The organism is Mesorhizobium sp. M3A.F.Ca.ET.175.01.1.1 (assembly GCF_004791945.1).
In the GTDB taxonomy this organism is placed as follows: Bacteria; Pseudomonadota; Alphaproteobacteria; order Rhizobiales; family Rhizobiaceae; genus Mesorhizobium.
Genome location: NZ_SRTP01000017.1, coordinates 56,789 through 98,902, shown reverse-complemented (window position 1 = coordinate 98,902; position 42,114 = coordinate 56,789). Strand labels below are relative to the sequence as shown.

Annotated in this window: 47 protein-coding genes and 4 pseudogenes (1 of these 51 running past the window's edge); 24 read left to right on the top strand and 27 right to left on the bottom strand. The window is 60.7% G+C overall.

The genetic code is table 11. From position 1 onward, the window contains the following. Positions 1-267: 267 nt before the first annotated feature. The 5 genes from EN818_RS27755 to EN818_RS27725 form a co-directional block, all read right to left on the bottom strand. Positions 268-615 carry an ArsC family reductase gene (locus EN818_RS27755; RefSeq protein ID WP_135906050.1) on the bottom strand — a complete coding sequence of 116 codons (348 nt, stop codon included), beginning with the start codon at positions 613-615 and terminating at the stop codon, positions 268-270. Positions 616-718: 103 nt separating this feature from the next. Then, entirely contained in the window at positions 719-1,708 is a 990-nt protein-coding gene (locus EN818_RS27750; protein ID WP_135906049.1) for a 2-dehydropantoate 2-reductase, read from the bottom strand. Further along, a complete protein-coding gene (locus EN818_RS27745; protein ID WP_189523864.1) occupies positions 1,708-3,210 on the bottom strand; it encodes an acyl--CoA ligase in 1,503 nt (500 codons plus the stop codon). The genes EN818_RS27750 and EN818_RS27745 overlap by 1 nt, the downstream gene beginning before the upstream one ends. A 10-nt stretch (positions 3,211-3,220) precedes the next feature. Further along, complete coding sequence (locus EN818_RS27740) at positions 3,221-3,919, bottom strand: fumarylacetoacetate hydrolase family protein (RefSeq protein WP_135906047.1); 699 nt, start codon at positions 3,917-3,919, stop codon at positions 3,221-3,223. A 730-nt stretch (positions 3,920-4,649) separates the two neighbouring features. After that, on the bottom strand, positions 4,650-5,567 hold the full coding sequence (locus EN818_RS27725) for a hypothetical protein (protein ID WP_095809164.1): 918 nt from the start codon (positions 5,565-5,567) through the stop codon (positions 4,650-4,652). A gap of 272 nt (positions 5,568-5,839) precedes the next feature. Between EN818_RS27725 and EN818_RS27720 the strand changes: the two genes are divergently transcribed. Both EN818_RS27720 and glf read left to right on the top strand, forming a co-directional pair. Next, positions 5,840-7,012 (top strand): glycosyltransferase, encoded by a 1,173-nt coding sequence (locus tag EN818_RS27720; protein WP_135906045.1) that lies wholly within the window; start codon positions 5,840-5,842, stop codon positions 7,010-7,012. A 2-nt stretch (positions 7,013-7,014) separates the two neighbouring features. Next, positions 7,015-8,208: a UDP-galactopyranose mutase gene (gene glf, locus EN818_RS27715; protein ID WP_135906058.1), complete on the top strand. Its 1,194-nt coding sequence runs from the start codon at positions 7,015-7,017 to the stop codon at positions 8,206-8,208. On the opposite strand, the gene EN818_RS27710 is transcribed toward glf, so the two are convergent. Beyond that, positions 8,189-9,076, bottom strand: coding sequence for a beta-glucosidase (locus EN818_RS27710; RefSeq protein ID WP_245518901.1), 888 nt, complete (start codon positions 9,074-9,076; stop codon positions 8,189-8,191). The two genes, glf and EN818_RS27710, sit on opposite strands and share 20 nt — an antisense overlap. Before the next feature lie 48 nt (positions 9,077-9,124). On the opposite strand from EN818_RS27710, the gene EN818_RS33875 reads away from it, so the two are divergent. Together EN818_RS33875 and EN818_RS27705 are read left to right on the top strand one after the other, a co-directional pair. Continuing rightward, the gene (locus EN818_RS33875; RefSeq protein WP_245521427.1) at positions 9,125-9,427 is read left to right on the top strand and encodes a hypothetical protein; all 303 of its coding nucleotides are present in this window, start codon (positions 9,125-9,127) and stop codon (positions 9,425-9,427) included. 197 nt (positions 9,428-9,624) lie between these two features. Then, positions 9,625-10,197, top strand: a complete 573-nt coding sequence (locus tag EN818_RS27705) for a DUF1003 domain-containing protein (RefSeq protein WP_129553318.1) — start codon at positions 9,625-9,627, stop codon at positions 10,195-10,197. A gap of 2,025 nt (positions 10,198-12,222) precedes the next feature. Here the strand turns inward: EN818_RS27705 and EN818_RS27695 are convergent. Then, positions 12,223-12,864, bottom strand: a complete 642-nt coding sequence (locus EN818_RS27695; RefSeq protein ID WP_135906057.1) for a peroxiredoxin-like family protein — start codon at positions 12,862-12,864, stop codon at positions 12,223-12,225. A gap of 402 nt (positions 12,865-13,266) precedes the next feature. Between EN818_RS27695 and EN818_RS33870 the strand changes: the two are divergent. Beyond that, positions 13,267-13,469, top strand: a pseudogene (locus EN818_RS33870) (IS3 family transposase); the annotation flags it as partial. A gap of 72 nt (positions 13,470-13,541) precedes the next feature. Here EN818_RS33870 and EN818_RS33865 read toward each other — a convergent pair. Further along, positions 13,542-14,108: a thermonuclease family protein gene (locus tag EN818_RS33865; RefSeq protein WP_245518899.1), complete on the bottom strand. Its 567-nt coding sequence runs from the start codon at positions 14,106-14,108 to the stop codon at positions 13,542-13,544. Between EN818_RS33865 and EN818_RS33860 the strand changes: the two genes are divergently transcribed. The 7 genes and pseudogenes from EN818_RS33860 (at position 14,092) to EN818_RS27660 (ending at position 16,407) form a co-directional block, all read left to right on the top strand. Beyond that, a complete protein-coding gene (locus EN818_RS33860) occupies positions 14,092-14,316 on the top strand; it encodes a hypothetical protein (protein WP_245518898.1) in 225 nt (74 codons plus the stop codon). The genes EN818_RS33865 and EN818_RS33860 overlap by 17 nt on opposite strands. A 141-nt stretch (positions 14,317-14,457) precedes the next feature. Continuing rightward, positions 14,458-14,661 carry a KTSC domain-containing protein gene (locus EN818_RS27680; protein ID WP_129553601.1) on the top strand — a complete coding sequence of 68 codons (204 nt, stop codon included), beginning with the start codon at positions 14,458-14,460 and terminating at the stop codon, positions 14,659-14,661. Between the two features lie 494 nt (positions 14,662-15,155). Beyond that, a pseudogene (locus EN818_RS34500) lies at positions 15,156-15,263 on the top strand (DNA ligase); the annotation flags it as partial. A gap of 59 nt (positions 15,264-15,322) precedes the next feature. After that, a complete protein-coding gene (locus tag EN818_RS33855) occupies positions 15,323-15,565 on the top strand; it encodes a hypothetical protein (protein WP_245518897.1) in 243 nt (80 codons plus the stop codon). Positions 15,566-15,590: 25 nt separating this feature from the next. Next, positions 15,591-15,791 (top strand): hypothetical protein, encoded by a 201-nt coding sequence (locus EN818_RS27665; protein ID WP_135906042.1) that lies wholly within the window; start codon positions 15,591-15,593, stop codon positions 15,789-15,791. Between the two features lie 215 nt (positions 15,792-16,006). Then, positions 16,007-16,183 carry a hypothetical protein gene (locus tag EN818_RS32910; RefSeq protein ID WP_189523863.1) on the top strand — a complete coding sequence of 59 codons (177 nt, stop codon included), beginning with the start codon at positions 16,007-16,009 and terminating at the stop codon, positions 16,181-16,183. Beyond that, a complete protein-coding gene (locus EN818_RS27660; RefSeq protein WP_135906041.1) occupies positions 16,180-16,407 on the top strand; it encodes a DUF768 domain-containing protein in 228 nt (75 codons plus the stop codon). The genes EN818_RS32910 and EN818_RS27660 overlap by 4 nt, the downstream gene beginning before the upstream one ends. A gap of 32 nt (positions 16,408-16,439) precedes the next feature. Here EN818_RS27660 and EN818_RS33850 read toward each other — a convergent pair whose 3' ends face one another. The 3 genes from EN818_RS33850 to EN818_RS27645 all read right to left on the bottom strand — a co-directional run bounded on the left by EN818_RS33850 (position 16,440) and on the right by EN818_RS27645 (position 17,371). Then, complete coding sequence (locus EN818_RS33850; RefSeq protein ID WP_135906040.1) at positions 16,440-16,658, bottom strand: hypothetical protein; 219 nt, start codon at positions 16,656-16,658, stop codon at positions 16,440-16,442. A 108-nt stretch (positions 16,659-16,766) separates the two neighbouring features. Next, the gene (locus EN818_RS27650; protein ID WP_135906039.1) at positions 16,767-16,976 is read right to left on the bottom strand and encodes a cold-shock protein; all 210 of its coding nucleotides are present in this window, start codon (positions 16,974-16,976) and stop codon (positions 16,767-16,769) included. A gap of 200 nt (positions 16,977-17,176) precedes the next feature. Then, on the bottom strand, positions 17,177-17,371 hold the full coding sequence (locus EN818_RS27645) for a hypothetical protein (RefSeq protein ID WP_135906038.1): 195 nt from the start codon (positions 17,369-17,371) through the stop codon (positions 17,177-17,179). A 414-nt stretch (positions 17,372-17,785) separates the two neighbouring features. On the opposite strand from EN818_RS27645, the gene EN818_RS27635 reads away from it, so the two are divergent. After that, positions 17,786-18,211 (top strand): hypothetical protein, encoded by a 426-nt coding sequence (locus EN818_RS27635; protein ID WP_135906036.1) that lies wholly within the window; start codon positions 17,786-17,788, stop codon positions 18,209-18,211. 640 nt (positions 18,212-18,851) lie between these two features. Then, positions 18,852-19,304, top strand: a complete 453-nt coding sequence (locus EN818_RS27630; protein ID WP_135906035.1) for a hypothetical protein — start codon at positions 18,852-18,854, stop codon at positions 19,302-19,304. Between the two features lie 284 nt (positions 19,305-19,588). On the opposite strand, the gene EN818_RS27625 is transcribed toward EN818_RS27630, so the two are convergent. From EN818_RS27625 to EN818_RS27615, 3 genes are all read right to left on the bottom strand, one after another. After that, entirely contained in the window at positions 19,589-20,041 is a 453-nt protein-coding gene (locus EN818_RS27625; RefSeq protein ID WP_135906034.1) for a MucR family transcriptional regulator, read from the bottom strand. 80 nt (positions 20,042-20,121) lie between these two features. Continuing rightward, on the bottom strand, positions 20,122-20,529 hold the full coding sequence (locus EN818_RS27620; protein ID WP_135906033.1) for a hypothetical protein: 408 nt from the start codon (positions 20,527-20,529) through the stop codon (positions 20,122-20,124). A 386-nt stretch (positions 20,530-20,915) separates the two neighbouring features. Further along, on the bottom strand, positions 20,916-21,173 hold the full coding sequence (locus tag EN818_RS27615; RefSeq protein ID WP_135906032.1) for a hypothetical protein: 258 nt from the start codon (positions 21,171-21,173) through the stop codon (positions 20,916-20,918). A gap of 439 nt (positions 21,174-21,612) precedes the next feature. Here EN818_RS27615 and EN818_RS33845 point away from each other — a divergent pair, with 439 nt between their 5' ends. Next, the gene (locus EN818_RS33845; protein WP_245518896.1) at positions 21,613-22,026 is read left to right on the top strand and encodes a site-specific integrase; all 414 of its coding nucleotides are present in this window, start codon (positions 21,613-21,615) and stop codon (positions 22,024-22,026) included. On the opposite strand, the pseudogene EN818_RS27605 reads toward EN818_RS33845, so the two are convergent. After that, positions 21,995-22,191, bottom strand: a pseudogene (locus EN818_RS27605) (tyrosine-type recombinase/integrase); the annotation flags it as partial. The gene EN818_RS33845 and the pseudogene EN818_RS27605 sit on opposite strands and share 32 nt — an antisense overlap. A 34-nt stretch (positions 22,192-22,225) precedes the next feature. Here EN818_RS27605 and EN818_RS27600 point away from each other — a divergent pair. Together EN818_RS27600 and EN818_RS32905 are read left to right on the top strand one after the other, a co-directional pair. After that, positions 22,226-22,402, top strand: a pseudogene (locus EN818_RS27600) (outer membrane beta-barrel protein); the annotation flags it as partial. Between the two features lie 1,186 nt (positions 22,403-23,588). Beyond that, positions 23,589-23,762: a hypothetical protein gene (locus tag EN818_RS32905; protein ID WP_189523862.1), complete on the top strand. Its 174-nt coding sequence runs from the start codon at positions 23,589-23,591 to the stop codon at positions 23,760-23,762. Positions 23,763-24,183: 421 nt separating this feature from the next. Here the strand turns inward: EN818_RS32905 and EN818_RS32900 are convergent, their stop codons facing one another. From EN818_RS32900 to EN818_RS27560, 8 genes are all read right to left on the bottom strand, one after another. Beyond that, positions 24,184-24,345: a hypothetical protein gene (locus tag EN818_RS32900; RefSeq protein ID WP_189523861.1), complete on the bottom strand. Its 162-nt coding sequence runs from the start codon at positions 24,343-24,345 to the stop codon at positions 24,184-24,186. Positions 24,346-24,973: 628 nt separating this feature from the next. Next, positions 24,974-25,681 carry a GntR family transcriptional regulator gene (locus EN818_RS27590; protein ID WP_135906029.1) on the bottom strand — a complete coding sequence of 236 codons (708 nt, stop codon included), beginning with the start codon at positions 25,679-25,681 and terminating at the stop codon, positions 24,974-24,976. Between the two features lie 107 nt (positions 25,682-25,788). Beyond that, on the bottom strand, positions 25,789-26,535 hold the full coding sequence (locus EN818_RS27585) for an aspartate/glutamate racemase family protein (RefSeq protein WP_135906028.1): 747 nt from the start codon (positions 26,533-26,535) through the stop codon (positions 25,789-25,791). An 11-nt stretch (positions 26,536-26,546) separates the two neighbouring features. Further along, the gene (locus EN818_RS27580; protein WP_135906027.1) at positions 26,547-27,269 is read right to left on the bottom strand and encodes an ABC transporter ATP-binding protein; all 723 of its coding nucleotides are present in this window, start codon (positions 27,267-27,269) and stop codon (positions 26,547-26,549) included. Then, positions 27,266-28,045, bottom strand: coding sequence for an ABC transporter ATP-binding protein (locus tag EN818_RS27575; protein WP_135906026.1), 780 nt, complete (start codon positions 28,043-28,045; stop codon positions 27,266-27,268). The genes EN818_RS27580 and EN818_RS27575 overlap by 4 nt, the downstream gene beginning before the upstream one ends. Before the next feature lie 3 nt (positions 28,046-28,048). Then, a complete protein-coding gene (locus EN818_RS27570) occupies positions 28,049-29,029 on the bottom strand; it encodes a branched-chain amino acid ABC transporter permease (protein ID WP_135906025.1) in 981 nt (326 codons plus the stop codon). Positions 29,030-29,036: 7 nt separating this feature from the next. Next, entirely contained in the window at positions 29,037-29,903 is an 867-nt protein-coding gene (locus EN818_RS27565) for a branched-chain amino acid ABC transporter permease (RefSeq protein ID WP_135906024.1), read from the bottom strand. 79 nt (positions 29,904-29,982) lie between these two features. Continuing rightward, positions 29,983-31,185: an ABC transporter substrate-binding protein gene (locus tag EN818_RS27560; protein ID WP_135906023.1), complete on the bottom strand. Its 1,203-nt coding sequence runs from the start codon at positions 31,183-31,185 to the stop codon at positions 29,983-29,985. A gap of 547 nt (positions 31,186-31,732) precedes the next feature. Between EN818_RS27560 and EN818_RS27555 the strand changes: the two genes are divergently transcribed. Both EN818_RS27555 and EN818_RS27550 read left to right on the top strand, forming a co-directional pair. Next, entirely contained in the window at positions 31,733-31,975 is a 243-nt protein-coding gene (locus tag EN818_RS27555; RefSeq protein WP_135906022.1) for a type II toxin-antitoxin system prevent-host-death family antitoxin, read from the top strand. After that, positions 31,975-32,400 (top strand): type II toxin-antitoxin system VapC family toxin, encoded by a 426-nt coding sequence (locus tag EN818_RS27550; protein WP_135906021.1) that lies wholly within the window; start codon positions 31,975-31,977, stop codon positions 32,398-32,400. The genes EN818_RS27555 and EN818_RS27550 overlap by 1 nt, the downstream gene beginning before the upstream one ends. Before the next feature lie 648 nt (positions 32,401-33,048). Here EN818_RS27550 and EN818_RS27545 read toward each other — a convergent pair. Beyond that, positions 33,049-33,672, bottom strand: a complete 624-nt coding sequence (locus EN818_RS27545) for a hypothetical protein (RefSeq protein WP_135906020.1) — start codon at positions 33,670-33,672, stop codon at positions 33,049-33,051. Between the two features lie 783 nt (positions 33,673-34,455). Between EN818_RS27545 and EN818_RS27535 the strand changes: the two genes are divergently transcribed. Further along, the gene (locus EN818_RS27535; RefSeq protein WP_067327946.1) at positions 34,456-34,773 is read left to right on the top strand and encodes a YMGG-like glycine zipper-containing protein; all 318 of its coding nucleotides are present in this window, start codon (positions 34,456-34,458) and stop codon (positions 34,771-34,773) included. Between the two features lie 51 nt (positions 34,774-34,824). Here the strand turns inward: EN818_RS27535 and EN818_RS32895 are convergent, their stop codons facing one another. Next, a complete protein-coding gene (locus EN818_RS32895) occupies positions 34,825-34,968 on the bottom strand; it encodes a hypothetical protein (RefSeq protein ID WP_189523859.1) in 144 nt (47 codons plus the stop codon). 527 nt (positions 34,969-35,495) lie between these two features. On the opposite strand from EN818_RS32895, the gene EN818_RS27530 reads away from it, so the two are divergent. Further along, entirely contained in the window at positions 35,496-36,179 is a 684-nt protein-coding gene (locus EN818_RS27530; protein ID WP_135906018.1) for an outer membrane protein, read from the top strand. An 806-nt stretch (positions 36,180-36,985) separates the two neighbouring features. Beyond that, positions 36,986-37,438, top strand: a complete 453-nt coding sequence (locus EN818_RS27525; RefSeq protein WP_189523858.1) for a class I SAM-dependent methyltransferase — start codon at positions 36,986-36,988, stop codon at positions 37,436-37,438. 1,068 nt (positions 37,439-38,506) lie between these two features. On the opposite strand, the gene chrA is transcribed toward EN818_RS27525, so the two are convergent. Continuing rightward, on the bottom strand, positions 38,507-39,922 hold the full coding sequence (gene chrA, locus EN818_RS27520; RefSeq protein WP_135906016.1) for a chromate efflux transporter: 1,416 nt from the start codon (positions 39,920-39,922) through the stop codon (positions 38,507-38,509). A gap of 19 nt (positions 39,923-39,941) precedes the next feature. Beyond that, entirely contained in the window at positions 39,942-40,922 is a 981-nt protein-coding gene (locus EN818_RS27515) for a chromate resistance protein ChrB domain-containing protein (RefSeq protein WP_189523857.1), read from the bottom strand. A gap of 96 nt (positions 40,923-41,018) precedes the next feature. On the opposite strand from EN818_RS27515, the gene EN818_RS34495 reads away from it, so the two are divergent. Both EN818_RS34495 and EN818_RS27505 read left to right on the top strand, forming a co-directional pair. Further along, entirely contained in the window at positions 41,019-41,990 is a 972-nt protein-coding gene (locus EN818_RS34495) for a Fe-Mn family superoxide dismutase (RefSeq protein ID WP_135906015.1), read from the top strand. Then, positions 41,987-42,114 carry the 5' portion of a chromate resistance protein ChrB domain-containing protein gene (locus tag EN818_RS27505; protein WP_245518895.1) on the top strand. The gene runs 229 nt beyond the window's last position, so the window shows 128 of its 357 coding nt (coding positions 1-128); the start codon lies at positions 41,987-41,989; its stop codon lies off the right edge, out of view. The genes EN818_RS34495 and EN818_RS27505 overlap by 4 nt, the downstream gene beginning before the upstream one ends.

The window sequence follows — 42,114 nt, the reverse complement described above, 5'->3', positions numbered from 1 at the left end:
GCCGAGGAATGGAAACGACCGCCGCGCGAGTGGTTCGAGGCCAAGACCCAGTTCGCCGTCGTCTTCGGCGAAAGGTTCGTCGGCCAGTGACGAAACCGGCCTCGCGCACAGAATTCCTGACAGTCCCGGCCCGCCGACCTCTCAAGCGTTCATTGTCGATTCGAACTGGAACACGTTCAACCAACGTCGCGTTCCTTCACACCCCCCTCTGACCTGCCGACCATCTCCCCCGCAAGGGGGGAGATTGGCAGCTTCGCCGTCCTGCCCCTACTTCACCGCCTCCCCATACACCTCCGCTTTGAACCCAACCAGCAGCCGCTCTCCAACTTCCAGCACCGGGCGCCTTATCATGGTCGGCTTGGCGAGCATCAGCGCCTTGGCCTTGTTCTCATCGAGCGATTGCTTGTCCCCCTCCGGCAACTCGCGAAAGGTCGTGCTTCCCTTGTTGAGCAGCTTTTCCCAGCCGACCTTGCCGACCCAGCCGGCCAGCCTGTCCGCCTCGATGCCCTCGGCGCGATAATCATGGAAGCGGTAGGGGATGTCGTGGCTCTCCAGCCAGACACGCGCCTTCTTGATCGTGTCGCAATTGGTGATGCCGTACATGGTGATGGTCAACAGAGACTCCTGGGGACGGACTCGAATTCGCCGGCACCCTAAGACCGCCCTTCGCCGATTGCCAGCGGGTCGGATGAATTTTGGACTTCCAGAGGATGCAGGTCTATTTCGAAGCCGGATAGCACCCGCGTTCGATGGCGAGGCGCCGCACCAGCGCCAGCACGGTGTCGATGGTCGGCGTCGGCCTGCCGGTCAGGCGGCCGAGTTCCTGCACGGCGCTCACCAGCGCATCGATCTCCATCGGGCGGCCGCGCTCGAGGTCCTGCAGCATCGACGTCTTGTGCTGACCGACATCGCCGGCACCCTTGATGCGCCGGTCGACGGGAATGGGAAAGCGCACGCCGAGGCTGTCGCCGATCGTCTGCGCTTCCAGCATCATGGCGCGAGCGACAGCGCGCGTTCTTTCGTCGGCGACGATCGCCGCAAGCGTGCTGCCGGTCAGCGCCGAGATCGGGTTGAAGGAGAGATTGCCCCAGAGCTTAACCCAGATCTCCGAGCGGATATCCTCGCGGACCGGCGCCTGCAGCCCGGCCTTGACCATTTCGCGCGCGAGCGCTGCGACACGCTCGCTCTTGCGGCCCGAGGGCTCGCCGAGCGAAAAGCGCGTGCCCTCGACATGGCGGATCAGGCCGGGCGCGTCGACTTCCACAGCCGGATAGACGACGGAGCCGATGACGCGCTGCGGCCCGATACGCTCCCAGATCGTTCCGCCGGGATCGACCGCATCGAGGCGCGTGTCTTCGAGCGCGTCTCCGGCCTTGTAGAAGTACCACCAAGGCACGCCGTTCTGCATGGTGACGACGGCGGTCCCCTCGCCCAGCAGCGGCGCGATCTCGCCGAGCGCCGGCGCCAGCGAATGCGCCTTCAGCGCCAGCACGACATAGGCCTGCGCGCCGAGTTCCTCGGCCCTTGCAGTCGCCTTTACCCGCGCGACAGTTTCCTTGCCGTCTTCGATCAGGCAAAGCCCATTTGCCTTGATTGCTTCGAGGTGCGCCCCGCGCGCCACGATCGACAGATCGACGCGGCCCGCGATCGCCAGCTTGGCGGCGAGGTAGCCGCCGATCGCGCCGGCGCCGAAGACAGTGACACGCATCAGCCCAGACCAAGCTTGGCGGCAAGACCGATGCGCTGCAGCTTGCCGGTCGCTCCCTTGGGGATCTCATCCAGGATCACCACCTTGCGCGGCACCTTGAAATCGGCAAGCCGCGTCGCGGCGAAGCCGCGAATCTCTGCCTCGCTGGCGCTCTGGCCCTCGCGCAGCACGACCGCCGCGGCGACCTCCTCGCCGAACTTTTCATGCGGCATGGCGAAGGTGACGACCTGCGCCACTGCCGGGTGGTCCATCAGCACGCCGTCGACCTCGAGCGGCGAGATCTTCTCGCCGCCGCGGTTGATGATTTCCTTCAGCCGGCCGGTGACGCGCAAGTAGTTGTCCTCGTCGAGCACGCCCTGGTCGCCGGTGTGGAACCAGCCATGGGCAAACGCGCTGGCATTGGCGTCAGGATTTTTCTCGTAGCCGGCGGTGACGTTCGGGCCGCGGATGACGATCTCGCCGATCTCGCCGGCTTTGAGCAGCCGACCGTCCCGCGCCATGACGGCGACTTCCGGTCCGGCGGCTGCGCCGACGCTGCCCGGCTTGCGCCGGCCGGGCGGCAGACGGTTGGAGGCCATCTGATGCGCGGCCTCGGTCATGCCGTAGGATTCGATTACCGGGCAACCGAAGGTCGCCTCCAGCTCGGCCATCACCTGGGCCGGCAGGGAGGCGGAGGAAGAGCGAATGAAACGCAACCTTGCCTCGGCCAATTGCTCGGGATTGCGCGCGGCGCGCGGCAGGATCGCCTGGTGCATGGTCGGCACGGCCGTGTACCAGCTCGGCTTGGCCTCGGAGAGCCACTGGAAGAAGCGCAGCGCGTTGAAGCCGGGGGTGCAGAATACGCTGCCGCCGGCGGCCAGCGAGGACAGCACCGCCGCGACCAAACCGTGGATGTGGAAGAGCGGCATGATGTTGAGGCAGCGGTCGGCCGGAGCCAGGCCGAGCGTCGCGCCGATATGCGCGGCCGAAGCGGCAAGGTTGGCATGGCTGAGCGGCACCAGCTTGGGGCGCGACGTGGTGCCTGACGTATGCAAAAGAAGCGCCGTGTCGCCCTCCTCGGCCAGTCCGGATGCGACCCCCGGCCCGACCGGATCGCCATCGATCGTGAAGACGCCCGCCGGAGCACCCTCCGGCACGAGCAGACGCAGCACAGGGATGCCGAGGCGCGCGGCGACCTCGACCGCTGGCCCCTGCTCGTCCCTATCGACCAGGATCGCCTTCACGCCGATATCGCTGAGATAGAAATCGAACTCGTCGGCTCGATAGGCCGGATTGAGCGGCGCCGTCGAGGCAGCCGCAGCCACCGCGATGAAGGCGGTCGCCATCTCCGGTCCGTTGGGCATCACGATCGCGACCCGGTCACCGCGGCCGATGCCAAGCGCGTTGAGCCGGGTCGTCGTTTCGTGGATCAACCGGCGCAATCCGCCATGCGAGAGGGTTGTCCGGCCGGGTGCGCAAATCGCCGGCGCGCCATCTGCGGCTGCGACGATCCGCGCGATCATCGATTTCGTTTCAGACAACCTTGACCTCAATATCGCCGACGCTGTCGATATGGCCGGTGAGAATGTCGCCGCGCTGAACCGCGCCGACGCCGGACGGCGTCCCCGACAGGATAAGATCTCCGGGCCTGAGCGTAAACAGGCCCGAAAGATAGCTGATCATTTCAGGAACCTTCCAGATCATCTGATTGAGATCGCCGGTCTGCTTCCGCTGGCCGTTCAGGTCCAGCCAGATCGCGCCTTGAACGGGATGGCCGATCAAGCTTCCGGGAATCAGAGGGGTGCATGGCGCCGACGCCTCGAAGGCCTTACCGACCTCCCAGGGCCGGCCGAGATCCTTGGCCACGGCCTGCAGGTCGCGCCGTGTCATGTCGAGGCCGACGCCGTAGCCGAAGACGCAGTCGAGAGCTCTATCGACCGGGATGTCCTTGCCGCCGCTTTTCAACGCCACCACCAATTCGATCTCATAGTGGACGTCGCTGGACGCCGGCGGATAGGGAAACTCGCCGGATGTGTTGACGTTGTCGGGGTTTTTCTGGAAGAAAAATGGCGGCTCCTTGTTCGGGTCATGCCCCATCTCCACGGCGTGCGCGGCGTAGTTGCGGCCGACACAATAGACCCTATGCACCGGAAACAGCTTGTCGGACCGAGCGACCGGGATGGCCGGGATCGGGGTCGGCTCGATTGCGTAGTCTGCGCCGTGAACGTTCATTATCTTGCTCCTGCATAATATTCGACTTTGGCTTCGGCCCGCTCGATCAGTTCGGCGACCAGGAGAGCGAAGGCGAAAAGGATGATGGTGAGGGCCTAGAAATCGGCCATACGGAAATTGCGCGAAAACGTCTCGAAGAGGGACGTCGTTTTCGACAGGAAATCAATATGTTAGCGGCTGGTTCGCCAACCCGTTTCCTTCGTATTCTCTCGTATGGTCTGGCGAACCTAAGGGTCATAATGATGACTAGTTTTCCGTGCGAGCGGGGTCTCTATCTCGTCCACATGTCACCACACAAAGGGTCGACGAACTCATGTTGGCCGCAAAGGGTACAAGGGCGGCTGATTTGAGGCCAGGAGCACAATCCGTTTTGGTAACGTTGAGCAAGAAAGCAGACGGATGTGTAGCACGCCAACTCCACGCGAAAATCCATCAATCTTACGACGACATCACTCATTGACGACTGCATTGAGCATGCCGGTTTGGTGATGACAGTTGAAATATGCGAAGGAAGACGGCTACATTTTGGTGGGGTCACACTCGGAAACATCCGTGCAAGGCCTTTACGCCATAGGAGACGTCGCCAAAGCGCTCAATCAGATAGCAGTGGGATTTGGCCATGCAGCCTTGGCTGCCACGCACATCCACAACGCCCTGTCCGCGCGCCGGGATCGGGCGACGCTTCGCGCTGAAGCCGGATGAGAGCCGGCCCTGCGAGCTCTAAATCCTCTCAGGCAACCTTCGAAAGCAGGCCGATGTCGCACCTGGCCAGGCCGTAGCGCCAACGGTGGTCCGTTGCGGCCACACGGCTCTGATAGAACAGCGTCAGTTGCTGGCCCTCGATCATGACCGTCGAGTGCCCGTTTTCTCCAGGCCCGCCGGGATCAAGCACCGGGCCAATTGACGTGTAGGGTCCCTTCACATCGTCGGCTATGGCGAAAAAAACGCGCTGCCGGCTGCCTCTTTGCCCCTGAGGCAGAAAGCAGGTGGCGTTCAGAAGGACGCGGCCGTCCGGCAGTTCCACCAATTGAGCGCCTTCTATCCCCCATTCGTAGTTCGGGTCGTCGCGCGTATTGTGATGCGGGACGTCATTGTGGTCGAGGATCTTGCCGATGCGCTTCCAGGGTCCGAACCACGAATCGGACTGGCTTCGCGCCAGATAGACATCGGGTTGCGGCACCCGAGTGATTTTCGGCATTCCGGAATAGACGATGTAGCGCTTTCCGCCGACGATAGCTGGGTGCGGGTCATAGATGCCATCCTCGTCGGTGCCCGGCATCGAAAGGATCGCCGGGTTAAGCACCACCCAATGGAACCCGTCATTGGAAACCGCGTGCTCGCAGCGGCCACCTGATTTCATGAACTCCGTCTGTATGAACATGTGAAAGACGCCGGCTTCATGGATGACGCCGGGCGCCGCGACGCCGGAGCCATGGACGGCAAGTTGGATCGCATCATGCTCTGTCCAGGGGCCACGCAGTTCGGGTGCCGTGGCGTGCAGGATCTTCCAGGTTTCGGTGGTCACCGTGCCACTCGAGCCGAACACGTGCCAACGGCTGCCGTCAAAGACCGGGCATGGATCCTTGAGATCGTCCACGGATTGCGGATGAAACAATGGGAACTCGTTCGTTTCGAATTCAATCCTCATTTCGGTCACCCCAGCGGTCGCTGCCTCGCCGCCCGGCAGTATAGCGCTGACTTAACCCAAATGAGGCCGTCTGACCAATTTCGAACGCCTGTCCCCAAGAGTTTCATGCCGACGGTCCGCCAGCCCACGTGGAGTCAGCCGTTCGAATGGGTGAGGCGGGAACAAGTCATTTCACTGCAAGTTAGGCTGGGAGCCGGAAATGGTTCCGGCACCTGCGGCTAACAAATGTTAATCGCAGTTAAACCTGAGATTACACTAGGGAAATTATTTACATGGGCGCGGGGATAGACACGGCGAACACCAAAACCATCAATAGAGAACAACAACTACTAATATGCTTTTCTCATCTCCGCTGGAACTTCGTTCATCAGCGCCCGCAGCACCTCCTCACGCTCGCAGCGAGAGAGCAGCAGATTGTCTATTTCGAGGAGCCGGTATTCGAAGACCAAATCCAGCCACAGCTGCGTTTGGATAAGGTGGCGCCAAACATTCAGGTCGCCACGCCCATTCTTCCGCTGGGAACGTCTCGCGTGAGGGCCGATGTCATCCAGCGCCGATACCTCGACCGGATCTTGGCTTCCACGCCGCATGCCAAGCTGGGCGCCTGGTATTACACTCCCATGGCGCTACGATTCAGCCGGCATCTCTGCTGCGACGTCTGCGTCTATGACTGCATGGACGAGCTTTCCGCATTCAAGAACGCGCCACCGGATCTGTGTCAGTGGGAAAAGGCGCTTTTCGATCGTGCCGACATTGTCTTCACCGGCGGGGTAAGCCTTTTCGAAGCGAAGCGCTGCCTGCATCATGCGATCTATCCTTTCCCGAGCAGCATCGATGCCGGCCATTTTCGCAGGGCAAGGAAAGCCGGAAAGGATCCAGCCGACCAGACTGACATTCCTCATCCGCGGGTAGGCTATTTCGGGGTTCTGGACGAGCGGCTTGATATCGATCTTGTGGCGCGAGCCTCCGAGGCAATGCCGGATGTGCATTTCATCATGCTGGGGCCTGTGGTCAAGATCGACCCGGCCAGCTTGCCCAAGGCCGCAAATCTGCACTGGCTCGGTTCGAAGGCCTACGCCGAGCTGCCTGACTACCTGCGGCACTGGGATGCCGGCTGGATGCCGTTTGCGCTCAACAAAGCAACGCGCTTTATCAGTCCGACGAAGACACCGGAGTTCTTGGCTGCGGGCCTGCCTGTCGTCTCAACCGCCGTCGTCGACGTGGTGCGTAGCTACGGGGCCGCGGGTTTGGTCGAGATCGCGGACGCCGAAGATATCGAGACGAAGCTTCGCTCCGCCCTCGCTGGCCCGCGCGACATGTGGCTGGGCAAGGTCGATGCCTATCTCGCCAACATGTCCTGGGAGCGAACATGGCACGCCATGGCCGCACTCATCGAGGAAGCGAGCGAGAGCAAAAAGGTTCTACCGTTCCGCAGGAGCGCCTGATGATGTTCGACTGGCTGATCGTCGGCGCGGGTTTCGCCGGCAGCGTTCTCGCCGAGCGCATCGCATCGCAACGGGGGGAAAGCGTTCTCCTTATCGACCGTCGCAATCACGTCGGTGGCAACGCGTTCGATTGCTACAACGAAGACGGCATCCTCATTCACCGTTACGGGCCGCACATATTCCACACCAACGCAGAGTCGATCGTGGAGTATCTTTCACAATTCACGACATGGCGGCCCTACGAACATCGGGTGCTGGCCGCGGTCGACGGCAAGCTACTCCCAATTCCCATAAATCTCGACACGATCAACCGGCTCTACGGGCTCGATCTGAGTTCGAGCCAATTGGAGGAGTTCTTCGCATCGCGCCGCGAAACCGTCGAAGAAGTCCGTACGGCCGAAGAAGTCGTCGTCAGCACGGTCGGACGCGAACTCTACGAGAAGTTCTTTCGCGGCTATACCAGAAAGCAATGGGGGGTCGATCCGTCGCAGCTGAGCAAATCCGTGACGGCACGAGTTCCAACCAGGACGAACCGCGATGACCGCTACTTCGGCGACCGCTTCCAGATGATGCCCGCCGGCGGCTATGCGCGCATGTTCGAGCGCATGACCAATCATCCCAGCATCAAGATCATGCTGCAGACCGACTATCGAGAGATCCGCGACCGGATCTCATTTCGCCGCTTGATCTACACCGGCCCTATCGACGAATATTTTGACTGCAGGCTTGGCCGTTTGCCTTATCGCTCCCTTCGTTTCGAGCATGTCACCGTCGACTGCGAGCAGTTCCAGCCGGTGGCGGTGGTCAACTACCCGCAAACGGAGGGTTATACCCGCATAACCGAGTACAAGCATTTGACTGGCCAGAAGAATGCCCGGACAAGCCTGACCTACGAATATCCCACAGACGTGGGCGATCCATATTATCCTGTGCCGCGGCCGGAAAACGAAGCGCTATACAAGCAGTACGAAGCGCTGGCAGCGAGCTGCCCGGACGTGTGGTTCGTCGGGCGCCTTGCCACCTATCGTTACTACAACATGGATCAGGTTGTCGGCCAGGCTCTGGCGACTTTCGGGCGTATCCAGAGAACGCTTGCCATTCCAAGTGACATCCTGGTGCCACCTGTGGCCGTGCCGGCGAAGCGACACCCCATCGCCGAACAGCCCCAGGGCTCGCTTATCGCGAATCCAGGTTGAATAGCCTCCGTTGCCTGGCCAGTTCCTCGGCCATCGCTTGGCGGAGACGACGCGAACCGTCTGCGTGAATGACCGAGAACAGACCGACCTCCGCATGGCGCGAATTGTCCCACCCCGGATATGCCGTGACCGGATAGAGGCAGATCCCTTCGATCGCTGCGCCCTCGCCAATGGCGGCGCGAACCTCATCGCATACATAGTGGAGCCAGGCCGGCCCGCCGGAGCCTTCGGCGCCGGTCTCGGCGATGTATATTGGCTTGCTGTACCGATGGGCGACCTCAACCAGCAGTTCCGACATCGCCCGGTACTCGTGATGCCCCATCGGAATGGTCGGCCCGTGCAGATACCATTGATTGTGCGGGTAGAAGTTGAGGCCGATCACGTCGATCAGATCCTCGCTGCCCCCGAGTTGCGGCTCAACGCGCCCCATCAGCATGTCGTAGGCCTCGAACTGTCCCAAGCGGACATTCTCGGCGCGGCGTATCTCGGGACGGCTTCGATCTCGCGGCGCCACATGGATGAGCGGTTCGGCCCATATGAAGCGGCATTCGGGGTCAGCTTCTCGCATTGCCCGGATGCCCTGAACGGCGGCCTTGACCAGATGACGCTTGAACCATCCCCTCCTTTTTGGGCCGGCCGGCGGAAAATAGCCGACTTCGACTGCCCATGCGAAGAACGATATCTCGTTGATGGGACAAACCAGCGCGGCTTTGCCGGTCATGGCTCGATGCAGCCGAACCGCTTCGGCTGCAAAGGATGCATAGCTTTCGATCATCCCTTCGCTGCCCCGGTTGAGATGATCGGGGGATCCGTAATGAAAGATATCCCAGATGACCTGAACACCGGCCCCACCGGCCGCTTCGATCATCGAAATCCAATTCGACCAGTCGTACACCCCCGGCGCCTTTTCGATCAGATGCCAGCGCAGCCCGTCGCGAATGGTTCTCAGTCCAAGAGCGGCGCAGCGCCGATAGTCGTCCTCGACATGAATGTCATGGCCGGTCGCCTGCAACAGATCGAGGCGCACGCCATCCTTTCGCCGGTGCGAAGAGCACTCGAATCCGGCCATGAAAAAGCTGTCGAATGTGACCGTGCTTTCAACATGATTTTGCATGAGGAGGCTATCGGCTGTCCGAGTTCCGGCGCTTATTGCATCTCGGCAGGAACCGGTCGATTGCTTTCTCAATCGGCCGGCAATCCTGAATTTTGCGTATGCTGACTGGTTTCACATTCCGCATGGCGTCGCCGATTCACATCACGAGAGTTGCCCAACCCGGTGGCCTCGCCTTTGTTCCTGTCGCGCATCGCATCGGCTGCGCTGCCAGCGGAGCAGGACCCGCGAAGTTTTCGCAGTGTTGGAGCGAAATCGGACGTTGGCAGTTAGGCAGGACAGGCAGCTAGCGATAGGAACGAACCATGCATCCCAGGGCTTCCGCTGGCGACCCGGGAAACGCCACTCCAACCACACCGGCCGCGGAAGGGCTCGCTCCCGCCTTGGCCCGCAACATCGACGCTCTGGTAGAGCGCAGGAAGCGCGAGGCGAAAGCAGCATCACTGGAGCAGCGGGCCGCGGCCGCAATCGGCAAGTTCGCCGGCAGCATGATTTTCGTCTACATCCATCTTATTTTGTTTGGCGGCTGGATCGCTTTGAACACCGGGATCTTCCCCTTCGTTCAAGCCTGGGATCCTTCCTTGGTGATCCTGGCGATGTTCGCATCCGTCGAAGCGATCTTTCTCTCCACCTTTGTCCTTATCACCCAGAACCGAATGGCTGCCGAAGATGATGCACGGGCGGATCTTGATCTTCAGGTCAGCCTGCTGAACGAACACGAGACGACGAAGTTGATCAAGATGGTGGAAGAAATTGCCAAGCACCTGAAGGTCCCGTCAGAAGCAGACGAGGAACTGCAGGAGTTGAAGCGCGATGTGGCGCCTGAAGCCGTACTCGACAAGATCGTGGAGGCGGGCGATCAGGCGAGCCCCACCTGAGCTGTGTTCAGGTGGAAGGTGCCCGCCGGCCTTTGAAACAAAGGAAGCTTGGTCCCGCGTTGGCGAGGGCCGTTATAAGCTGGTGCTGACGAATCAGGTGCCGCTCGCCTTCGGTACATTGCGCTCGGCCATTCTGATGTCGTCGACGAGTGCCAGGTCACAGCAACATCAAAGCGGCCGTCGCTCGTTCCTCACCAGTGGCCCGATTAGGGCGTCACGTGAACGCGAAGTCAAAGACTGCCCGTTCCTCCTGGTCGGTTACACGAACCCAATGTTTTTCCGAACGTCTATCCGTCGCGGCCTGTCGCCTTTGCGGCTGCCGCCGGCAGAGTGTCGGCGCTGACGATCTTACAAGAAGCCGCCACGTCTCCAGAGTTGGCTCCCGGGTGTTTGCTTCAGCGCCACGTCCTCACCTTCCATAATGAAGACCCCTGGCCCGAATGTTCCTTGGGTTCTTCGTTCACGCCTCCATTTCAAGCGGCTCGTGGCAAGGCAGTTGGTGCCAGATGACTGACGTAGCTCGCTCCGATCGACAGCCTGGCCGCACTGGTCGCATATGTAGAGCTGAGACGCTCCGATCGGCGGCGCGTCGCTATGCGCTCGTTGTCCGACCCTACTGGGACCAGGTCGGACAGCTTTGTCATCCCCGCAGCTTCCTGACTTCATGCTCAAGCGCCTCGCGGCCTGTCGTGCTGTCGGATCAACTCTCGGATAGGGCCTGGCGAAAGGCCATGCCGCTTGGCGAAATAGTCGACTTCGCATTCCTGATCCGACACCCGGTCGCCCGTTGCCGGACTCCAGCGCAGGCGCAGACCAAGGTCCCGCCAATAGCGAAAGGCCCGTTGCCGCCTCTGCGATTTTGGACGACAACGGGCTCTTGCCCCGAATCTCTGATCATGCTCGCGACGCACGGATCCTAGCCAGGACAATCGCATTTTCTCGCGGGTGCGGGACGGCGCCATAACATGTGTTAACGCGAGGCTGATGGCTCATCTTAGACAAGCCTCAGCGGCCGAAGATTTCATTCGCGCTCAGGGAGGCTGTGGGTGGCAACGAGCCCCTGTCGATACGGCTGGCCGGTGAATTCCACATTCTGCTTGCGGAACTAACGGGCTCGAAGCCCCTGACGCGCTATGTCAGCGAAATCGTATCGCGGTGTTCGCTGATGGTGGCCTTGTACAGCCGCCCGCATTCCGATCAGTGTGGCGTGGACGAGCACCTAGAAATCATTCAGGCCTACGGCAGCACGATCCCAGCCGAGCCATGCATGCGATGGAGCATCACCTCGAGGCACTCGAGACCAGGGCGCAAATCAGCGATCAGGCTGAGCCCGACGTTCGCTCAATCTTGAGCAAGTATGTTCGAACGGGGTGACCAGCTCCCAAAAAAGCCCAGCCAAATTCCAGGAGGAGACAATGCTCAATCCCCAGCGCGAGCCGGCGGGTCAGCGGAGCCGTGTGAGTATCGATTTCGCCGGTATTTCGCCGCGCGAACGTTACAAGCTTCTGATCGGGTCAGTGGTGCCTCGGCCCATCGTTAGCGGTTGGTTCGCCAACCCATTTTCTTCGTATTCTCTCGTATGGTCTGGCGAACCTAACGACCAGGAGGAGGACTAGTATTCCATGGTGTCTCTTCATCCTACAAAAGGGGTCGATGAACCCGTGTTGACCATAAGGGTGCGAGCGCGGCTGTCTTGGGTCAGAAGCGGATTGGCAGCTTCGAGGCTCGCGCTCGGCTGCGAGGCGTCGTGAACCCATAAACGGACAACGTCTCGAATGGGTGGAAACTTGCCGTATGCGCGCCCCTGTCGGAACGACGTGATTGCGGCAAGGAGCGGACGTCGCCCCGCCTATGCGGCTTGCTCACTCTAGCATCGGGGCGGTCCGCAGACCTTGAATCGAAATCGCTACGAAGCCCACGGGCAGACTCTTAGCCTCCCGCGCTGAGCATTTCGATGATCGTTAAATCCAAACCACAGGACGGTGGCCGTCGAGCGAGTTTTCAGCAGCCCATTTCCGCAGCCTATTAATGTGCAACTTGGGAAGCAGCCGACATCAACTCCTCGGGATTCGGCGCTCTGAAGGTGTTGAGGCCATCCTCCAGAACTTCAGTGAAGTTCCAGCGTACGATGCCCGCCCGGTCGATTAGGAACTGACCGACAAGCTGCCCCGAGCCGGAAGCCATCGCCTGCTGATCGGCTTCCGTCATCTCATATCCTTCCTTCTTGTTAAGAAACTCGTCCATTGCCATGACGTCCATAGGCTTGGGCAACTCGCCCGGGAGATGTATCCGTATCGCCATGACCGTGTCCATCCCGACCTCGCGCAAGCCGAAAGCACGGTGCGAGGCCCGCTCCGGGTCGGATGCGGCGAGAAGATCGGGTGCCGGGTGGTAACGGAAATAGAGCCGCGCCCGCTCGACCGGCGTATTGACCACCGCCAGGCATTCGACGCCTTTCTCACGCAGGGCCGGCTTGAGTTGCGCCATCGCCGCGACATGGCGCCGGCAGAACGGACAGTGCAGGCCTCGGAACAAACCGATCAACAACGGGCTACGGCCTCGAAAATCATCGAGCGCGATCTTGCCTTCGCGTGAGATCGCATTGAGCACAACATTCGGTGCCCGGTCGCCCGGCTGCAGCGGGCGGTCAACACTCCTCGTGGACATCGACAACCTCCTCGCCCCGGGTCAGTCAGGGAAAGCAGCACACCCAGCGTTTCGGAGGCGATCAAGTGCTGGGGTGAAAAGCTTCCTGTGCCAAGGCAATAGCTTTCGACCTCTGCCATATTGCGAGGTCGAGATTACGCGCGTTGCAAGCCCATCATAACACGAAAAAGCATCTGCGGGTCGCCGCCAAACGTGGTGAAAGACCTCACCGAGCTCACTCCCGAACCCTCTTGCGCTGAAGGTCAGGTTCCCTCGATTTGGAGGTTCAAGTCTGCAACGCCCAAGGTCGTCAACGGGTCGAGAACCCACCTAAGGCTTACACATTCGCCCACGCCCTGATTCATTTTTGGCATGAGCCGGTATGACCTGACTGAATTCGAATGGCGCATCATCGAGCCGCTCCTCCCGAGCTTCTTCTCGTCGCTGAAAACCGAGCGCACACCCCGCAAGGTCTACGCACACCCCGCAAGGTCTACAGGACGAGAGATGACGCCAGGGCGGATGTGTTCGATTACATCGAGCGCTTCTACAACCCGCGGCGCAGGCACTCGACACTGGGCTATCTGAGCCCCGTCGAGTTCGAGGAGCAAGCTATGCTAGCTTAACCTGGTGTCCGAAAAACCGGCAGCAGGCCATAGTCCCGCCTTCATCAGCATAGTGTCTCGCACGCCACGCCGTCACCATCGCGATCCAGCTTGCCGCCCCATGAGCAGTTCTGCAGATACATTGGGCATCGTCGCAGGAACTGATCTGCTTGCACGTCCGCCGCGGCTCGCACGAATAGCCGCTCTGCGCGACCAACGGCCGGCGCATGATGCCGAGCGATTCGCTCGCCGGCGCAGCGCCGTCGGCATGCGACGTGCGCCAGTCCCATGGGGCCTCAAATTCCCGACCCATAGACCGACCTTCGCCGCTTCCGCTTTTGCCTGCTCCGCGGCGTAGGCGCCGTGGCTGTAGCGCGGCCAATCGACCGCCTGGCCGTGCTCGACCATCCACGCCGCCACGCCGGCGCCGTCAGCGCGCCGGCAGTGGCCGACGAAGCGATGATAGCGATCCCAGGTCACGAACGAGCATTGCACCGGCCTCGAGGCGGCCAAGAAGGTATCTAGCGCTGCAGCCGATCGCCGGCCGCAGGGATATTCGAAGCCCTTGGCGTCGTCGCAGTATTGCTTGCTCTCCGGGGCATCGATGCCGTTGAAGCGGATCCGCTGGCCCTGGACTTCGATCGTGTCGCCGTCGATCACCGACGCGACGCCAGCGATCGGCGCGGGCTTCGGGCCGATCAAGTCCGAGGGCTGGCTGTGGCTGTGTCGTAGGGCGGTTTGGGCGGCCAGCGCGCCGGCCGCAGCGACAGTCACGAAGATCAGCCGTCGCGGCACGCTCGCCCAACGCAGGGCGCGCGAGCGCCGCGCGCCGCTGCGCTTCCGCCACTGGTCCGACCGGTTGTCGTAACGAGATTTGTCCAAGCCCCTCTCCCCAACGGAAGAATGCGCCGAAACCCCGCCTGGTGTCCAGATGAGACGACAAGGAACGTTAATGTCATCTCGAAGTTGATTCACAGCCCACGCTCTGGAGAAGGAGCGGGATACTGTCATGCCGTCCACATCGATCAGAAAAACAAAATACGATCCGGCCAGCCGTGTTCTCTCGGTCTGGTTCGTGGCCAGCGGCAAGCACTACGAGTTTGAGGAAGTGCCGCCGGAGACTTATGCGGCGTTCCGATCGGCGTTCGTCAAAGGCCGTTTCTTCAACGACCATATTCGCAATCGCTTCCGATACCGTCACATCCCAGATTAGGCGTCCATTTCAAGCGGCTCATGTTTTGGCCGCTCATGCCAGATGACTTGCCGCAAGTCCCGCCGATCGACTGCTTGCCCACACGTTGGGCAGAGGTGGAAATGATGCGCCTCCGTCTGCGGCTCGCGTCCGTGTCGCGTCCCGGTGATCGGCGGCCCGAGATCCGAAAGCTTGGTCATTACCTCTAGTCCATCGACTTTTGAAAATACGAGGAACCGGAACGCGTTCGACAGCTTGAATCCGGCGGTTCGAAGTAGCGCGTGTATGCGTAAGGCCCACGAGCGGCTGAAGTTCATCAGGCCGCTGGAGCCTCTCCAGGTCGAGACGCCACCAGCCAGCGACGACTGGCTGCATGAGATCAAGTACGACGGGTTTCGCACTCAGATCATCCTCGATTGGGCCGGCGCCCGCGCTTTCTCCCGAAATGGCTTCGACTGGTCCAAGCGCTATTGGCCGATCGGGCCGCGGCGGAAAAGCTTCCGGCGAAGTCCTTCATGCTTGATGGCGAGATGATCGCGCCCGAACCGGATGGCAAGCCGAACTTTTACGCCATACGTTCGCGCATGGCCTGGAATGCCGAACAGCTTGCGTTCGTGGCTTTCGACATCCTGCACCTCGACGGCCAGGATCTCCGCTCGCTTACGTGCCCGCTGCGGCGATCATGGCACGCAATGGCCGCTATGCTGGCACCGCAGCCGTCACGCTGCCCAGCGGCCTGGGGGAACGGCTGTGGCAGCGTGTCCAGGCCTCCAGGGCAGCGAAGCCTTCCCAGCGTGTCCCCAGCGCCTTTGCGGATGACGTGGAATGGGTCAAGCCAGGCATCACCGGCAGGGTGAAGTTCCTCCCCGGCGAGCACATCCTTCGGCATGCGACGATGCAGGGTTTCAGCGAGGAAGGAACCTAAAGCCCTTCGCCCGGCTTGTTTCGGCATGCACGCCGAAACCAACTTGGAGATGGGGGAGCGTCACGTTCGTGAAGGCAAGGCACGCATTGCTCGCCAACGCGAACTGATCGAGGAACTGTCGCGCGACGGCCACCCGACAAAAACAGCGGAGAAGGTGTTGCAAAAATTTGAGGCTGTGCAGGAACAACTCGAAGCGCACCTACACTTTCTGAAAAACTCCAACTGACGCGCGTTCCTCGCGGCCCCGATGGAACATAACTTTGCTCTGCCGGTTGGTAGGCCCAGACGGATGCTTTGCCTGCGCCTGGCATGAGAGCGTCCGTCGTCTGTGCCCACACTAAGCGGACGGACCTCTCTGACGCCGGAAAATAGGCTCATGTCCCGTCTGCGCGTGCAATGAGGCTGCACAACGGGTCCTCGCTTGAAGGATAGGTGGTTGTCATGAGCGACCCCACAGACAATAAGGGCTTGCATGAAAGCGCGCTTGCTATCCTTGCCAAGCGATTGACTAGAGAAGCAGACATTTCCGAAAAACAAGCCCGCGAACTGATCCAGCGGATCGGGACCGATTGGAATTCCCTGCTCCGAGAGGCTCATTTTCTGAAGGCGCGGCATTGAGCGAACGTGGGGCAGAATTCTATAGCAAATGGATCACCGATAACGTGATGCATGGCAGCGTCGGCGCGGACATCATTTCAGTCGCAGGGCTGACGGCTAAGCTATTCACCGATGCGAGAACCGCCGGGATTTCAGAGCACGAGATCGAAGAGGAAATCGGGAGCGCCTACGCGGCGATCCTAACCGCAATCAACGGTACCGAGACCGTCAAAAAACCCGAGTGACCCCTTGGCAGGCGATCATTACGCGATGCAGCCTACCGCGCGGGACTTCTTCGCTTCTGGAGTGGTTTCTTTGGAGCAGACGCTTGGGGTTCCTGTGCCAGCCTGGCGGCGCGTAAGCGCTCCGTCTTGGCGGACCTTGCCGCCGCTTCGAGATCGACAATCTGCCGGGCGACACGCGTCGTCGCATCGGTCTTGGCTTCAGTTCGGGATGGAGACGGCTTGAAGATGCCGGTGTCGAGAAGGGATTTCATGTTTCTCCTTAACCAAAAAAGGCCGGGCAGAGCCCGACCTTCTCAAACGCGCCTCTGCGGCCAATGCCAGTACATACGTGGTCAAAGGGCCCCCAAAGGCGCTGTGAACTAGGCGGCTTGCAGGTTCTCGGCCGAGCTTTTGCCGTTGCGGGCGTCCTTCACAACGTCAAAGCTAACTTTCTGGCCTTCAACGAGAGAACGCATCCCGGCGCGCTCCACGGCCGAGATATGAACGAACACGTCCGGCTGGCCATTGCCCTGCTCGATAAAGCCGAAACCCTTCGTTGAATTGAAGAACTTCACGGTTCCAGTAGTCATTGCGATCTCCTTTCAAATCGACGCAAAATCATGCTCGCCCGGCAAAGCCGCGCGATGCAAACTCGAAATTGAGATGGAAGATCGTAGGAGCGCAGATTGCGCCAGAACAACGTTCGTTCAGCAAGATCGATTTGAGAGATATAGCGCTTTGTCCGATCGACGGCAAGGCTATCGGATTATTACTAACCCTCGGTGGCGAATTAGAATTTGAAGGCAAATTTGTAGACAACCCGATTGGATCGATCGGTGACCCGCACCCACTCGCTTTCTTGTTGCTGGTCTTGCACATCGCGGCCAGTTATCCATTCGGCCGCAGCTTGGGGAGAGGTGGTGGTTGCGTACGCCACCGAGGTGCACTCCCCTCCAGACATGATTTCCACGACGTAGCGATACATTCCGACACCGGTTTGTCTGACGCATGGTGGCAAGATTACCACGTCTCGTTCCCGCAGCGGGGCGGCATGGTGTCTATGTTCCTGACCTGCCGGCTGCCGCGATGCAGCATTTAAGCACCCTAAGACCGCGGCTTGGTTTTCCTCAACATGAGCGCGCGGGCTACCGATGGATCGCAGAACATCTGCCAAACGTTATCGCCGATGACCCAGCCGCCATTCCCGACCTTGTCGTTGAACTCCTGGCAGCTGCCAAGCGCTCGCCAAAGAGATATACGAGGAGGTCGACAGCGTGTTTCAGCTCGTGAGCGAAGCGATGCAGCCAGCGACCCCAATTTGTGTTTTGACTATTTGGTATCTCGGGCGCGTAAGGTAGCAGGTTCGCTCAACCGGGCGGACTAACTCAGGGAGGATGTTATGAAGATGAATCGACGTAATGCTCTCGCCCTTGGTGCCACCTCGTTGGCCGCCCCGCTATTGGCCGCAAAGTTCACGCCGGTAGCGGCTAAGACCTATGGCCCGACTGAGGGCAAGGAGATTTTTCCTGGCGTTCGCGTAGTCGAGCGGGGGACACGAGACTCCCATATCAAGGGGTATAAAAAAATCGTCCTGGAAGACGTGATTTATCAGCCGAAAGGAACTAGCCCGCTGGGGGATGTGATGACCGACGACATGGTCTGCACGGTCACTGAAGGCGAACTGGAAGTTACGGCCGGCGATATGAAGTTCACGGCCAAGGAAGGCGACGTTTGGAGCTGCGGCAAGGGCAGTACGAAAGAGGCTGCTACGAACAATGGAACTGTGGTCGCAGTGATGCGCGTCATTAACCTGAAGGTCGCATAAGTCACAGTCGCGTGGGAATAAGCCCTGGCCAGCCGGCACCATGATTGTCCGGATCGATGAGGATGCCAAACCGCTTCTCGCGGTTCTTACAGGCGGCAAGACCGATGACGACAACGGGGAGTCCGCATGATGCCCCTTGCTGGCTTCCTGGCCTTGCTTGCCGTCGTCGGGGCGTTGGTCTTCCTCCACTGCTGAAATGCACAACGGAGTTTCCGCGAGCTGGGGCTGCTGTCACAGTCCGTTGCAGGGCCTACTGATTCGATATGGGCCTCTCTCGCTCGGCAACCGACAGTTTTCGCTCCCGCCCCCCAGCCAGCTGCTGTCGGTTGCCCCTTTGGGCTAAGTCGGCATGGTTGGCCTTTCTTCACCTTCGATGTCTTGTCGACGATCGAGCGCGGGAAACCATAGGTGGGGGAGATCGACACGCGACCCGATCTTCAGTGACGCGGCGCCGCACCGTGGCAGTGATCGCCACCTCATCGCCTATTTTGATGCCTCTCCTGGCCATGCCGTCAGACTTCAGTCGACGTTGCGCGCTCTGGCTCATGAGAGCAGTATGGACCTACCCCACTCGCAACCGTGGGGTAGGCCCGGCCCGCGGATCCTGTGTCACACAACGATTAAGCCGGCCGGGCCGCCTATGTTCCGCCTGGCGGACGCCTATATCATCGGAATGTTGCCCCATCGTCTAAGAATCAGCAAAGCCGACGACCGCTACCAGGTGGCCGACGAGAGCGGTCCGATGCGTAGCTTCGATACTATCGTCGAGGCTGTGCGGTTTGTTCGCGATCGTGGGGCTCGCCTGTGGCTCGACTGGGGCCGAACCATCATCGGCGGTCAGATAGCACCGCAAGACTTCGTAGCGACATTCCTTGGCTCTGATGTCGGCCGCATTCAGGGCGAGCGGCATGGCCCGGGCGCCGGTTCCTGGCGTTGGTCGATCGCGACACACGACAAGCGCTGGCGCGGCCATGGCCGGCAGCGCGGCCAGGCGAACACAAAGGATGAGGCGGTAGCCGAGCTGGAGCAGGCATTCACCAAGTACATTGCCGAGACGCCGGAGAGACCGCCCTACTCGCGAAAGAGTTCTTGAACGAGTGCGGTTGTCATCAAGGCAGACTGTCCCAGCGGAATACGGGGCTATATCTTTCAGTTATTCGGACCAATGCGCTTGGCGATCCCGGACCTCTGCCGATTGTGAACCAAATGGCAAATCAGACACTCTCCGATCGCGCCGGCTGGTAAACCCCAAGCCCTCCGCCCATCAGTCAACAGGACAGCCCGGCTTGCTATTCGCAAGCCGGGCTTCCGTCTTCAAAACTTGTGCCGAACTTGGAGACGCCGCATGATCACAACCAATCCCCGGCAAGAGCCGGCTTAAGCCCTAGTCTTCCGCTTGCCTGTGCTCTTCCCAGGCTTTGTCGCGGGATTCCGGCCGAGCCCAGCCGCCTTGGCCAACGTCGACCGCTGGGCGGCGTAGTTCGGCGCCACCATCGGATAGTCCGGCTTCAGCCCCCACTTCTCGCGGTACTCTTCGGGCGTGAGTCCGAAATCCACGCTGAGATGGCGCTTCAGCGATTTGAATTTTTTGCCATCCTCGAGGCAGATGATGTAGTCGGGGAAGACCGATCGCTTCGGATTGACAGCGGGAGCCTGGGCTGGCGTCTCGGGCTCGGCCAATCCTCCGATCTTCGACAGCGACAAATTAACGCTTTCGATGATCTCGGGAAGAGACGCAACCGGGACCGCGTTCTTGCTGACGTAGGCGGACACGATGTCCGCGGTGAGCTCGATCAACTGGACTCGATTGTTTTCCGTCTCTTCCGGCATGCATAGACTCCTTATCGCTCCGGGCAATAGCGGAAGTCTCTTAGCCGAGTTTTTCGCCCCAAGGCAACGCCGCGGGAACGCTACCGAAAAGCTGCAACGATCGCCGCCCACTGGCCTGAAGTGCCACCCGTGACCGTGATGCTGGTCGTCCCAGTGGTGCTGGTAGCGTCTGCGCCCCCGATGTACTGAACCAAGCTCACCGGACTGACGGAAAAGTCTGTAGAGATGCCGCTCATGGTGCGGGTCGTCGAGTTGCCGCAAACAGTCGACCCGAAAAACAGAACTCCGTCTTTGACCTGGTTGCCGGTGAAGGTCTTCGGAGCGCCTGTCGGCGTGCCGGTTGTAATCTGCAGGTCGTACGGAGTGGTCGATTGCAGGTTGGTGACCGCGTAAACAGCGATGCGCGGGCGATAGTAGCCAGCACCACTCGAGTTGAACGTGATGTTCACCGCGCCGGAGGTGCCGGTCGGGACCAGTGCACTGATCAAGGCGACGCCGCCGTAAATGCCGCCCGCCTCGGTCGAGTTGCCGTGGATTTTGGCAGCAAAGCCTCCGATCGTCGCCGAGCTAACGGTGCGGGCAGTTGTCGTGCCGTGGTAATACGGTACGATGATGAAGATGTACCGGTTGGCAGCCGCAGTGCCGAAGGCGATGCCGGTAAAAGTGACGGTCTGGCCCTCGTTTGTATGCGTAGTGATTCCCTGATAGACCTCGGCGACCAGGAACGGCGGCCGGCGCTCCGCCGATCAAAGGCGGTGCGATCCCCGGCAGCGTGGCAATCTTTGGCGATGCAGATTGTGAGCCGAGCGAATGATGGCAGGCCTTGGCGGCAGCCACAGCGGCGGTGGAGCGAAGTCGATCACGCCAGCGTCCCCTAAGTGCGAATGACGCCGGTGATGACGAGCCGGGTGCCCGTGTCGACGAAGCCGACGAGGAAGACGGTTTCCGTGGTACCGATGGTGATCGGGAACGCCTCGACGCCGGTCGCCGCCACGAAATTGGCGCTCAGCGCCAGCGTGCGAGAGGTAGTCGTGGCGGTGACCTTCAGGACAAATCCGAAGAGCGGATTGGCGTTGGTCGGGTTTCCCAGGGTGCGATTGCCGGCCAGCGCCACCGAGCCGTTATCGCCCAACGATATATCCCAGAGATGGTCGCCGCGTCCGCAAGCGCCTGATAAGCCACCGTGGCTTTGAGCGCCGATGCAGTCAAAAGCTTGCTGCCCGTGCCAAGCTGGAATTCGCTGTTAGATGCGATGGCGCCGGAGCCGAGGATGGAATAGGTGATCAAACCGGCCGGGACCATGCCGGCGGTCAACTGCCCAAAGCTTAACGCCCCCGAAACACGCCGAGGAATTGTGTCGTCGGCAGCAGCCGCGATGTGGGCGCGCTCCGGCGGAATTAGCCGATCGGCCGAGAACGCTGACTGCGCGCCGTTGCTAAGCTTGCAGGGGCAATGTTGCGTCCGGCGGCGTGAATGTACCTGTGAAGACCGCGTTGTTGATCGGAGCGAGGCTGGACACCGCGACGCCGCTGTCCTTGCCAACTTTGCCCGTCGTGCCGGCGAAGGTAGCGATGTTGTCCGCCGCTGAGGCGGCGGGTCCGGTGAAGTCGCCGACTCCTGCCGGGCCGGTCGCACCAACCGGGCCGGTCGCACCAACGCTCCCGGCCGGACGCCTGGCGACGTTCCTCGGCCGGTCGCCGGATACAGCGACCGACGACCTGCGCCGGTTCCAGATCGAGCAGCAGGACGACGGTGTTCCCGTGCCGACGATGAACAGCATCGTGTCGGCGCTGCGCTTCTTCTTCACGCATACGGTCGATCGTCCCGATCTGGCGCGCAAGCTCGTCCGACTGTCGCACCCACGCAAGCTGCCGGTGGTGCTCAGCCGCGACGAGGTCGCCCGGCTGCTCAACGGCACCACATCGTCGGCGACCTCGATCGAGGCGCGCACGCTCAGCCGTCGGGTGAGATCTCTTCCGGCCTGAAGAGGCCAAGCTTGTCGAGCGGCTCGTGACGGTGCGCACCGTGCGGGTTGCAACCTTGGTGTAGAAGGCGGTGCTATTTAGCTTGGCGTTCCCGAACAGGACCTGGATGATCCGGATGTCGGTGCCGTCCTCCAGCAGGTGGGTGGCGAAGCTGTGACGCAGCGTAAGCAGCAATGCCGGTGGACCATCGTTCGGAGATACGTTCACAGGATGGACGATAGGCGCGGGCTTGGACTACGCTATGACCGACAATCTGCTGCTGCGCGCCGAGTATCGCTATACTGACTTCGGTTCAGAATCGTTTGGTGATCCGGTCAATGCTGATGTCGATCTGAAGACCAACGAAGTTCGGCTGGGCATCGCCTACAAATTCTAGTCCTCTCGCGCAAAACCGCGACGGGCTTTTTCTTTGCGCAACGCAATGGGCGAAGCCGGGCATCACCGGTCGGGTGAAGTTCCTCCGGGGGCGAACATATTCTCCGCCATGCCTCGGTGCAGGGTTTCAGTGTGGAAGGAAGCTGAGACGGCTGCCACCTTGTTCCCGATGAGCTCACGTCGGGCTTCTGTTCCGACGTTGCAACCGAGACGCTATGCCCTATATTATTCTACATCGTCGGCACAGCCTAATGGACGCTTGCGGCTGAGAGACAGCGACCGCGCTCCCGTCTGAACTTAAGACCGGAGGCGAACTATGCCAACGATCCCCAAATCCCGCGCCCGCGCCAAACTGAGCACGACCGGAGCGTGCTCGCTGTCGCAAGGGCATGTATCAAGGGCATGTATAGAGCGTTCGAGGCAATTGCTCATTGAAACCGAGCTGCAGCGAGATCCGTATAGGCTACAGCTCGACCGAAACGCTATTTCGATAACCCAAATTGACGACGAGTGGCACGTTCTGGTCGAGCAAATTGGCCAGCATCTGGTCAGCCGCTCATTCGGAGACGAGCGACACGCCGAGAACTACGCCGAAAGCCAGAGGGTGCGTCTAGGTCTCCAAACGGTGACGCGCATTTAAGGAGACCGCAACCGCCGCTTAAACCTCGTCCGCCTGGAAATGGCCCGCCACAGGTCCATCTCCCCTGTTATTCCCTCGCTGAAGACGTGGATCACTTCCGCAGCCAGTTGCTCCCGCTGTTCCCTGTCTTTTTTGGCCAGACGGCGCTCTTGGCACAGCCGATCAAAGACCCGCTGCAGTAACGCCAGGTCAGCGGGTTCGTAGACGCCACTGGAGCGCGACGTTGGCATTGCTGCCGCCCTTAGCCCAAGAGCCGATTGTCTCACCGAACGGGTTTGAAGCGAAGAGAAATGCAGAGCACCTGCTGTGCCATTGTGGAACAATTCCGTAGCCCCACGCTTAACCAGACAGGCGGTCGATCCCCTTGGGGTGTAGCCGTCTCATGGCAGCATGGAGGCCCGTCGCTTCAGCTCATATAGCGACGGGCTTTTCCTTCACAAAAGCGACTCGCGGATTAGGTCGTGCAGCGATATAATTGCCGTGGCGTGGGAATGGCTTCGCCCTGCGCGTTTGAGGGTGCAATGGCGAACTCGAAGTCTTATCGGCCATGGATGTCGAAATCATCCGATCGGCACTCCACACCGAAATCCGCGAAAGCAACCTACCGGAAAGCGAGTGGCCGGTTCACGCCGCTAAACTGATCCAGGAATTTACGGGCTCGCAAACTGTCGATCCCGAATTGCTGAATTGGATTGTGCGGAATGAAAAGCCCCAGCGCTGAGGAGATCGGCGCCGGGGCTATCAGGTCATGTACTCAGTACCAGCATGTCCGAGCATTAGCTTGGGCTAATATCGTGAATGATTAGTGAAATGGCCGCGTCGGACCACCCGGGTCGATGGCGACGGCATTTTTTGCGGACCCGGCAAATTAGCAGGAACTGATGAGCCTCATGCGGGTTATTAGGTCCGAGCGGCCCGTCCCCCTGCCGCTCCCTAAGCAAAAAGCCCGTCGTTCTCTCCTTCGAGACGGCGGGCTTTCGTAGGATCGACCTACCCCCGACCCCAACGTCGGGGTTTGCCCGGCCTGCCAATCCTGTGTCACACTACGATAAGCGGGCCGGGCCACCTATGTTCCGGCCAGGCATGCAAAACAGTCCGCACCAGTCGCTGCGGCGTAGGTCATCGAACGCTGGGACGACCGTCTATCGATCCTTCTTAATCGCCTTCGCTTCCCGAACGAGGGATGACCAATTCAAGCCGAGCAAGTAGATAAGCTCAACCGCCTGCGCTTCCGTAATGCCCGTCTTTTCGACCAGCAGCCGGACATACTCCTCCAGGGCAGGGTTACTGTCGTTCTTGGTCATCAGCTTGTCCCTAAGGCGCCCCAACGATGCCCTCAGGGCAAGGTTCCATGATCACGGAACATAATCTTGTGCGCCTCATTGTAAGGACAGGCGGTTGATCCCTCAGTTGCAGCCGCCGCGTTTCGACAGCCCGTTGCCGGCCCTCACGGCAGCGGGCTATCTATTAGCGCATTCTAACGTATTGCAGGTCCATGAAACAAGGAACATCATGCGGGTTCGCCTCGCTCATCCCGAAAGGCCCGGTCTTGTTACCCTGTGCATCCCCGCACAAGGAAGAATACGAGAGAGCGCTTGATCCGATGTTCGGCAATGTTCACTTGGCTATCGCCTCTCTGACAGAACGTCGCGAATGACGTGGCACCAGTATATTCTTGGCAGCGCGGACCCTTCCCCGCAAAAGGTAACTGTAAAATGCAGTCGTGATGTGCGTAAGTTGTCGCATGGCAAGCAAATCTGACCTGAAGTCCGTCACCGCGGAGGCACGCGCTCCCAAATCTTCTGAAACTAAGTGAAATGGTGAGCGCGTAAGCATCTTGAAGTGATTGAAGGCACGAAGTCCAATCCAGATATTCCTGGTCTGAAATCTCGTGTATTGTACTAGGGCGGTTCGGCATCGGCACCAGCTCCGTTACGAACGAAGTAGATCCGCAAGATTGTCCGACTGTTCCACCTTGTCGGTGAGATCCAGCCCCGACAGCAGGTCGACCAGATGGCTGTTCATCAGGACCGAGGCGTCGGCACTGTCGCCGGCCTCGATCGCATCGACCAGCGCGTGATGAGCGTGCTTTTCGCAGGTTGCGTCGCGGCGCTTCCAGTAGAGCGCAATGATCAGCGAAGAGTGCGAGACGAGGTCGCGGACGAAATTGGTAAAGATCGAATGTGCGGCGATCTCGGCAATGCCGACATGAAAGCGCGCCGACAGCATGATGGCGTCGCTGTCGCGGCCGGCATGCAGCGCGTCGTGCTCCTTTTCCAGATGTGCCCGCAATTGCGCGATGTCGGACGGCCCGGCCGCCTTCGCGGCAAGCGCCGCCACTTTCGGCTCGATCAGCGCCCGAGCCTCGAACACCTCCCGAGCTTCGATCTTCGACGGCTGCGCGACGAAGGCACCGCGATTGGGCTCGAGTCGCGCGAGCCGGTCATGCGCCAGCGCCTGCAGGGCGGCGCGAATGACGGTGCGGCTCACCGAATAGATCGAGGCCAGTTCGTCTTCCGGCAGCTTGGTGCCCGGCGCGAGCCGATGGCTGACGATGGCGTCCCTCAGCCCATAATAGATTGGTGCCCAGCGCGCTGCCGGCCTGTCGTGGCGATCTACGTCCCAGAGTACCGTCAACATGCTCTCGATGCGGCCGACTCGGCCCTTTCTGCCCGCAAATCGCCAGCAGCGGTTCAATCTAATCGCGCTTGCGCCCTGGTCAATGCCTAGGGATCCCATCTCCCGCGCTAGCGGGACGACCCGGCGCCCAACGGCGACGCCGAAGCAAAGATGCCCGCGAAGCGCTTGCCTCGAGGAGCCGCGTAGCCGCCAATCTTCGATGTCCTCAAGCCGACCTTGAACAGGCCCTCGGCCAGAGTGACTGCGCAGACGACGCCGTCAAGCACCGGAACTGCATGCTCTTCGGACAGGCTGTGCGCGAGGTCAGCCATGCCGGCGCAGCCAAGGACGATCGCCTCGGCGCGATCGTCGCGGATGGCGCGCGCGATCTCCTGCGAGATCTTGTGCCTCGCGTTCGAGCCAGGCTGTTCGAGGTCGAGCACGGCGACCTCCGACGAGCGCACTTTGGCGCAGCGCGAGGCAAGGCCGTATTTTGCCAAATTATGCTCGATTGCAGGGACCGAGCGGGCGAGTGTTGTGACAACACTGAACTTGCCGGCGACGAGGCTGGCGAGATGGAAGGCCGCCTCGCCGATGCCGATGACAGGAGCTTCGCTAGTGCAACGTGCGGCATCGAGCCCGGTGTCGTCGAAGCAGGCGATAACATAGGCGTCCGCTGCCGGCGCCTTGCCCATTTCATCGATGATGCCTGGAATGGCGAAGACCTCGTCGAAATAGCCCTCAATACTCGGCGGACCATCGACCGGGTTGACGGCGATGATTTCGGTGCCCGAGGACGCAACGCTCTCGGCCGCCTTGCCGATCTTGGCGGTCATCGATGCGGTGGTGTTGGGGTTGATGACGAGTATGCGCATTAAAATCAGCCTCAGATCTCGCCGCCGAGATAAAGACGCTTGACCCGGTCGTCGGCCAGCAATTCGGCGGAGTTTCCGCTCAGCGCGATGCTGCCGGTGGTAAGCGCGTACGCGCGCTGCGAGATGCGCAGCGCCATGCGCGAATTCTGCTCGACCAGGAGAACGCTGACCTTCTCGTCGCGGTTGATGGCGACGATGGAGCGGGCAATGTCCTGGACAAGTTTCGGCGCGACGCCGAGCGAGGGCTCGTCAAGCAGCAGGAGCTTCGGCTTCGCCATTAGCGCGCGTCCGATGACCAGCATCTGCTGCTCGCCGCCGCTCATGGTGCCGGCGGCCTGCGAGAAACGTTCCTTCAGCCTGGGGAAACGCCCGAGCACCATTTCCATCGACGCCGCGATTTCTGCATTGCTGGAGCGCGTGAAGGCGCCCATTAGGAGATTGTCCCTGACCGTCATATAGGGAAAGACGCGGCGCCCTTCGGGCACCATCGCGATGCCCATCTTGACGATCTCGTCTGGGGCGGCGCCGTCGATGCGCTTGCCGTGATAGTGGATCTCGCCAGACCTGATCCGGTTGAGGCCCGTGATGGCGCGAAGGATTGACGACTTACCGGCGCCGTTGGCGCCGATCAGCGCGACCGTCTCGCCTTCGTTGACCTCAAGGGATACGCCCTTCAGCGCGTAGACGTGATCGTAATAGAGTTCGACGCCGGCGAAGTTCAGGATCTGGTTCATAGCCCGATCGCCTCGTCTTCGCTGCCGAGATAGGCTTCGATGACCTTCTCGTTGGCCTGGATGTCCGATGGCGTTCCCTCGGCGATCTTCTGCCCGAAATTGAGCACCACGATGCGGTCCGAGATCTTCATCACGGCCGGCATGTCGTGCTCGACGAGCAGGATGGTGAGGCCGAGATCGCGCAGGCGCCGCACCATCGCCACCATCCGCATCGTCTCCTCGTGATTCATGCCGGCGAAGGGCTCGTCAAGCAGCAGTATCGAGGGATTGGTGGCAAGGCCGATGGCAATGCCCAGCGCGCGCAAATGGCCATGTGGCAAGTTGCGGGCGATCTCACCGGCAAGCGAGGCCAGGCCGAGCAGCGCCAGGATCTCGTCGGCGGATTGGCCAAAGGCCGCATCATCGGCCTTGGCGGTGCCGGTGCCAACGAAAAAACCGAAGAGGCTCGCCTTCGATCGAAGATGATGGGCGATGACGACGTTGTCACGCACACTCATGTTCCTGAAGATCGTCGTCTCCTGGAAGGTTCGGACGACGCCCTTGCGGGCGGCGATATGCGGCGCAAGGCCGGAGATGCGCTCGCCCTTCAGCCGCACTTCGCCTGAGCTCGGCCTGAGGAAGGACGAGATCAGCTTGAACAGAGTCGACTTGCCGGCGCCGTTCGGACCGATCACCGACAGGATCTCCTTCTCGCGGACCGCGAAGGAGACGTTGTTGACCGCGACGAGACCGCCGAAGCGCTTGGTGATGCCGGAAACTTCGAGCATTTCGGCCACGGCTCAAGCCTTCTTTTGGGTCGGAACCGTGAGGCTGAGCAGCCCGTTGGGCAGCACCAGCATCAGCACGATCATCAGTCCGGAATAGATCAGGAGCTGGAACTGGCCGGTCTGAAACAACAGGTCCCAGCCGAAATAGAGCACCAGCGTGCCGAGCATCGGCCCGAACACGTAGCCGAGGCCGCCGAGGAAGCAGTTCAGCATGAAGTTTACCGAATCGGTCACAGTGAAGCTCGACGGATAGATCGACTGCGAGATCGCCGCAAAGATGGCGCCGGCAACGCCGCCGAAGAAGGAGGAGACGGCATAGGCGATGACGCGCAGGTAAGCGATGTTGACGCCGATCGAAGAAGCAAGCTCCTCGTTCTGCTGCAGCGATTGGCAAAGCTTGCCGATGCGCGAATTGACCAGCCGATACATCACGCCGAAGCAGATCACCATCAGCGAGACAGCCAGCAGGTAGAAAGCGAGCCGCGAATTCTGCAGCGTGGCGAAATCAGGGACCAGGGTGTTACCGAAGACCGACAGCGCGCCGGGCAGCGGGATGCTGACGATGCCCTTGGCGCCATTGGTGATCGGCAGTGCCAGCGCGAGCAGCCGCGCCACCTCGGTCAGCGTCAGCGTCACCATGGCGAAATAGACGCCGCGCAGCCGCAGGATCGGCAGCCCGATCAGCACGCTTGCCGCCGCGCAGAACAGACCGGCCACGGGAAGCGTCAGCCAGAACGACCAGCCGTGGTTCATCACCAGGATGGCCGAGACATAGCCGCCCATCAGCGCATAGGCGCCCTGGCCGATGTTGATGCGGCCGATATAGAAGGTGAGCCACACGCCGGCGCTGGCGATGCTGAGCAGCGCCACCGAGGTCAGTGTGTAGTAGAGGTCGATGCGGCCGCTTACGGAGATCGCGGCCGGTACGACGATGAAGACGATCGCCAGGAAGGCCGCGACCGAAGCGATTTTCATGTTGCGATTGCGGGTCATGTCGCTCTCAACCCCACGGTTTGCCCATCAGCCCATTGGGGCGGATCGACAGGAAGACCATGAGGGCGGCGAAAATGACGAGGTAGGTGACGTCGCCATATTGGCGCAGCACCGTGAGACCGACCGATTCCATCATGCCGAGGATGAAGCCGCCGGCAATCGCACCGCCGACAACACCGGCACCGCCGATCATCACCATCAGGAAGGCCTTGATCGAGATCGGGCCGCCGATGCCGGAATTGACGCCGGTGATGGTGACCAGCAGGCCGCCGACGATGCCGGCCAGCATCGCGCCAAGCGCAAAACCGATCATGGAATAGCGGTCGACCCGGACTCCCATCAGCTGGGCCGCGACGCGGTCCTGAGCGAGCGCGCGCATGGCGCGGCCGACCCGGCTGTATTGCATATAGAGGACAAACGCCGCTATGAAAACAATGGCCAGCGCGCCGACGACCAAGCGGTCATAAGGCATGATGATGCCGGCCTCATTGAAGACGCCCTTGACGATCTTGGGCACGCCGCGCTGCTTCTCGCCGAACATGAGCAGGATGACGGCGTCTAAGAAAAAGGCCGTCGCAGCCGCGAGCAGCATGGTGCTCTCCTCGCGATGACTGCGCCTGATGACGGTACGGAAGAGGAATTTCTCCATCAGCGCGCCGATCACGGCGAGCGTCACACCGGACGCCAGCAGCGCCACGACGAAAGGCAGGCCGAGCTGGCCGTAGACGGTGTAGGTGATAAACCCGCCCAGAACGTACATCTGCCCATGGGCGAAATTGAGCACATTCATCAGGGCGAAGATCAGGGTAAGCCCCAGCGCGATCAGCGCATATTGGGCACCGAGATATAATCCGTTGGCGATGACCTGTTCCATGGATCCCTTCGATCTTCCGTGGGGTCCGAGCATCGCCCGGACCCCGGCATTCGGGAGGAAGTAACTTAGGAACCTGACCCTAGTCGACGGAACCGACGAACAGGGTCTGGAAAGCGCCGTCCTTATACTCGTTGACCACCATCGGCACGGCGAGCTGACGCTTCTGGCCGAAGGAGGTCGAGCCGACATAGGTAAGCTTGGCATCGCCCTTCAGGAAGGGATTGGGCGCCGAGAAGGTGTCCATGGTCTTCTTGAATTCGTCGACATTGTTGATGGCGGCCGGATTGGCCTTCAGCGTGTCGATAATGTACTCCAGAGCGTAGACCTTGGTGTTCGACTCGTCGTTATACTCGCCGAACATCTTGGTGTAGCGGGCGACGAATTCCTTCATCTCGTCCGACGCGATCTCCGGCGTGGAGGCGCCGCCGACGGAGATGAAGCCGTTGGCGTATTCGCCGGCGCCCTCCTCCAGAACCTTGGCGTCCTGCGCCGTCTCGGTCGAGATCAAACCCTCGAAGCCGAGCTCGCGGGCGGCGCGGATGAGCAGCGGCGCGTTGGCCGGCGCCACGCCAGACAGCACCAGGAGATCGGGCTTCAGCGCGACGATCGGGGTCAGCACAGGCGTGAAGTCGCGGGTGTCGTTCTGGTAGGTGTCGTTCTGCGCGACGACGTCGAGCCCGAGAGCCTTCGCCGCCTCGACGCCGCTGTCACGCTGGCTGAGCGGATCCGATTCATTCGCGGCAACAAAGGCGATCGACTTCACACCTTTGTTTTCCTTGAGATATTTGTAGATCGCCGGGCCTGACTGATAATTGGCGATCATGCCAAGCACGGCGTTCGACGCTGGCTTCTGGTAGAGCGCTTTGGGGAAAGCGTAGGGGAAATACATGATGCCACTCGACTCGGCGACCGGCCGCACCGCGGCCGCGCCGTCATCGACATTCGGTCCGACCACATAGTGGATCCCCTCCTGTGCCATCTTCTCCATGCCGGCGATGGCGCGTTTGGGATCCTTCTGGTCGTCAAAGGTGACGATGTTGATGTTGTAGGTGTCGTTGCCGATCTTGACGCCACCTTTTTCGTTAAGCCAGGCGGCACGCGTTTGCATCGAGCGGACGTTCGATGTGCCCCAGGCGGCGGCGGGGCCGCTGGTGACGCCAACAAAACCGATTTTCAGTTCCTTGTTCTCAGCCTGCGCGGACAGCGTGCCCGCCGCGGCAATCGCCAGGATCGAGACAGCGCCAAGCACCATCGATTTCAGAGTCGAGCGTCTGTTGATCATCTGCAGTTCCCCTTCTGGTTATCGCGCTTTGTGTTTTGCTCATTGGCTGCGCGGATGTCCTAAGGGGAACCCGTCGGCGGGAGATTGTCAACATCTTTCTCAGATTTTGTATACAATAAGCCGGACATCCGACTCTGCGGGCGGGCATCGCCGGCTTGCGAAGGAGATCACGCCCGTGACCATCCGAGAGAAGAAGGGGCCATTCGTGAGCAATTTCTGCCAACAAACGTGAGACGGGCGGATGAGCATCAAGGCCGGACGCCTCGGCTCCTCCCGGCACCAGAACTCGATCTGTCGGCATCCCTATTTCGTAGCTCGACCCTGGAATTTCTTATCGAGCACACCTGGATTCATGCGGAACGGCACCGCAGTCACGGTTTCCTTGGCAACCGGAGTTGAGCGCCCATTGCGTCAAGTCGCGGGGGGCCTGAATCTCTGATGTGCGGCGCAGAGCTGTCTGCGGACCAGAGCGCGTCGCGTGACATCTATAAGTGGATTTTCTAAGTCCCATGCGCTATATGACCATCTACATGGTCAAGAGGACGACATGAACGCGATCAATCTCGCGGACGCCAAAGCACATCTGAGCGAGCTCGTTGACCGAGTTGAGGCTGGGGATTCGATCGATATCACCCGGCGCGGCAAGCCGGTCGCGCGCCTCACGGCAGTGGCCAGGCCACGCATGCGGATCGATGCGGCCCTGCTCCGATCCCTGACGGCAACCATGCCACCGCAGGTGAAGGGTGCCGCTGATCTGGTACGGTCGATGCGAGACGGCGATCGCTACTGATGCTCTATCTCGACACGTCGGTGATCGTCGCGGCGCTCTCGAATGAAGCGATGACTTCGCGCGCCCAAATGTGGCTCGCGGAGCAGAATCCCGCTCAGCTTCTGATTAGCGATTGGACGATCACCGAGATGTCCTCTGCCATGGCGATCAAGCTACGAACCGGGCAGATCAATTTGGAGCAGCGCGCGGCAGCGCTGGCAATGTTCAACAAGTTGGTCGCCGAGAGCTTCACCGTGCGTTCGGTCACGAGCGGGCAGTTTCGAGCCGCGGCGAAGTTCATCGATCAGCATACGCTGGGGCTTCGTGCCGGCGACGCGTTGCATCTCGCGACTGCGTCGGAGCATGGCGCGATGGTGTACACCCTCGACCAACGGCTTGCATCCGCAGGGCCGGTACTTGGCGTGCCAACACAACTGCTGGCATGACTTGGATGAAAGACCTCAGCAATCAATTGCACTCCTTCAGAAAGCGTTCGAGCTGACCGCGGCTGAGGGGCGTGGTAGCACGGGCTTAGCGCGGGCGCCGGTGGTTGCTTGACCGGTTGCACGAGGATCTCCACCGCTACGGCCAAAGCCCCGCCATTTAAAACCAGCGCTGCCGAATGTCGGGCCCAAACTCCTCCCGCCATCCTCCACTTGGCTCGCGGTCGCCAGGCCTTTATTTGGCGATTAGGGCGAGGCATGAGGCTCACTGCAGGGCACCGGATGCGCTTCTGCAACACCCGACGATCATTTTGCGACTCCTAACATTGGTTAATGCGTCTTGCGATGCGCAGGGGAAGGCTATGGCTGTCGCCCACCTTTGGCGGGGATGGGTGAGGCCGACTTGCAGCGCCTTGCGCAGTCTTCTAAGGCATGGCCTGCAGTCGGGCGCGTTCAGGCGTCCTGCCGCGTCCTTCAAGGCGGGAACCGAAGCCCTTCGGAGAGCACTGGCCCTATCTGACGACATGCGCGACGTGGCGGGCTGCACGTCTCGGTGCCACTGAAAACGGTTGTCTGCCCTGAGGCGCAATCCCGCAGAACGGTCTCGGGGCGCGCCCTCCGAAAAGCTGCTGATGTGATGCGCCCCTCCAATCAACGCAGAAGTCCCTCGCTCTCGAACTCTTCCCAGCCGCGGAGTTCGGATTGAGATATCTCGTCGTGGCTGTCGTTGCCCACGGCGCTCTTTTTTACCCGCTTTAAAGCCGCCTTTGCGGCAGCGCGGCGCCGGTTCTCGGCAGCTTTCGCCGCATCTTCCTCGCGCCAGACGGTGACCAGATCGCCGTCAAGCACATCTTCGATCTGGCGTGGATCGAACACGTGGAAGGTGATTTTCCTAGCGCGCCCGCGCAGTTTGACCGTTCTTGTCCCAGCGCTTCGCAAACGGCCGTCCTTCAGCCAGCGTTGCCGCTCGCTTGTGGAGATCGTCAGGATGTCTTCGACTTCGCGCGGGATCACGGGCAGGTCTTCTATTCCCGTCATGGCCTCGGAGATAATCGCAGAGGCCGCTTCAACATCAGCATCCGAGCCTTCCGGCAGTCGCAGCGTAAGCACCCTGGATTCGATGTGAAGCAGCTTTTTCAACGCCGTCGGGAGACGAGCGCGCATCTCGAGGAAAATGCCCCTCGCCCGCATCGACGATCCAAGCGTTGCCGCCGGGGAAAGCGGCCACTCTGCAATCAGCTTTTCATTTGGATCGACTTTTCGGCGCCCAGGCATGCCCTTTACCTAGTGTCTTCGCCAACGGACTCAACGCGAGCTGAGACCGCAAGCGCCAGTTCTGTTGCTGGGCGCAGAGCGGTCAGCTGCGTGCCGTCTCCAACAGCATCTGAAAGCACCCAAGTTGGCACGGGAGTCATGGGCAAGATATCTCACCACCCTGGCGCTGTCCATCAGTCGGTTGACATAGCCCCTCGCCGCCCATGCTCGAGGCTGCAGGCGCCACTGCGCTCGGCGGCATTCCGGAATCCCCTGCTCAACTCGGCGAACTCGGCTTCCATAGCGGAAAACTGCCCGGGAGCGATGCCGGCGAACTGCTTCCTCGGGATCGAGGTTGGTTAGCTGTGACTGCGGTGTGAGTACGACAAACACCCTGGCGGTATTGAGCTTAACCCTTTCCAGCGCGATCACGGCCTCTACCATCTCGACCTGTCGGCTCGGCAAAACCTGACGTAGCAGCCCGAACATGTTAGAACTTCGGCTGGCCCGCATCAGCCCGCTGCAAACATTGGATCTAGCAACTACGGTTTGTCTAAAGTAACGGCGGCTTGCACCACCATTGGCGGGCCGGCATAGATTTTACCAATTTTACCCCAGCGGCACGAAGGGCGTAAACTCAGGGGCCTGAGCGTTTCCGTTTTGGCCACCATGCTGTTCAACAGCCGGGAAACCATGACTCAGTTCGTGAGCAGGCGCGCCGCCGTTCCGCCGCAATGCGAGCCCAGTTCGGCCAGGTACGCCCCTGTTTCTTTTGGTCTTTGGGGCTTCGAAGGAGTTCTGGAGATGATGATCAAGAAGGTTTTCGTGGCAGTGTTGATGACCGCAGCACTTGCCGGATGCGAGACACAGACCGAGGGCCAGCAGCGGGCCACCACCGGCGCGCTGATCGGCGGCGCTGGCGGCGCGCTTGTGGGCCAGGCGATCGGCGGTAACACCAAGAGCACTGTCATCGGCGCGGCGAGCGGCGCGCTGCTCGGCGCGGTGGTCGGCAGCGCCACCACCCCGCAGCGCCGCGGCGAACAACTCTGCCGCTATCAGGACCGCTACGGCCGTATCTATACCGCACCCTGCGACGACCGCTATTACAACGGCGATTATTGAGTTCAGGATGCTAAGGGAGGGGTGCCCGTGGCGCGGGCTCCCCGTCTTTGCTCACTTTGCTACTGGCCGCAGTTCAGCGGCAGTGGCTTTATCTCGTGTTTCAGCTGCGGAACCTGCCATCGAGCATGGCAGCGCCTTGCCGCAAATCTGTTTTTTGGCCAGCGGCATCTTCGTAACGGTCGCCGCGTGGCGCATCGTTACGGCCTCCAATTTCTCGCCGAGCGTACCCTCTGCGAAGGGAAAATCATGGTCAGCCCCATGCCAGTTCGACGTTGGCTTGCACGAGCCCCGCCGATGAGGTCGAACGGGCTCCCGGATGCCTGCCGCCCTACTGCGGCCCGGCTCCTGCCCAAGGCTCACCGCGCCACGTACCCAACCGGGTGACCGGGGTGTGTCCTTTAGAGATTTGCTTGAGAACAAGCTGGCGTAGCGGAGCAACTGCCTTGCAGTGACTCAAAGCGATGGCGCCGGATCGGAACCTAGGCGTCCGGCCTGCTATCCTAGTGTGACACAGGATTTGCGGGCTAGGCCCAGCTTGGGGTGACCTTGGGGGAGTTGTCTGGCAGGCAGAGTCGGCCGCAAGCCCCAGGCTCATGTTTCCGAAACCGATTCCTGACGGGTGTCGCTTCAGCTCCGAAAGCCTGGGTATGTTGCACAAATAATACATCACTGATCAGCAGTCGCTGATAAGTTGGAGGTCGGTTTTTCGCTGGGGTTTTTCGATGCGCTCGCTGTCCTTTTTGTTTGCCGGTCTGCTGGCTTTGCTGACCGGGTCCGCAATTGCCGCCGATGCGGTAGCGGTCGCCCCGGCTGAAGCCATCAACTGGTCGGGTGCCTATATCGGCGGCGTCGCCGGCTACGGCTGGAAGTCCGACAGCTATCATTACTTTGGAAGCTCGGTCGATTTCGATTCCAACGGCTTTGTTGGCGGGTTGATTGCCGGCTACAACTGGCAGCAAGATCAGTTTGTTTTCGGTGTAGAAGCCGACATCAGCTATGCCGATTTGGACGGCAGCGTTCTCATGGTTCCTTTTGTGCCGCCGTGCGGCATTGAGGGCTGTACCGCCAAGGTGGACTGGTTCGGCACCGGCCGGGCGCGCATAGGCTATGCCTTCGAGAATTTTCTTCCCTATGCCACAGGCGGCTTTGCCGTCGGCCATGTGAAGGGCTCGGCCGATCTCGGCGCATGCGGCATTGGTCCGACTTGCGGCTACAGCGATACACGCTGGGGCTGGAGTGCCGGCGCCGGCGTCGAATGGGCCATGAACCAGCAAATATCGCTCAAGGCCGAATATCTGCATGTCGACCTTGGCACGCCGTCTTTCCCGACCACCAACCCGCCGGATCCGTCCCAGGACCGCATCAATTTCGACACGGTTCGCATCGGCATCAATTATCATTTCTAAATCCTGACTGGCTTAGGCCAACTGCCGCAGTAGCGTAATCCGCTAATTTCGAGGCGCTGGCGTCTTGCCGCTGGGGCCGGGGTCAGGTCGATTCTGCGAAAGCTCGCCGTCGCGGGAGAGACCGACGGGCTTTTTGCTAAGAGAGCGGAGGGGGACGGGCCGCTCGGATAGACGCAGCGCATATCTACGGGAACCGCCTTGCGAACAGGCGTGAGGGCATGGCGCTCGCTGATGATATTGTGGTGGTGCGGGGGCAAGTCTGGCTCGGGTGGTCGACACATCCGTGAGCAGCAAGAGCGTATTGCCGCCCCTCGCTGGAAACGGGTCGATGCATTCGCCGCATTTCAGAGGTCAGCGCTGCTGCTCACCAAAGGCCGACGTGTACGGGCAAGGCGCGTTAGTTCAAGCCCTGAATTCCCGCCAGAGCCAGTTGAAAACTAGTGCAGGCATCCCGCCTTCGGGCAATAATCTCGACCGGTGCAATTAGATTAGGCCGACTGTCTGCGACCGCCGCGCTCCCATGAGTGTCCGGACGCCCAGTACTGCCCGCCGTGTGGCCGCCTGGGCGCGCTGCCGCGCGATGGCTTGAACGTGGATCAAATGCTATCACAGGCGGACCGAGCTCGGGGAACGGCCGATTGCGCTGACGGAAGCGGGCGGTGGCGCAGAGGTATCCGCGAGGCTGCCCCAAAGGGCGATGATCATGGAATCAGCGTCGCGTTCACAGGTTGCTGACCACTACGCGCGAAGCAGCCTCGTCGCGGATATCCGCGATGGCCTTGCCGCGATGGGGAAGACCGAAAGCGGTGACCGCCGAGGATCTCTCGCCGGTGGACGAGTTCCACATCGGCGGCCGTGCCGCGACGGCAGAGCTGGCAGCGCAACTTGCGCTCACCGCTGGGGATCGGGTGCTCGACATCGGCTGCGGCCTCGGCGGACCGGCGCGGCAGATCGCTGCGCAGTACGGTTGCCAGGCGTCCGGCATCGATCTCACCCGAGACTACGTCGAAGCCGGCAATGTCCTCTCCGGCTGGCTGCATGTTAAGGAGCGCAAGAGCGCACTATTTTCGGAGGTTGCGCGGGTCCTGCCCACGGATGCGCGTTTTGGTGTCTTCGACGCTGCATATCACAGGGATCGCCATTTGAGACGAAAAAGGCCCGGAAGCCGAAGCCGCCGGGCCAGTTCAGGAGTTGACGATCTTACGGGTAGATCATACCCCCTGAGCCCCCGCGCCGCAAACGCTGGCCAACGTCGATAAACGTTAGATGCGCTTCGCCGCCCCGTAGTGTGCGAGCATGTCGATCTTCTCGGGATCGGAGTCATTCAGGTCGAACAGGCGAACCGCGGCCCTCTTCGCTTATCTCACCGTGATGTCGCCGGATGGAAGTCACCTTGCCTTATCCCGGAACATCTTCTCGGCAGTGGCATGGCTGGAGCCGTCGCCACGGCTAGGATCGCCCGCTCCTTCTCGTCGCCGGCTCACGCTTGTGCACATGCTCGCCCCAGCCCAGACGTCTTCGCCTTTTCGCCAGCCCGTCCGGGAAACGTAGCTAAGGAGCATTTGGGCGAGTAGCAGGCGATGTGTTCGGACCGGGGCAACCCAGGTCCGGCAATTGCTCACACGACGAGGGCTGATCGCTGACGCCGCCATAGCGCTCCACGAGTTTTGCGAAGCCGTAGGCGAAGGCGACAAGAAGCGCCAAAACAACCACTATTCGGACCGCCATGAAAGACTGTAACAGGATCGCTCATAGAAATGAGCATACCGCAAATTGCAGCATCCGTTTCCTTCCCGGCGATCGCTGTCGGCCTTTCACCCTTCATCAATTGTTCATGACATTCGCGCAAGCTCGTAAGCGGCATGCTGTGCTAGTCTGCATGCCCAATCCCTGGCCCGGTGCCTGAATCACCCCTCTGCGCCGGGCCTTTTTGGTCTCCCTGGCCGTTTCAACGGTTTGTAAATCTGCGCTACAGCGATTTTCGATGACGCGTCAGGTGGGCGTGACGCGCTTGCCACCGCAGTTGGCGCCTTGAGGCTTCGGCCGCACATCCCATTCTTTACTTCAGGCCGGCAGCCCGAGCTGCTTCCGCAGGTTCTTGTCGAACGCGGATGCGGGCACGAAACGGCGCAGGAGACTATGGCTGCAAGGGGCCGAAAGCGGACTGTTCGTTTGTCGGAATGGGCTAGAAGCTGACGTTTAATGGTCACGATCGCAATTGACCGTCGTTCTCAATAATCAGCGAGAGTGGCCCGGCCCTATCTCGAAAAGCTTCCTCGCTTCAACAAATCCCTAGAGATCGACCACCGTCCTAAGCGTGAAGTCTGTTATCCCGCTCCTTCTAGCAACCCGTAGAATAAGCCTAGGACTGAGCAAGCGGTGAGAACAGAGAGCATGCCGATCTTGAAGCGGAAGACAGCAATCATCGCGCCCACTGTCAGTGCCAGCGATGCGACATTGACGGAGCTTAGCACTGGCAAATCGACAGTCGTCCCCAGTCCGTGCGCTTCAAAAGTCTGTCGAAATAGGACATGAAGTGCGAACCAAAGAGCCAGGTTCAAAATTACGCCAACAATCGCTGCTGTGACTGCTGCCAGCGCCGCGGATAGCGCCTTGTTGCTGCGCAGCGCTTCCATGTAGGGAGCCCCTAGGAATATCCATAGGAAACAGGGAACGAAGGTCACCCATGTCGTGAGAAGGCCGCCGAGCGTGCCCGCGAGCAGCGGCGACATGGAGCCTGGCGATCTGTACGCCCCCATGAAGCCGACGAACTGCGTGACCATGATGAGTGGGCCTGGCGTTGTCTCAGCCATGCCAAGCCCATCCAGCATTTCGCCAGGCCTCAGCCAGCCATAGTGGTCTACGGCTTGCTGCGCCACGTAAGCCAAAACCGCATAGGCGCCACCGAAGGATACGGCAGCCGTCTTTGAGAAGAAAAAGCCGATATCCGTAAAGACATTTCCCTGCCCGAACATCGCCCACAGCGCGAGAGTGGGTGCGAGCCACAGCACCAAGAAGACACCGGCAACCTTGAGCGACCAGCCGGTCGAGGGACGCGCGTGGGCGGGAGTCTCCTCGCCAAGTGCTGTATCGGCATCGGCGACTTGCTTGCCGCCAACCTTGGCATGGTTACCGCCTGACGCAAACGCGGGCCAACCGGCTCGATTGCCGAAATAGCCGATAAGTGCGGCTGCAAGAACGACCATTGGGAACGGGATATGAAAGAGTGCCAGCGCGACAAAGGCCGCTAGGGCGAGTCCCCTCAGGACATTGTTCTTCAACGCGCGCCGGCCGATCCTGAGCACGGCTTCGATCACGATGGCTAGAACTGCGGCTTTCAGCCCGAAGAACAGCGCTTGAATCGCCACCACATTGCCGAAAATGGCATACACCCAGCTAAGGGCCATGATGGCAACGGCGCCTGGAAACACAAAGAGCATGCCCGCAACCAGCCCGCCCTTTGTCTTGTGCAGGAGCCAGCCGATGTAGATGGCGAGTTGCTGTGCTTCCGGACCTGGCAGGAGATGGCAATAGTTTAACGCCTGGAGAAAGCGATTTTCTCCGATCCAGCGCTTTTCCTCCACAATGATCCTGTGCATCACCGCGATCTGTCCAGCAGGGCCACCAAAGCTTAACGCGGCGACGCGGGCCCAGACGCGAACTGCGTCGCTGAAGGGTATCCCGTGTGAAGGTACGCTTGTGGATGTGGCTGGAGCGACATTCAAGTTTTTGATCTCATTCATTGCCTGCTCCTCCTGCCGGTCAGCCGCGCTTGGTGCCGAAATACTGATAGAGGTTGTCGAACACCGAGGCACCGTGAGCGATGCGCTGCTCGTCCTGCTCGTTGGCCGAGCAGATGCCGGCAACGAGGCTGGCGATGCCGGCCGTTTCCTCACGCCCGAACTTGGAATCCTTCAGGTCTATGTCGTGGACGATCTCGGAGATGGCCTGGAGCGCCGGATCGTCCAAGCCCGCCCGGGCCAAGAGGACCTCGAAGCTGCAGCGATCTCCTTCGTGGGTGATTTCACCTTCGAACATGTCGAAACGCAGTTCTCCCTCTTTCGGGACGTAGCTCTTTCCCGGGACGAAACGGATGACAGCATCGGGATCGATGAAACGGCGGATCAGCCAACTGCAGGCGATGCGATCGACGTGCACGCCCTTTCGCGTAACCCAGATCTTGCCCTGGAGCTGCGCTGCCTGCGCGGACGTTTCAGGATGCTGTTTGGCCATCTCTATGTCCTCTGCAAGACTGCGCTCCAGTTCAGCGATCAGACTCTCTGCCGAAAGCCGGCCGGTCGCCCCGAAGAAGTCGATCGCTGCGACGTCAGTCAGTCGCTTTCGCAGGCGGGCCGCCTGGGGACCGAAATCAGATCGGTTTCCGGCTGTCGCAGCCGCTTCAAGCTGTGTCGACAGGGCTTTGGCCTCATCGGTGATCGCATCGTAGTCCTCATCACGGGCAGCGTCGAAGAGTGCTCGCGCTTGGCCATCTGACAGGCCGTCGATGAGACGGGCTTCGCAGATCATGGCTTCGCCTCCGCTTTCGACGATCTCCTTCAGAAGCCATTCGAAATCTTCCTGGGTCTCAGCGTTCGCTGGCAGCGCATAAACCGTATTTTTGACGGCTACCGCCCCAAGGCCTTGAAGACGCCGCCAGACCTTCACCCTGGGGTAGGCTGGCTTGCTTGGCAGTTGGTGAATCAGCAGCAGCCAGCGCTGCTCGTCCGGTAGGCCGTCGTTCATGCATAAAGTGTATCATTTCAAAAACGCGAAATGCAACACTTGTATCATATTGCTGTGGGGTGTAGCGTCTTCACCGCATAGCCAGGGGAGGACGCCATGCACCGGATCATGCCGCTGCCATTCAAGCCGCCCCGCCTCGATGGTCTCTCAGAACGGCTCCTCACCAGCCATTACGAGAACAACTACGGAGGCGCGGTCCGTCGGCTGAATGCGATCGAGCGCCGCCTAGATCAACCCGATTGGGTTGCCGCTCCGGTTTTTGACATCAACGGCCTGAAGCGCGAGGAACTGATCGCGGCCAACTCAGCCATCCTCCACGAGATCTACTTCGACGGGCTGGGCGGTTCTGGCGACGCGGGCGGAGATCTCGGGGCAGCGCTCGAGCGGGACTTCGGCAGCGTCGCTCGTTGGCGTACGCAGTTTGCGGCCTGCGCAAAGGCCCAGGCTGGCGGATCGGGCTGGACGCTGCTCACCTGGTCGCAACGGCATCGGCGGCTGATGATCCAGTGCGGAACAGACCATACCAACTTTCTGGCCGGCAGCGTGCCGGTCCTCGCCCTCGACATGTATGAGCATGCCTATCACATCGATTTCGGCGCAAAGGCTGGCGCCTATGTCGATGCCTTCATGAAGAACATCCATTGGGACCGTATTGGCGTTCGCTTTGGTCAAGCGACAAGTCGAGTGGACGAGACGACCGGCGAGGCGCTCGACGCGCTACGTGGGGCCATTGCCCCCGAGGACTTGCGGAACCGCTTGGATAGTGGCGAGGACATTTTCCTTCTCGACGTTTGTCTCGCCGAGGATTTACCCAAGCGCACCGATATGCTCCCTGGCGCAACAATCCGCGCCCCGGAAAGAATTGGCGAATGGGCAGGCCAACTGCCGAGCGACAAGCAGATAATCATCTACTGCATCTACGGTTTTCAGGTCAGCGGTGACGCCGCTGCCGAACTGCGCGGCCGCGGTCTGGATGTGCGCACGCTTTCCGGCGGCCTCGCCGCCTGGCACGCTATCGGCGCGCCGACCGTACCGTTCAACCCGCCAGAAGGGAGGACTGCATCATGAAATGGGTTACTCGCGAACGTCCGGTCATCGACCGCATCGCTTGCCCCTGGCTGATCGCGCGCTTCATCGACAAGGATCCTGAGTTCCTATTCGTCGCCCCGGACCAGGTGGTGCGGGTTGCACA

Excerpts from the sequence above, each read along its gene's own strand:
- EN818_RS27750 (WP_135906049.1), bottom strand. The coding sequence starts at position 1,708 with ATGCGTGTCACTGTCTTCGGCGCCGGCGCGATCGGCGGCTACCTCGCC.
- EN818_RS27745 (WP_189523864.1), bottom strand. The coding sequence starts at position 3,210 with ATGATCGCGCGGATCGTCGCAGCCGCAGATGGCGCGCCGGCGATTTGC.
- EN818_RS27740 (WP_135906047.1), bottom strand. The coding sequence starts at position 3,919 with ATGAACGTTCACGGCGCAGACTACGCAATCGAGCCGACCCCGATCCCG.
- EN818_RS27725 (WP_095809164.1), bottom strand. The coding sequence starts at position 5,567 with ATGAGGATTGAATTCGAAACGAACGAGTTCCCATTGTTTCATCCGCAA.
- EN818_RS27720 (WP_135906045.1), top strand. The coding sequence starts at position 5,840 with ATGGGCGCGGGGATAGACACGGCGAACACCAAAACCATCAATAGAGAA.
- glf (WP_135906058.1), top strand. The coding sequence starts at position 7,015 with ATGTTCGACTGGCTGATCGTCGGCGCGGGTTTCGCCGGCAGCGTTCTC.
- EN818_RS27710 (WP_245518901.1), bottom strand. The coding sequence starts at position 9,076 with ATGATCGAAGCGGCCGGTGGGGCCGGTGTTCAGGTCATCTGGGATATC.
- EN818_RS33875 (WP_245521427.1), top strand. The coding sequence starts at position 9,125 with ATGCCAGCGCAGCCCGTCGCGAATGGTTCTCAGTCCAAGAGCGGCGCA.
- EN818_RS27705 (WP_129553318.1), top strand. The coding sequence starts at position 9,625 with ATGCATCCCAGGGCTTCCGCTGGCGACCCGGGAAACGCCACTCCAACC.
- EN818_RS27695 (WP_135906057.1), bottom strand. The coding sequence starts at position 12,864 with ATGTCCACGAGGAGTGTTGACCGCCCGCTGCAGCCGGGCGACCGGGCA.
- EN818_RS27680 (WP_129553601.1), top strand. The coding sequence starts at position 14,458 with ATGCCGTCCACATCGATCAGAAAAACAAAATACGATCCGGCCAGCCGT.
- EN818_RS33855 (WP_245518897.1), top strand. The coding sequence starts at position 15,323 with ATGGCACGCAATGGCCGCTATGCTGGCACCGCAGCCGTCACGCTGCCC.
- EN818_RS27665 (WP_135906042.1), top strand. The coding sequence starts at position 15,591 with ATGCACGCCGAAACCAACTTGGAGATGGGGGAGCGTCACGTTCGTGAA.
- EN818_RS32910 (WP_189523863.1), top strand. The coding sequence starts at position 16,007 with ATGAGCGACCCCACAGACAATAAGGGCTTGCATGAAAGCGCGCTTGCT.
- EN818_RS33850 (WP_135906040.1), bottom strand. The coding sequence starts at position 16,658 with ATGAAATCCCTTCTCGACACCGGCATCTTCAAGCCGTCTCCATCCCGA.
- EN818_RS27650 (WP_135906039.1), bottom strand. The coding sequence starts at position 16,976 with ATGACTACTGGAACCGTGAAGTTCTTCAATTCAACGAAGGGTTTCGGC.
- EN818_RS27645 (WP_135906038.1), bottom strand. The coding sequence starts at position 17,371 with ATGTATCGCTACGTCGTGGAAATCATGTCTGGAGGGGAGTGCACCTCG.
- EN818_RS27635 (WP_135906036.1), top strand. The coding sequence starts at position 17,786 with ATGAAGATGAATCGACGTAATGCTCTCGCCCTTGGTGCCACCTCGTTG.
- EN818_RS27630 (WP_135906035.1), top strand. The coding sequence starts at position 18,852 with ATGTTCCGCCTGGCGGACGCCTATATCATCGGAATGTTGCCCCATCGT.
- EN818_RS27625 (WP_135906034.1), bottom strand. The coding sequence starts at position 20,041 with ATGCCGGAAGAGACGGAAAACAATCGAGTCCAGTTGATCGAGCTCACC.
- EN818_RS33845 (WP_245518896.1), top strand. The coding sequence starts at position 21,613 with ATGTTGTCCGCCGCTGAGGCGGCGGGTCCGGTGAAGTCGCCGACTCCT.
- EN818_RS32905 (WP_189523862.1), top strand. The coding sequence starts at position 23,589 with ATGGATGTCGAAATCATCCGATCGGCACTCCACACCGAAATCCGCGAA.
- EN818_RS32900 (WP_189523861.1), bottom strand. The coding sequence starts at position 24,345 with ATGACCAAGAACGACAGTAACCCTGCCCTGGAGGAGTATGTCCGGCTG.
- EN818_RS27590 (WP_135906029.1), bottom strand. The coding sequence starts at position 25,681 with ATGTTGACGGTACTCTGGGACGTAGATCGCCACGACAGGCCGGCAGCG.
- EN818_RS27585 (WP_135906028.1), bottom strand. The coding sequence starts at position 26,535 with ATGCGCATACTCGTCATCAACCCCAACACCACCGCATCGATGACCGCC.
- EN818_RS27580 (WP_135906027.1), bottom strand. The coding sequence starts at position 27,269 with ATGAACCAGATCCTGAACTTCGCCGGCGTCGAACTCTATTACGATCAC.
- EN818_RS27570 (WP_135906025.1), bottom strand. The coding sequence starts at position 29,029 with ATGACCCGCAATCGCAACATGAAAATCGCTTCGGTCGCGGCCTTCCTG.
- EN818_RS27565 (WP_135906024.1), bottom strand. The coding sequence starts at position 29,903 with ATGGAACAGGTCATCGCCAACGGATTATATCTCGGTGCCCAATATGCG.
- EN818_RS27560 (WP_135906023.1), bottom strand. The coding sequence starts at position 31,185 with ATGATCAACAGACGCTCGACTCTGAAATCGATGGTGCTTGGCGCTGTC.
- EN818_RS27555 (WP_135906022.1), top strand. The coding sequence starts at position 31,733 with ATGAACGCGATCAATCTCGCGGACGCCAAAGCACATCTGAGCGAGCTC.
- EN818_RS27550 (WP_135906021.1), top strand. The coding sequence starts at position 31,975 with ATGCTCTATCTCGACACGTCGGTGATCGTCGCGGCGCTCTCGAATGAA.
- EN818_RS27545 (WP_135906020.1), bottom strand. The coding sequence starts at position 33,672 with ATGCCTGGGCGCCGAAAAGTCGATCCAAATGAAAAGCTGATTGCAGAG.
- EN818_RS27535 (WP_067327946.1), top strand. The coding sequence starts at position 34,456 with ATGATGATCAAGAAGGTTTTCGTGGCAGTGTTGATGACCGCAGCACTT.
- EN818_RS32895 (WP_189523859.1), bottom strand. The coding sequence starts at position 34,968 with ATGCGCCACGCGGCGACCGTTACGAAGATGCCGCTGGCCAAAAAACAG.
- EN818_RS27530 (WP_135906018.1), top strand. The coding sequence starts at position 35,496 with ATGCGCTCGCTGTCCTTTTTGTTTGCCGGTCTGCTGGCTTTGCTGACC.
- chrA (WP_135906016.1), bottom strand. The coding sequence starts at position 39,922 with ATGAATGAGATCAAAAACTTGAATGTCGCTCCAGCCACATCCACAAGC.
- EN818_RS27515 (WP_189523857.1), bottom strand. The coding sequence starts at position 40,922 with ATGAACGACGGCCTACCGGACGAGCAGCGCTGGCTGCTGCTGATTCAC.
- EN818_RS34495 (WP_135906015.1), top strand. The coding sequence starts at position 41,019 with ATGCACCGGATCATGCCGCTGCCATTCAAGCCGCCCCGCCTCGATGGT.